Origin of the sequence: Paraburkholderia madseniana (assembly GCF_009690905.1) — a bacterium.
GTDB lineage: Bacteria > Pseudomonadota > Gammaproteobacteria > Burkholderiales > Burkholderiaceae > Paraburkholderia > Paraburkholderia madseniana.
On record NZ_VOSW01000068.1, the window covers coordinates 1 to 51,253 of the forward strand.

Below are 51,253 nucleotides of genomic sequence, written 5' to 3' on the forward strand. Positions count from 1 at the left end.
GCGTGAGCGCCTCAAGTCGCTGCCCAATGAAAAACGACCCGGCCGCGCATGCGACCGGGTCGTCAAATCTCGACCTCACCGTTATACCGTTCGTTTCTTGAAGAAGGATCTTAACTGAACGGCATTAGCCCGTCAGCTTGCAACTGTGAAACGACGCCGAGGCAAGCTTGGCGCGCCGCCAGCTCGTGTTGTTCAGATCGCTCGATTGGAACGCCGCATCGACCAGATCGGCCGACGCGAAATCCGCCTGGCGGCCGCGGCAACGAACCCAGCGCGTGTGCGACAGCGCCGCGCCAAAAAATGACGTCTCGACGATCGTGCAGCGATGAAACTCAGCGCCGCGCAAGTCGAGTCGCGACAGATCGGCGCCTTCGAAATCGCAATCGGTGAAATGGAGCGGCTCTCTATTGCCCGCCATGCTCGTGCCAATGAGGCGCTCCACATCGGTGCGCGTGAGTGTGGCGTCGGCCACCACATGAGCTTGCGCGCCCGCAGCGCGCGCCGTTGAATCCAGTGACATGAAGGTTCAGAATGAATTTTGCCGAAAGACCCTAAGCGTACCGGAACGCGCGCCGCCCTGGCGATCCGCGCCGATGGTTTATAGTAACGGCCCCGTCAGAACCCGCTTACGATGACTTCCAACGACGCCACTCATAGCCCGCTGTACGCCAAACTGCTCGCCGAAACCGCCAAAATCGGCTGGACCGAACTCGAACGCTTTTTCGCGCGCGGCATGCTGCTGCGCGTCGCACGCGACATCGATCTGGTGAGCGTCGCCGAAGCCATCGCCAGCGACGACACCACGCAGGTCACGCAATGGCTGTCTTCCGGCCTCGTCGAACGCGTGCAGGCGGAAACCGCCGCCGATTTCGCCGCGCGCGATCCCGATCTGTGGGCAGTGGTCGTCTCGCCATGGGTGTGCGTGCAGGAACGTAATTGAGCGACCCCGCGCACGTCCCGAAGGAAGTCCCCCTGGGGAACGGCGCGAGCGCGACGGCCCCCGCCGTCCCGGTGCGCTGGCATCGCCGGGTGCTGACGCTGGCGTTTCCAATCGTCCTCGCCAATCTCACCCAGCCGATTCTCGGAGCAGTCGACACTGCCGTCGCCGGCCATCTGGATGGCGCGTCCTATCTCGGCGGCGTCGCGCTCGGCGGCCTGTTCTTCAACTTCGTGTTCTGGGGCTTCGGCTTCCTGCGCATGGGCACCACGGGCCTCGTCGCGCAAGCGCACGGCGCGGGGGATCACGCCGAGTTGCGCAACAACGTCGTACGCGCGTTGTTGCTGGCGGCGGCGATCGGCGCCGCGGTGCTTCTGTTGCAAGTGCCACTGATCGATTACGCATTACGCATGATCGGCGGCAGCGACGCGGTGCAGCGCCACGCGCAGATCTACTGCCACGCGCGCATCTGGGCCGCGCCGCTCGCGCTCGGCAACTACGTGGTGCTCGGCTGGCTGCTTGGTACGCAGCAGGTTCGGCTCGCGCTGCTGTCGCAAGTGTTCATCAACAGCGTGAACATCGCGGCGGTGCTGTTGTACGTGTACGTATTCGATTGGGGCGTGGCCGGCATCGGCGCGGCCACGGCCACCGCCGACGCGCTCGGCTTCGTGCTCGGCGCCGCGTTGTTGTGGCACGGCCGGCCGCGCGGTTTGCCTGCGCTAAACCGCGCCTCCCTCTTCGACGCTCCAGCCCTCAAGCGCCTGGTGGTACTGAATCGCGATATCTTCGTACGCACGCTCTGTCTGCTGTCGTCGTTCGGCTGGTTCGCGCATCTCGGCGCGAAGCAAGGTGACGCCACGCTTGCCGCCAACGCGCTGCTGCTCAATTTTCAGACCTTCATGGCTTATGGACTCGACGGCTTCGGTCACGCGGCCGAAGCGCTGGTCGGCGCTGCGATCGGCGCGCGCGACCGGCACGCTTTCGCGCAGGCCATCAAGGTGACCGCGCTATGGTCCGCGCTCGGTGCGCTGGGCTTCTCGCTGGTGTACTGGGGCGCGGGCTCATGGATCATCGAAGGTCTGACCAATCAGGCCGTCGTGCGCGCCACGGCCGAGACTTATCTGCCATGGGCCGCGCTCTTACCGGTGATCTCAGTGTGGGGCTTTCTGCTCGACGGCGTGTTCATCGGCGCCACTCGCACGCATGAACTGATGACGTCGATGGTGGTCTCGTTCGCGGTGTTCGTGGCGGCCTCGTGGGCCTTGCTGGCGCTGTATGGCAATCACGGTTTGTGGGCCGCGATGCTGATCTTCATGGCCGCGCGCGGCGTCACGCTCGCGCGCTTTTTGCCAGGTGTCGTGCGAGGCATGGCGGTGGCAGCGGTCTGAACGACAACGCCGCACACGGTTACGGCTTGAAACAAGCGCACACATATCACGCGTGCACCTCGCCCTAGAATAACTGCAGCCCGCGCTGTCCGCGCGAATAGTCTGCGCGGGTCAGAAGCGCCGGCGTGCCCGCGCCGGTGCTTCGCTTTCGTTCCCGGCAAACGCTCAGGGCGCGGGCGCCATGACGGGCGGACGGTCGTCGGTAGGCACGCCGTGGTAGTCGACGGGATCTTTCGGCGGCGGGCCGCCATGGTGGCCGGAAGGATCGTTGGCACAGCCGGCGAGCCCGGCAGCCAGCATCAAGACAATCAACAAAACGCGGTTCATAGACTCTCGAAACAGAATGACAATAACGGCAACGAAGCGCCGAGAGTCTACCTGCAATTCGCATTCGACGATGTCGCGGCAGGCCGCGTCCCCATGCCACCCCCTGCCATTTTGTTACGCGTGTCCTACTATAGAGGCACGGCTGCGTGTCATAGGAGACTGCCATGGACGCTGAATCGATCGCAGGTCTGATCGGACTTGCAATAGGCCTGCTCGTGCTGCTCGCCCTGTCGATTTTCGAATCGAGAACCTACCGGCGCGAACACGACGGCGAAGGCATGCTGCATCACTGGATCACGCACCAGCACATGCCGCACTGGATGCGTCGCCGGCATTGAGCGGACAAACGGCGCGGCGCACTGCACCTTTTTTCATCCCGACGCAATTCGTGATTGACTCTGGCACCCAATGCCACGTAGAATCTCGGATTCGTCGGAGCGTAGCGCAGCCTGGTAGCGCATCTGATTTGGGATCAGAGGGTCGAAGGTTCGAATCCTTTCGCTCCGACCACGAAAAGCAATACGAAACCCGCGTAGCCTTCGGCTTCGCGGGTTTTTGCTTTTTGGGCGCCAGGGGCTGATGGGAACATTCGGCACGCGCCACCGCCTTGCGTCCTCACGAGCTCGCATGCGACAGTGATTGAAAACCCGGCGCTGTTATCTACGCCGCAACCAGAGTCAAGGAGACACGCATGAATCTGATCCTCTGGCGTCACGCCGAAGCCGAAGATTTCGCCGCGAGCGATCTCGCCCGTGCGCTCACCACACGGGGCCGCAAACAGGCGCAAAACGTCGCCAAGTGGCTGCGCACTCGTCTGCCCGAGGACGCAGTGGTCCTCGCGAGTCCTGCGGTGCGCACCATCCAGACCGCGGAAGCCTTGAGCGACCAGTATCGCGTGGTGCGCGAACTCGCGCCTAACGCCAGTGCGGACGATGTGCTCGAGGCCGCAGGCTGGCCAAAAGGGATCGCACCCACTGTCGTGATCGTCGGCCATCAACCAACCCTCGGCCACGTTGCGGCGCGTTTGCTCGGCAATAGCGGAGCGAGTTGGCCGCTGAAGAAAGCCGGCTTGTGGTGGATCGAGAGCCGTGAGCGCGACGGCGACGACCAAGCCGTGCTGCGCGCGGCGATGAGTCCCGATCTGATCTGAGCTGAACTGAACCGATCAGGTCACGCGGCCTGGTACTCAAAGAGGCGCAGTTGCGCCCGCCAGTCCCAACGGTCGCGCAGAAACAACACATGACCCGCCCGGACCACGACATTACAAGCCGCGCGCACGCAGCTTACGGGCAGTCATCCAATCGTCACAGCTTTGCCATGCGAGCGTCACCAGGCGTTACTACATTGGCGAAAAAAGAAATCTCCCTTTTTTCGACCAGGACGCCACATGCGAGAACTGCCGACGCCCACCCTGCCCCTGGCTTCGATCTTCGAAACGCGCCGCCTGCCGCGCGCCGAAGAGACAGTCACCGCCCAGCATCGCCTGCAAGTGACGTGGGCACGCACCGACGAGCAACTGCGCGAGGCCCAGCGTCTGCGCTACCGTGTATTCGCCGATGAAATGGGCGCCCGTCTGACGGGTCCGGCCGGCCTCGACGTCGATGCGTTCGATTCATACTGCGATCACCTGCTGGTGCGCGATCTCGACACGCTGAAGGTGGTGGGCACCTATCGCGCGCTGCCGCCGCATCAGGCCGCCCGTATCGGACGCCTGTATGCCGAAAGCGAATTCGACGTGTCACGTCTCACGCACCTGCGCGCGAAGATGGTCGAAGTGGGCCGCTCATGCGTGCACCCCGACTATCGCAGCGGCTCGGTGATCATGTCGTTGTGGGCAGGGCTCGCCGCGTACATGAAGCACAACGGCTACGAGACGATGCTCGGCTGCGCGAGTGTCGCGATGGTCGACGGTGGCCACTACGCAGCGAATCTTTACTGCTCGCTGCGCGACAACGCGATGACGGCGCCGGAATATCGCGCGTTCCCGCACACGCCGCTGCCGGTGGAAGAATTGCAAACCGGCGCCGACGTCGCACCGCCGCCGCTGGTGAAGGGCTATCTGCGCCTCGGTGCGAAGATTTGCGGCGCACCGGCCTGGGATCCCGACTTCAACACCGCCGACTTTCTGACGCTGTTGCGCCTGACGGATATCAACGCGCGTTACGCGCGGCACTTCCTCGGCGACGCATCGCCACGCTGAGCGGCACACGCGAACCGCCCGGCATATTCAGCCGGCGGCTGAGCGACTGAAAACTGAAGCGCATAAAAAAAGCCCAGCTAATCCGCCGGGCTTTTTCATTTACCGCGCATGATTCTCAATCGTCCGTGTAAACCACGCGATAGGGAATGCCAACCTTCTCCCACTCTGCGGCTTCCTGGATCAGACTGTAATCCGTCAGCGGATTGTTAGCCACCCACTCATTCGGCAAACGCACTTCGTAACCGCCATTGACCTGCGCAACCGCGATCCCCGGCAAGCCGACATCCGCACGCCGGCGGCACAGCAGCGCCGCGAGCCGCAGACAGAACAGCAGCGGCCATTCCACTTCGCGCGTTTGCGACAGCTTGCCGAGTTTCCCCGCGTGGCCGAGCACCAGCGCAGCGAGCCGCGCCTGGTCGGTGCGCGAAAAACCCGGCATGTCGGCATTGCTGGCGATATAGGCGGAATGCTTGTGATAGGCGCTGTGCGAAATCGACAGTCCGATTTCGTGCAAGGCCGCAGCCCAGCCGAGGAACATGCGATTCTCGGCGCGGCGCTCTTCGTCCGGTTCGGCAAACTGCTCGTAAAAGCGCACCGCGAGTTCACCGATACGCCCGGCCTGCGCGCGGTCCACACCGTAACGGCGCATGAAGCCTTCCACCGTCACCGTGCGCATGTCCTCGTGCTGCGAACGGCCCAGCAGGTCGTACAGCACACCGAGGCGCAGCGCGCCGTCTGTCGTATCGACGTAATCGACGCCGAGTTCGTCGAACACCGCGATCATGATCGACAGGCCGCCGGCCAGCACCGGAATGCGATCGCCCTTCAACGCGACCAGCTTCAGACGATTGACGTTTTCCGCCTTGATCAGCGCGCGCTTGAGGCGCTCCAGCCCACCGCGCGAGATGCCGTGCGTGACGCCCGGATCGTTGAAGCCATTGGCCTCGACCAGTTCGGCGAGCGCCCGCGCGGTGCCGGACGAGCCGATCGCCTGTTCCCAGCCGGTTTTCTTGTATTCGGCAGAAATGATCTGAATTTCACGGCTCGCGGCAAGTTCGGCCTGGCGCATCGTGTATTCGTCGACATTGCCCGCCGGGAAGAATGCGCGGCTATGACTCACGCAGCCGATATACAGGCTCTCCATCTTGATCGGCGTGTAGTGCGAGCCGATGATGAATTCCGTCGAGCCGCCTCCGATATCCACCACGAGACGCTTGCCCGCGCTTGCGGGCACAGAGTGTGCAGCGCCTGCATAAATCAGGCGCGCTTCTTCACGCCCGGCGATCACTTCGATCGGAAAACCGAGCGCGGCTTGCGCCTCGCCGAGAAACTCGCCCGCGTTCTTGGCGATGCGCAACGTATTGGTGGCGACGGCGCGAACGTGATCGGGATGAAAGTCGCGCAGCCGCTCGCCGAAGCGCTTAAGCGCGTCCCAGCCGCGCACTTGCGAGGCGCGGTCGAGCATCTTGTCGCGCGACAGACCGGCGGCAAGACGCACCGGTTCGCGCAACGCATCGACCTGATAGATCTGGCTGCCCGCATCGGTTTCCTCGACCCGGCCTACGATCAGCCGGAAGCTGTTCGAGCCGAGGTCGACGGCAGCGAGGAGTTGTGGAGTAGTGACCATCGAGTAAGCGGACTCCATGCGCGCGAGCGCGGCGGCGGTAGATGCGAAAGGTGCCGGATGCCCACCGGATGCCTTGGGCGCCTTGTGGCCGGCCGCGCTGTTCAAAGACGCCATTCTAAGCGTACCGGACCTCACGATGTCGCCTCGCAGTAATGGGGGTGCCCTATGGTCCCACATGCACTGCGTCATAATTACGACACGCAATGAATACGGCGTAGAATTTATAACTTCGAGAATGTCATAACAACGTCATCATACTGTGAGAATTTCCGAGCGTCTTTTCGTCTCCCCTCCTGACATTCCATTCTCGCTGCCGATGTCCATCCGCTACCCCTTATTGAATCGCGAGCTGGGCATTCTGGGTTTCAACGAGCGTGTGTTGGCACAAGCTGCCGACCCTGCCGTCCCTTTGCTCGAACGCCTGCGCTTCATCTGCATTACCAGTAGCAACCTCGACGAATTCTTCGAAGTCCGCATGGCCGGACTGCAGGAACAGATGCGCGACAACCCGGGCGCAATGTCACCTGATGGCATGTCGCTGCAGCACGTATACGACCTCGTGGTCGAGCGCGCGCAGAGGCTCGTGCATCGCCAGTACACCATGCTGCACGACACGGTGCTCACCGCGCTCGAAGCAGAAGGCATCTATTTTCACGGCACTGAAGCGTGGAACGAAGCGCAGACCGAATGGGCGCGCAACTACTTCTTCGACGAACTGCTGCCGGTGCTCACGCCGATCGGCCTCGATCCGGCTCACCCGTTTCCGCGCGTGCTCAACAAGAGCCTGAACTTCGTCGTCGAACTCGAAGGCAAAGATGCGTTCGGCCGCCAGGCGATGATGGGCATCGTGCAGGCGCCGCGTGCCTTGCCCCGGCTCGTGCGCATGCCGCAGGAGCTGTCGGGCTATCCGCATGGTTTCGTGCTGCTGAGTTCGTTGCTGCAGCGCTTTGTCGGCGAGCTGTTCCCGAATCTGGTGGTGCGGACCTGTAACCAGTTTCGCATCACACGCAATAGCGAACTGTTCGTCGACGAAGACGAAATCACCAATCTGCGTGTCGCGCTGCAGGGCGAACTGCCGGCACGCCATCTGGGCAATGCAGTGCGGCTCGAAGTATCGGCGGAGACGCCCTCGCATGTCGTGCGGCGCCTGCTCGACGAAAGCGGCCTGACCACCAAGGATTGCTATTTCGCCGACGGCCCCGTCAATCTGGTACGGCTGATGCAATTGCCGGAGATGGTGGACCGGCCCGACCTGAAATTCGTGCCGCATATTCCGGCGATTCCGCCGCAGATCGCCAACAGCACCAGCATGTTCGACGTGATCGATCAGGGCGACGTGCTGCTGCATCACCCTTATGAGAGCTTTCAGCCGGTGCTCGAGTTGCTGCTGCAGGCAGCTAAAGACCCGAACGTGATGGCCATCAAGCAGACCATCTATCGCACCGGCACCGACTCGCCGCTGATGGACGCGCTGATGCAAGCCGCGCGCAACGGCAAGGAAGTGACTGTGGTGGTCGAACTGCTCGCGCGCTTCGACGAAGAAACCAACATCAACTGGGCGTCGCAGCTTGAAGCGGTGGGTGCGCACGTCGTGTACGGCGTGGTAGGCCACAAGTGCCACGCGAAGATGATGCTGATCGTGCGGCGCGTCTCGTCGGGCGGCAAGACCACGCTCAAGCGTTACGTGCACCTGGGCACCGGCAACTATCACCCGCGGACCGCGCGTCTTTATACCGACTTCGCCCTGATGACCGCGGATCAGAAAATCTGCGAAGACGTGCACCACGTGTTCCAGCAACTGACCGGCATCGGTGGTGAACTGTCGCTGCACGAGTTGTGGCAGTCGCCGTTCACGCTGCATCCGAAACTGGTTGAATCGATTCGTGCGGAAGCCGAGCATGCGCGCGCCGGCAAGAAGGCGCGCATCGTCGCGAAAATGAACGCGCTGCTCGAACCGACCGTGATTGCCGAGCTGTACGAAGCGTCACAGGCAGGCGTGAAGATCGATCTGATCGTACGTGGCGTGTGTTCGTTGCAACCGGGTGTGCCGGGCCTGTCGGAGAACATCACGGTGCGCTCGATCGTCGGACGCTTTCTCGAGCATCACCGCATCTTCTACTTCTACGACGGCGGCAAGGAACAGGTGTATCTATCGAGCGCCGACTGGATGGACCGTAACTTCTTCCGGCGCGTTGAAGTGGCGTTTCCGGTCAACAACCGTCGCTTGAAGCGGCGTGTGATTGCCGAAGGCCTCTCGGCCTTTCTCGGCGACAACCAGTCCGCGTGGCTCATGCAAAGCGACGGCCACTATCGGCGCCGCCGGCCGGGCAAATCCTCGCGCAATGCCCAGATGAGCCTGCTGGGGAAATTCTGTTCGTGAGTTTGTGATGTCCTGATCGTGTTCGCGCGCCGCCGAAGCAAGCGGCGCTGCACATGAAAAAAGCCCGCCTTGTCTTGTTACAGGCGGGCATTTTTTCAGGCCAACGTTTTCAAACCGGCGCCGGTTGCCGACGCGCCGTGCGAAACACCGGGAAACGCACGGTGAACGTGCTGCCACGTCCCTCTTCGCTCTTCACGTCGAGCTGCGCATCGTGTCGTTGCAGCACATGCTTGACGATGGCGAGACCGAGGCCCGTCCCACCCGTATCGCGCGAGCGGCTGCGGTCAACGCGATAGAAACGCTCGGTCAGACGTGGAATGTCCGCGGCTGGAATCCCCAAGCCGCTGTCCGTGACCGAAAAAACCGCACAGCCGCCGTTGGCCTGCCAACTCACCCTGATCGCACCGCCATCCGGTGTATAGCGGATCGCATTGGTCACGAGGTTGCCCAACGCGCTGAGAATTTCCGTTTCCACGCCAGTGACGGTGAGCCCTTCGTCGGCGTCGAACACGATCTTGTGATGGTCGCTCGACAGGCTTTGCGCGTCGTCGCGCAGATGCCGCAGCACCGCGCGCATATCGATCATCTGATCGCTCGGCGGCTTGTTGTCGCCTTCTAGCTTCGCGAGCACCAGCAAGTCGTTGACGATATGCCGCATGCGCGAAGCCTGCTGCTCCATCAGTTCGAGGTAGCGCCCGCGCTCGGCTTCGCTCAACGGCAGTTCCCGCATCGTCTCGAGAAAACCCGACAATACGGTCAACGGTGTCTTCAATTCATGCGACACGTTAGCGACGAAGTCGCGCCGCATCGCGTCGGTACGCTCCAGCTCGGTGATGTCTTGCGACAGCACCAGCTTGCGATTCTCGCCATACGGAAACACCTGCACCGACAGCACGTTCTGGCGCTTCTCGCCCATGCCGCGCATGATCAGCATCTGTTCGTAGCGTTGCGAATTCAGATAGCGCACGAAATCGGGCTGACGCACGAGATGTGTGATGTGCTGGCGCAGATCGCGTTTCGCATCGAGTCCGAAATGGAGTTCGGAGATCGCGTTGCACCACTCGATCTGATCGTGATCGTCGAGCATCGCCACGCCGTTCGGCGACGCCTGGATCGCCTGGATGAAACGCGAATGCTGTTGTTCGACCTGACGCACCTGCGCATGCCAGCGCTTCGCAAGCTTATGCAGACGGTAGTAGATTTCGCCCCAGATGCCGGGGGCGCTCGGCACTTCGCCGTAGACCGGAGCGTCGAGCAGGCGCCACAAACGCTGCTTGTGGAAGGTGCTGAAGAAGCTCTGCGCGAGCAGCATGACGATCGCGAGGACCAGCCCTGCCTTGACGTTCACGAGTGCGCCGACCACCACGCACAGAACAGCCAGCAGCACGACCGACACGATGGAGCGCGCCCAGATGATGTTCATGTTCTAGCGATCGAAGAGAAAACCGTCCACGCCGGGATCTGAAATCGCGGCGCCTAACGTAACCGACGTAACCGATGTGGCCTATGTGGTGTATGCGACATCTATAACGCGCGTGGCTCAAGCATCGCCACTCGCGCTACCGCGCAAAGTCAGGCGCTCTTCGCGAGCCGGTAGCCGCTGCCGCGTACCGTCTCAATCATAGCATCGCACCCGGCCGGCTTGAGTGCCGCGCGCAGACGCTTGATGTGCACATCCACCGTGCGCTCTTCGACGAACACGTGGTCGCCCCACACCTGATCGAGCAGTTGCGTGCGGCTGTGCACGCGCTCCGGGTGCGTCATGAAGAAGTGCAGCAGACGGAACTCGGTCGGGCCGAGATCGAGCTTGATCTCGCTGCCTTCGGCGTGCGCGGCGACGCGGTGCGTTGCCGGATCGAGCTTCAGACCGTTGATCGCCACCAGGTCTTCGGTCAACTGCGGCGCGCGGCGGCGCAACACCGCCTTGATGCGCGCCATCAGTTCTTTCGGCGAAAACGGTTTGGTGACGTAGTCGTCGGCGCCGATTTCGAGGCCGAGCACCTTGTCCTGCTCATCGCCACGTGCGGTCAGCATGATGATCGGAATGTGCTTGGTGCGCTCGTTGTTGCGCAGATCGCGAGCGAACGCGATGCCCGACTTGCCCGGCAACATCCAGTCGAGCAGCACGAGGTCGGGCAGTACGTCGCTGATCAGGTTCTGCGCCTGCTCCGCGTTGTACGCGCGAATCGGGCAGTGTCCGGCGTGTTGAAGATTCACCGAAATCAGTTCGGAAATGGCGGGCTCATCTTCAATGACGAGAATGCTGCTGGGCATCGGCACCTCTGATCCTTATAACTGATTAACTGAGTGCTTCGCGTTCGAGCGCGTCGCGCGACTTGTGCCGCACGTCGGTGCCCTTGACGATGTAGATGATGAATTCAGCGATGTTTTTCGCGTGGTCGCCGATCCGTTCGATCGCCTTGGCGATGAACAGAAAATCGAGGCCCACCGAAATCGAACGCGGATCTTCAGTCATGTACGAAATCAGCTTGCGAACGAAAGCGCGGAATTCTTCGTCGATCGCCTTGTCGTCGCGCATGATCTGCGCGGCAGCGACCGTGTCCAGACGCGCAAAGGCGTCCAGCGCGCGGCGCAGGATCGATACCGCCATTTCGCCCGACAATTTGATCTCGGCGATATTGATGCTGCGCGAAGCGCCGTCTTCCATCAGACGCTTGGTGCGCTTGGCGATTTTTTCGGCTTCGTCGCCGGCGCGCTCGAGATTCGTGATGGTCTTCGAAATCGCGATCAGGAGGCGCAAGTCGCGCGCGGCCGGTTGACGGCGCGCGATGATGTTGCTGCACTCTTCGTCGATCTCGACTTCCATCGTGTTCAGACGGTCTTCAGCGGCGATCACCTGCTCGCACACATCGAGGTCGAAGTTGTTGAGCGCGATCATCGCGTTGACGATCTGCGACTCGACCAGGCCGCCCATTTCGAGCACCTTCGAGGAAACGAGGTTCAGGTCGGCGTCGAACTGGCTGGACAGATGTTTATCGGACATGTCGTACTCCGTTGTTTTTGCGCGGCGGCTTAGCCGAAGCGGCCAGTGATGTAGTCCTCGGTTTCCTTGCGGACCGGTTTGATGAAGATCTTTTCGGTGTCGCCGAATTCGATCAGTTCACCGAGGTACATATAGGCAGTGTAGTCCGAACAGCGTGCGGCCTGTTGCATGTTGTGCGTCACGATTACAACCGTGTAATCGCTCTTCAATTCGGCGATCAGTTCTTCGATGCGGCCCGTGGAAATCGGGTCGAGCGCGGAACACGGCTCGTCGAGCAGCAGCACTTCAGGACGGATCGCGATACCGCGCGCGATACACAGACGCTGTTGCTGACCGCCGGACAAACCGTAGCCGCTCTGGCCCAATTTATCCTTGACTTCGTTCCACAGCGCGGCCTTGGTCAACGCCCATTCCACGCGGTCGTCCATTTCCGAACGCGGCAGCGTTTCGAACATCTTCACACCGAACGCGATGTTGTCGTAGATCGACATCGGAAACGGCGTCGGCTTCTGGAACACCATGCCGATCCGCGCGCGCAGCAGCGAAATATCGCGCTTGGAGGTCAGCAGGTTTTCGCCGTCCATCAGGATCTCGCCTTCGGCGTGTTGCTCCGGATAGAGCGCGTACATCTTGTTGAGCGTGCGCAGCAAGGTGGACTTGCCGCAACCCGACGGGCCGATGAAGGCAGTGACCTTGCCTTCGGGAATCCGCAGATTGATGTTCTTCAGCGCGTGATACTTGCCGTAGAAGAAGTTCAGGTCGTTGATTTCGATCTTCGGACGCGACGGGGCTTGCGCCTGGCCGCTTTGGGCGGGATCGAAACCGGCCGGCGCCGTGGGACGCGTGCCCGGATTGAGTTGAGTTTCTGCCATATTCATCGGATTACACTCCGCCCTTACTTATTCGAAAAGATCGTGCGCGCGAGGATGTTCAATCCCAGCACCGCGAGCGTGATCAGGAAGACACCGGCCCACGCGAGCGATTGCCACTGCGCAAACGGGCTCATCGCGAACTTGTAGATCGTGACCGGCAGGTTCGCAACCGGCTGGTCCATGTTCCACGAGAAGAACTGGTTCGACAACGCGGTGAAGAGCAGCGGCGCCGTTTCACCGGCAATGCGCGCGACGCCGAGCAGCACGCCGGTGATAATGCCCGCGATCGAAGCTTTCAGCGTGATCGACATCACCATCTTCCACTTCGGCGTGCCGAGTGCGAAAGCGGCTTCGCGCAGCGCATTCGGCACCAGCTTCAGCATGTTCTCGGTGGTGCGGATCACGATCGGAATCTGCAGCAGCGCGAGCGCGAATACGCCGGCCCAACCGCTGAAGTGGCCCATCTTCGCCACGACGAGCGCGTAGACGAACAGACCGACGACGATCGACGGTGCCGACAACAGGATGTCGTTGATGAAGCGCGTGAGACTGGCGAGCCAGCCCTTCTGCCCGTATTCGGCGAGATACACGCCCGCCAGAATGCCGATCGGCGTGCCGACAAAAGTTGCGAGCGCAACCAGCATCACGCTGCCGACGATCGCGTTGGCGAGACCACCGCCATCGGTGTTCGGCGGCGGTGTGGATTGCGTGAACAATTCGACCGACAAGCCGCCGATGCCGAGGCGCAGCGTCGTATAAAGAATCCACACCAGCCACAGCAGGCCGAACGCCATGGCCGCGAGCGACAGCGTCAGCGCAACGGCATTCTTCGCGCGGCGGCGGCCTTGCAGACGCACGCGCATCGCTTCGAGCGCGACGGCGTCGTTCGAACCCGGCATATTCAAGGTGGGCTGGCTCATTTCGCGCCCTCCCCTTTTTCGAGGCGAAGCAGCATGACCTTCGAGATCGCCAGCACGATGAAAGTAATCACAAAGAGGATCAACCCGAGTTCCATCAGCGCCGACGTATGCAGGCCCGGATCCGCTTCCGCGAATTCGTTGGCGAGCGCCGAGGTAATACTGTTGCCCGGCGAAAACAGCGAGACGTTATCGAGCAGATTGGTGTTGCCGATCACGAACGTGACCGCCATGGTCTCGCCGAGCGCGCGGCCGAGGCCGAGCATCACGCCGCCGATCACGCCGCTCTTGGTAAAGGGCAGCACGATCTTCCACATCACTTCCCAGGTCGTGCAGCCGATGCCGTACGCCGACTCCTTCAACAGGACCGGCGTGACTTCGAACACGTCACGCATCACCGAAGCGATGTACGGAATGATCATGATGGCGAGGATAACCCCGGCGCACAGGATGCCGATGCCGATCGGTGCGCCCTTAAACAACGCACCGACGATAGGAATGCCGCTGAGGAGCGTGCCGAGCGGCTTTTCGAACCACGTAGCGAAGATCGGCGCGAACACCAGCAGACCCCACATGCCGTAGACGATCGACGGAATCGCGGCAAGCAGTTCGATGGCGACGCCGAGCGGACGGCGCAGCCACGCGGGCGCGAGTTCGGTCAGGAAAAGTGCGATGCCGAAGCTGACGGGCACCGCGATGATGAGTGCAATGAGCGAGGTCGCGATCGTGCCGTAAATAGGCACCAATGCGCCGAATTGCTTGCTTGGTGGATCCCAGTCGGCGGTCCATAGGAACGCGAGGCCGAACTGCTTGATCGACGGCAGGGACGCGACGATCAGCGAAACGATAATGCCGCCGAGCAGCAACAGGGTGACGATGGCGGAGAGACGGGCAAGGCCGCCGAAGATGACGTCGCCGGCGCGGCTGGGCGCTTTCTGCTGCGACGTGCTGCCGGGCGGTGTCGACTTCGCCGCGCCAGACGCTAATTGGATATCGGACATGAGAGCCTGATGGACCTGTTTCCAGTTGCCGTACGACACTTGTCGCGCGGCGGACAATGCTGGCTAATGCCGGGGTAACGCCATTGGCCGTCCTCGAATGAGGACGGCCAATGTATTGCCGCATGCTTACTGCATGCTGTGTCGCTTAGTTGCGGCGCCTAGCTGCGTCGCTTATTCAGCGATCGGCTTGCCCGCAGCGTCCTTCACCTTCGACTTCCACTGCGTGCGGATTTCCGACACAACCGAATCCGGCAGCGAGATGTAGTCCAGATCGTTCGCAGCCTGCGAGCCATTCTTGAACGCCCAGTCGAAGAACTTCAGCGTTTCGGTGCCTTGCGCCGGCTTGTCCTGCGCCGTGTGCAGCAGCACGAACGTTGCGCCGACGATCGGCCATGCGTTCTTGCCCGGCTCGTTCGTCAGGATCTGGTAGAACGACTTCGACCAGTCCGCGCCCGCTGCCGCTGCCTTGAACGTTTCCGTCTTCGGCTCGACCACCGTGCCCGACGAATTCTTCAGGCCGACATACGTCATCTTGTTCTGCTTCGCGTACGCCCATTCGACGTAGCCGATTGCGCCCGGCAGACGTTGCACGAAAGCTGCGACGCCGTCGTTGCCCTTGCCGCCCGTACCCGTCGGCCAGTTGACCGTCGAACCTTCACCAACCTTCGACTTCCAGTCAGCATTGACCTTCGACAGGTAGTTCGTCCAGATGAAGCTGGTGCCCGAACCGTCGGCGCGGCGAACCACGGCGATGTCGGTATCCGGCAGCTTAGCCTTCGGGTTCAGCGCAACGATCGCCGGATCGTTCCACTTCTTGATCTTGCCCAGGTAGATGTCGCCGAGCACTTCGCCCGACAGCGTCAGTTCACCCGGCGTCACGCCCGGCACATTGACGACCGGCACCACGCCGCCGACAACCGTCGGGAACTGGAACAGGCCTTCCTTCGCGAGGTCTTCGTCCTTCAGCGGAGCGTCCGAACCAGCGAAGTCAACAGTCTTCGCGACGATCTGCTTCACGCCACCCGACGAACCGATACCTTGATAGTTGACCTTGCCGCCACCCGACTTCTGGTAGGCATCGGCCCACTTCGTGTAGATCGGTGCTGCGAAGGTGCTGCCCGCGCCGGTGATGTCTGCGGCTTGCGCTGCGATCGCGAAAAGCGCGCCAGCGACGCCAGCGAACACGGTTTGCATCAATTTCATGAGACCTCCAAGGGGTGTGAGCGGTGTGAGCGAGTAACACGAACACCGCGAAGCTTAGGGTCTCTTTGTGACAGTAACGTGACTAACCGTGAAACGGATGTGACAGTGGGATTACTAAGGTGAAAGGCGCACGCGCGGACAAATCGCCGGTTTAGCGGCGTTGCGGGCGTCGTTTTACAGATTAGACGAAAAAAATGGGACGCGAACGTTTGCGTGTGGGGAGACGCGTATTGCAGAGGGGTGCGGCAGCGGGGACGCGCTCATGGTCGTCCCTCGCCGCCGTAGGCCAGGCGCGGTTTAGGCCGTGGCCAGCTTGACCGCGTTAGCGATCGCTTCGGAATGGCGAACCGCGTCGTCGACTTTTTCCGCCTCCACCATCACGCGCAGAACGGGCTCGGTGCCCGAGGCCCGAATCAGCACGCGGCCGCGGCCGTTCAGCGCTGCCTCGGCCGTGCTGATGGCGCGGCGGATCGCATCGCTGCCCTTCCAGTCCGCGCCGGGCTGCATCCGCACGTTGATCAGCTTCTGCGGAAACAGCGTCACACCGTGGAGCAGTTCGGCGAGCGTTTTGTCGCTGCGCTTCATCGCGGCCAGCACCAGCAGGGCCGACACGATGCCGTCGCCGGTCGAATGGCGGTCAAGGGAGAGAATATGGCCGGAGCCTTCCGCGCCCAGTTGCCAGCCGTGTTCACGCAACTGTTCGAGCACGTAACGGTCGCCCACCGCCGCACGGACGAACTTCACGCCGGCTTCCTGCAGCGCGACTTCGACCGCCATGTTGGTCATCAAGGTGCCGACCGCGCCTTCCACTTTACCGTCGGTCGCCATCCGGTCCTTGACCAGCACGTATAGCAACTCGTCGCCGTTATACAGGCGACCTGCCGCGTCCACGACCTGCAGCCGGTCAGCGTCGCCGTCGAGCGCGATGCCGAGGTCCGCGTGGTTCGCGCGCACCGCGCGCACCAGCGCGTCCGGCGCGGTCGCGCCGACGCCGTCGTTGATGTTGAAGCCGTTCGGCGCGACGCCGATCGGAATCACATCGGCGCCGAGTTCATGGAACACGTGCGGCGCGACGTCGTACGCGGCACCGTGCGCACAGTCGACCACCAGCTTCAGGCCGCGCAAGTCGAACGCTGCCGGGAACGTGCTCTTGCAGAACTCGATATAGCGGCCGGCAGCGTCATCGAGGCGCCGCGCCTTGCCGAGTTGCTCGGAGGCCGCGCACGCGAGCGGCAGGTCGAGTTGTTCTTCGATCTGCAGTTCCACTTCGTCGGGCAGCTTGTTGCCGTCGGCGGAGAAGAATTTGATGCCGTTGTCGTAGTACGGGTTGTGCGACGCGCTGATCACGACGCCCGCGGCGAGCCGCAGTGCGCGCGTCAGATAGGCAATACCCGGGGTCGGCATAGGCCCGGCCAGCATGACGTCGACGCCCGCCGCGGAAAAGCCCGCTTCGAGCGCGGCTTCGAGCATATAGCCCGACACCCGTGTGTCTTTACCGATCAGCACCGTGGGCCGTGCGCCCGTTCTCGCCCAGCGGTCCGCGCCCGCGAGCACCTTGCCGGCAGCGTAGCCGAGCCGCAATACAAACTCCGGCGTAATCGGCCCTTCGCCGACCTTGCCCCGAATCCCATCCGTTCCGAAATAACGACGTGCCATGTTTTATGTTCCTCCTTGGCTTGCGGGTTCAGCCGCGCGCGCGGCTGTGATTCGCCGCGTCGCGCATGGCCGCCCATACTTTCAATGCATCCACTGTTTGCGCGACATCGTGCACGCGCAGAATTGCCGCACCGCGCCCGGCAGCACACACCGCTGCGGCGATGCTGCCCGCGACGCGCTCCGGCGCCGGGCGTCCGACAACCGCGCCGACCATCGACTTGCGCGACATGCCGGCGAGAATGGGGTACGGCGGCTCGGCCCGCGGCGCCGTGTCCGGCAGGTGCGCGAGCAGCGCGTAATTGTGTTCGATCACCGCTTTGCCGAAACCAAAGCCCGGGTCCACGCTGATGCGAGCACGAGCGATGCCCGCCTGCTTCAGAGTTGCTACCCGTTCTTCGAGAAATTGCCGCACCTCGCTCACCACGTCGTCATAGACGGGCTCACCGAGCTGCATGGTCTGCGGCTCGCCGAGCATATGCATCACACACAGACCGCATTCGCTGTCGCGTACGGCGTCGACCGCACCGGGCATCCGGAAGCCCCAGATATCGTTGATCAGGTCGGCGCCCGCGGTCAGTGCGTGACGCATCACTTCCGGCTTGTACGTATCCACCGACAACGGCACATTCGCGCCGCGCAGTTGTTCGACCAGCGGGATCACCCGCTCAAGTTCTTCGTCGAGCGGCACGGGCGGCGCACCCGGACGGGTCGACTCGCCGCCGATGTCGATGATGTCCGCGCCGTCGAGCATCATGCGCTCGGCCTGGCGTAGCGCATCGCCGCGCATCGCGTACTGACCGCCGTCGGAAAACGAGTCGGGCGTGACGTTCAGGATGCCCATGATCAACGGGCGTTCAAAGGTCAGCTTGAAGCGGCCGCATTGCAGCGGTTCGGGGAGGGGAAGAGATGGAAATTCGACTTTCGACACGTAGCGGTCAATCACGTAAAACGAATAAATGCAAAACGGGCCGGTGTGAATCACACCGGCCCGCACTTTCTACTGGTCGCCGATCAGGCCGGCGCGGTCGCGCTGCCCGGCTTGACCTCGGTGCCCGGGCTGCCACCCGACGAGGCGTCGCCAACCGACGGCGGCGAGCTCTTCGGCGAACGCGGCGGACGGCCTGCCATGATATCGTTGATCTGATCGGCGTCGATCGTTTCCCACTCCATCAGCGCGGCGGTCATCGCTTCAACCTTGTCGCGGTTCTCGTCCAGCAGGCGCTTGGCGAGGTTGTACTGCTCGTCGAGCACGCGGCGGATTTCCGCGTCGACCTTTTGCTGCGTCGCTTCCGAAATGGTCCGCGTGAAGCCACGGCCAAACGGCGTTGCGTCGTTTTCGTCGTCGACGTAGACCATCGGTCCGAGTGCGTCGGTCATACCGAAGCGAGCCACCATGGCGCGGGCCGTAGCCGTTGCCTTGTTGAAATCGTCCGACGCGCCGGTGCTGATCAGGTTCAGGAACAGCTCTTCCGCGACACGGCCACCGAACAGGATCGCGAGGCGATCCAGCAGGTAGTCCTTCGAATACGTTTCGTTGTCATGTTCCGGCAACTGCCACGTCACACCCAGCGCTCGGCCGCGCGGAATAATCGTGACCTTGTGCACCGGATCAGCCTTCGGCAACAGCTTGGCGATCACCGCGTGACCCGACTCGTGATACGCGGTGGCGCGCTTCGATTCTTCGCGAATCACGGCCGACTTGCGCTCCGGACCCATGAAGATCTTGTCCTTCGCGTCTTCGAAATCCGCCATCTCGACGATGCGCTTGCCGCGGCGGGCCGCGAACAATGCTGCCTCGTTGACCAGGTTCGCCAGATCGGCGCCCGAGAAGCCCGGCGTGCCGCGTGCGATCACCGCTGCGTCGACGTCGTTCGAAATCGGCACCTTGCGCAGGTGAACCTTCATGATGTGCTCGCGACCACGGATGTCCGGCAGACCGACGTACACCTGACGGTCGAAACGGCCCGGACGCAGCAGCGCCTTGTCGAGCACGTCCGAACGGTTCGTGGCAGCGATCACGATCACGCCCGAGTTCGCTTCGAAGCCGTCCATCTCGACCAGCATCTGGTTCAAGGTCTGTTCGCGCTCGTCGTTACCGCCGCCCATGCCGGCGCCGCGATGACGGCCGACCGCGTCGATTTCGTCGATGAACACGATACACGGCGCATGCTTCTTGGCCTGCTCGAACATGTCGCGCACACGAGCCGCACCTACGCCTACAAACATTTCCACGAAGTCCGAACCCGAGATGCTGAAGAACGGCACCTTCGCCTCACCGGCGATAGCGCGCGCCAGCAGCGTCTTACCCGTTCCCGGTGGGCCGACCAGCAGCACGCCGCGCGGAATGCGTCCGCCCAGCTTCTGGAATTTCTGCGGATCGCGCAGGAAGTCGACCAGTTCGGAAACTTCTTCCTTGGCTTCGTCGCAACCGGCGACGTCGGTGAAATTGATTGCGTTGTTGTTTTCGTCGATCAGACGTGCACGGGATTTACCGAACGAGAACGCACCGCCTTTCCCGCCTCCCTGCATCTGTCGCATCATGTAGAACCAGAAGCCGATGATCAGGATCGTTGGTCCGAGGTAGTACAGCGCGGACACCAGCGCATTCGGTTCGTCATCAGCCTTCCCGCTCACCTGAACGCCATACTTCATCAGATCGCCGACCATCCAGATGTCGCCGGGCGACACGATCTGGTACTTCTGGCCGTCTGCTGGAGTGACCGTGAGGTTCCGCCCCTGGACAATGACGTTCTTGACTTTGCCGTTCTTCGCGTCGTCCATGAACTGCGAATAGGAAACGCCTTCCTGGACACGGGGCTTGTCGAACTGCTTGAACACCGTAAACAGCACCAGTGCGATAACCAGCCACACTGCTGCTTTCGAAAACATATTGTTGTTCAAAGCACCACTCCTTCACTTAGACGGGCGCCTACATTTGCCTTGCGGCACCACGAAAGCATTCTAATCCAGTCCGCAGACCCCTGCCATAAGGTTTCACTACCACACAAATAGCGTAGCGGGCCATTTCAGCGCCAATTTCCGGTGCTGTAGGCACATTATCGGCAGATGCGGAACCTTCCTGCAGCGCACCTATGCGGGCCGCTTCAGATGCTTACCCAAAATAAACGTTTCTGACGATTTGTCCCGCGAGGCTTTCGGCTTGCGGGCCGCCACCACCTTGAACTGGCGCTTGAACTTTTCGACAATCTGGCTGTAACCGCTGCCATGAAAACATTTGACTAAAAGGGCGCCATCCGGCTTCAGGTGGTTTTGCGAAAACTCCATCGCGATATCGCACAGATGCTCGATTCGCGCGGCATCCGCGACCGCCACTCCCGACAGGTTGGGCGCCATATCCGAAATTACAAGATCAACCTGGCGTTCGCCGACTAATTCTTCGAGTTGCTCGAGAACCGAGTCTTCGCGGAAGTCGCCCTGAATGAAATGGACGTCGGCGATCGGTTCCATCGGCAGCATGTCCAGCGCGATGATCGTGCCGTCGATGCCGCCCTCGCGCTCGGCGTCGCGCTGCGAGCCCTTGGCGAGCTTGTTGCGGGCGTACTGGCTCCAACTGCCCGGTACCGAGCCGAGATCGACGATCACCTGGCCTGGCCGGATCAGCTTGTCCTGCTCGTCGATTTCCTTCAGCTTGTAGGCTGCACGGGCGCGATAGCCCTCCCGCTGCGCCATTTTGACGTACGGGTCATTGATGTGATCATGCAACCACGCCGTGTTGAACTTGTTTTTTGCCATTAAAGGTGAACTCTTGCTGCGAAATGTGGCGCTTTAGGGGATAATACGCGGTTAATTCGCGCGGCCACCGCCAAAACTGGCAGTCATCCGCGATTCTGTTGTTCTGACGCGCCGCCCTGCGCTATTGGCCGAATCTCTCGGAAATGCAGGTGCCGCCATTTTAGTCGAGTCTCCCACTTTCCATGCCAGCCCTTAAAGTCTCTTCCGACCAACGCGCCGAGTTGCGCTCCCAGGCACATGCGCTCAAACCGGTCGTGCTCGTCGGCGCCGAAGGCTTGACCGACGCTGTGCTGTCGGAAATCAAGGTCCACCTTGGCGCGCATCAACTGATCAAGATCCGCGTGTTCGGCGACGAACGCGAAGAACGCATCGCCGTCTACGAACAGATCTGCGACACGCTGAACGCCGCGCCGATCCAGCATATCGGCAAGCTGCTGGTGATCTGGAAGCCGGAAGCGGCAGTACAACCGGCTGTCAAGACCAAGCGCGGCGCCCTGCCGAGCGCCCGCGAAGCGGCTGTCGAAGCCAAACCGGGTAAAGGCCGCGCACCGCGCGTGGTCACGGTGGTGAAGCCCAGCGAAATCCCGATGCGCAAGCCGAAGGCAAAAGCGGTCGTGGTGCGCGGCAATGAACGCGTCACGCAAGGCGGCAATATCAAACGCGCCAAGAAGCGCCAGACCAGCGCGAAGCGCGCGCATCAGTCGTCGAAGTAAGCGAATGATGAGGGTGCGGGCGGTGTCCGCACCTTGGGGTGAACTGCTCAGGCGGCCTGGCTGATGCCTATTTGATGCCCATTTGGGTAGCGCTGCAGGCAAACCCGCTCAAGCAAGGTAGAACCATACCACTCAACTGGTTACTTTCCCCGCAGCGCCGCGAGCGCCCTGCTCCGCGGTCACAATGCCGACGCTCGCCGGCAGCTTCCACACCAGCACCACACCCAGCAGACTTTCGATCAGGTAAAACAGACTCGATACGCCGTGCAGGATGCCAAAGCGCGTTGCATAAGCCGAATGCCCGACATCACTGCCCGCTTCCAGCGCGGCAATGCGCATTGCATTCATGAACGGCTGCAGCGCAAAGTAACCCACCAGCACGCACACCAGCATGCCGACGATCAACCAGCGCAAACGACGATAAGCGTCGCTGCCCCGGCGCACCAGTACGTTCGCGAGACCCAGCAGCAAAATGCCGCACACCGCGCCCAGCACGCCCTCGATACGAAACAGTTGCGCCGCCACGGCGCCCGCCGTCATGCGATCGAGCGACGTGAACAACACCGGCGCGACGGCATAGCCGATAGTCAGCAGACTACCGACCCACACCACCGTCAGCAGACGGAACAGTCGATGCGGCATCAAGGACACCGGGGCCGCCTTCAAACGTAGCTAACCGCGATGATTTCGTACTCGCGCACGCCGCCCGGCGCCTGCACCGATGCAACGTCGCCTTCCGACTTGCCGATCAACGCGCGCGCGATCGGCGAGCTGATCGAGATCAGACCGTGGTCAATGTCCGCTTCATCGTCGCCGACGATCTGGTACTTGACCTTCGCACCCGAATCGAGGTCTTCGAGTTCGAGCGTCGCGCCGAACACCACGCGCCCGTCCGCCTCGACCGCCGCCGGGTCGATCACCTGCGCCCCGGCCAGCTTCGATTCGATTTCGGCAATACGGCCTTCGATGAAGCCCTGCTTTTCCTTCGCCGCGTCGTATTCCGCGTTTTCCGACAGATCGCCCTGGGCACGCGCTTCCGCGATCGAATTGATCACGGAGGGACGCTCAACCGATTTCAGGCGCTGCAATTCATCGCGCAACATTTCCGCGCCGCGCTTAGTCAATGGAACAGTGCTCATAAACAACTCTATGCAAAAAACAGCCGTAAAAAAAATCACCGCGGTTAAGTGCATTCCGCGGGGGCCGGAGCACCGGGGGAAACCCGGGCCCAAAGCACCTGCGGAACGCCGCTTAACCGCGGCACTTACATCTTGGACAGGTATTCGAAGCCTTAGTTTAGGCGAGCGTGAAGACCTTGTAAATCATAGACTTCCAGGTCCTTCAAATAGCGCAAACCTTCAACCGCGGCCCGTGCACCGGACATCGTCGTGTAGTACGTGACCTTGTTCGCCTGCGCGCTCATGCGGATCGAACGCGAGTCGGCGATCGCGGCACGGGTTTCGTCGACGGTCGTGAAGACCAGCGCGATTTCACCGTTCTTGATCATGTCGACGATGTGCGGCCGGCCGTCCTTCACCTTGTTGACGACCTTGACCGGCACGCCGGCCGCTTCGATCGCGGCAGCCGTGCCCTTGGTCGCGACGATCGGGTAGCCGAGTTCGTGCAGCATGTGCGCCACTTCGACAGCCTTCGGCTTGTCGGCGTCCATCACGGTCAGGAGCACCGTGCCCGACTCCGGCAGACGCGAACCTGCCGCGAGCTGCGACTTGAACAGCGCTTCGCCGAACGTTTGACCCACGCCCATCACTTCACCGGTCGAACGCATTTCCGGTCCGAGCACCGGATCGACTGCCGGGAACTTGACGAACGGGAACACGGCTTCCTTCACGCTGAAGTACGGCGGATCGATTTCCTTCGTCACGCCCTGTTGCGCAAGCGTCTGGCCGACCATCGCACGCGCGGCGATCTTGGCGAGCGGCAGACTGGTCGCCTTCGAGACGTACGGCACCGTACGCGATGCTCGCGGGTTCACTTCGAGCACGTAGATCACGTCTTCTTTCGAACCATTCGCCTGCGGCACCTGCTGGATCGCGAATTGCACGTTCATCAGGCCGATCACGTTCAGCGCCTTGGCCATTGCGCCGGTCTGGCGCTTCAGCTCGGCAATGGTTTCCTTCGACAGCGAGTACGGCGGCAGCGAGCAAGCCGAGTCGCCCGAGTGGACGCCCGCCTGTTCGATGTGCTCCATCACGCCGCCGATGAACACGGCTTCGCCATCGGAGATGCAATCCACGTCGCATTCGATCGCGTCATTCAGGAAGCGGTCGAGCAGCACCGGCGAATCGTTCGACACCTTCACGGCCTCGCGCATGTAGCGTTCGAGATCGCGCGGCTCGTGGACGATTTCCATGGCGCGGCCACCCAGCACGTACGACGGACGCACCACCAGCGGATAACCGATTTCTTCAGCGAGCTTGAGCGCTTCGTCTTCAGCACGCGCGGTACGGTTCGGCGGTTGACGCAGGCCGAGGTCCTGCAGCAGCTTCTGGAAACGCTCGCGGTCTTCGGCGGCGTCGATCATGTCCGGCGACGTGCCGATGATCGGCACACCGTTCGCTTCGAGATCGAGTGCGAGCTTCAGCGGCGTTTGACCGCCGTATTGCACGATCACGCCGACCGGCTTTTCTTTGTCGACGATTTCGAGCACGTCTTCGAGCGTCAGCGATTCGAAGTACAGACGATCGGACGTGTCGTAGTCGGTCGAAACGGTTTCAGGGTTGCAGTTGACCATGATCGTTTCGTAGCCGTCTTCGCGCATGGCGAGCGCGGCGTGCACGCAGCAGTAGTCGAACTCGATACCCTGGCCGATCCGGTTGGGGCCACCACCCAGCACCATGATCTTCTTGTTGTTCGTCGGGTTCGCTTCGCACTCTTCCTCGTAGGTCGAGTACATGTAGGCGGTTTTCGTGGCGAACTCGGCTGCGCAGGTGTCGACGCGTTTGTAGACCGGGCGCACGTTCAACTCGATACGGCGCTGGCGCACTTCCGCCGGCTTCGCGCCGAGCAGCTTCGCCAAGCGGCGATCCGAGAAGCCGCTTTGCTTCAGATACTTGAGTTCTTCCTTCGAGAGGCTTGCCAGCGTACGGCCGGCCAGCGCCTTTTCCTTCAGAATGATCTGTTCGATCTGCGCGAGGAACCACGGGTCGATCGAGGTCTCTTCGAAGATTTCTTCTGCCGTCATGCCGACACGGAACGCGTCGCCGACATACCAGATGCGATCCGGACCGGCTTCGCCGATCTCGCGGATGATCTCGTCGCGATTGACGGTCTTTTCGTCCAGGCCGTCCACGCCCACTTCGAGACCGCGCAGCGCCTTCTGGAACGACTCCTGGAAGGTGCGGCCAATCGCCATCACTTCGCCGACCGACTTCATCTGGGTAGTCAGGCGCGCATCGGCTTCGCGGAATTTCTCGAACGCGAAACGTGGGATCTTGGTGACGACGTAGTCAATCGTCGGTTCGAACGATGCCGGGGTTTGGCCGCCGGTGATTTCGTTCTTCAACTCGTCCAGCGTGTAGCCGACTGCCAGCTTCGCCGCGACCTTCGCGATCGGGAAGCCGGTCGCCTTCGAGGCCAGTGCCGACGAACGCGACACGCGTGGGTTCATTTCGATCACGATCATCCGGCCATCTTTCGGATTGATCGAGAACTGCACGTTCGAACCACCCGTATCCACACCGATCTCGCGCAGCACGGCGAGCGATGCGTTACGCAGGATCTGATATTCCTTGTCCGTGAGCGTTTGCGCCGGCGCGACGGTGATCGAGTCGCCGGTGTGGATGCCCATCGGATCCAGGTTTTCGATCGAGCAAACGATGATGCAGTTGTCCTTCTTGTCGCGGACCACTTCCATCTCGTACTCTTTCCAGCCGAGCAGCGATTCTTCGATCAGCAGTTCACGCGTAGGCGACAGGTCGAGACCGCGCTTGCAGATCTCTTCGAATTCGTCGCGGTTGTACGCGATACCGCCGCCCGAACCGCCCAACGTGAACGACGGACGGATCACGACCGGATAACCGCCGCTACCCGTTTGCGTTGCGATGTCGGCCTGAACCTGCAGTGCTTCTTCCATCGAATGCGCGGTGCCCGACTTGGCCGAACCGAGGCCGATCTTGGTCATCGCGTCTTTGAACTTCTGACGGTCTTCCGCCTTGTCGATCGCTTCCGGCGAGGCGCCGATCAGCTCGACCTTGTACTTGTCCAGCACGCCGTGCGCATGGAGATCCAGTGCGCAGTTCAGCGCGGTCTGGCCGCCCATCGTCGGCAGGATCGCGTCCGGGCGCTCCTTGGCGATGATGCGCTCCACCACTTCCCACGTGATCGGCTCGATGTAGGTGACGTCGGCCGTGTTCGGGTCGGTCATGATCGTCGCCGGATTGCTGTTGACGAGAATGACCTTGTAGCCTTCCTCACGCAGCGCCTTGCATGCCTGCGCGCCCGAGTAATCGAACTCGCACGCCTGGCCGATGATGATCGGACCCGCGCCGATGATGAGGATGCTTTTAATGTCTGTCCGCTTGGGCATAACGCTCTCGCTAATGTATTCCTGAATTCTTTCCGTCGGCGCGCTGCGTTGATACGTTGCGCGCGCTCTGTTGTGTGCGGCTCGCTGCGCTTGTGCGCCGAGGCGCTGTTCGCGCGGCGAGCCGTGCGCCACCTGGGCGCCTCGCACTCTGCTGCTTATGCCGCTGTTGCCTTGCCGGCCTTCTTCGTGTCCATCAACGCCGTGAAGCGATCGAACAGATAGGCGATGTCGTGCGGACCGGGCGACGCTTCCGGGTGGCCCTGGAAGCAGAACGCAGGCTTGTCGGTCAGCGCGAAGCCTTGCAGCGTGCCGTCGAACAGCGAGATGTGCGTGACCTTGGCATTGGCCGGCAGCGTGTCGGCGTCGACCGCGAAACCGTGGTTCTGCGACGTGATGACCACACGGCCGTCTTCGAGATCCTTTACCGGATGGTTCGCGCCGTGGTGGCCGGTCTTCATCTTCAGGGTCTTGGCGCCGAGCGCGAGGCCCATGATCTGGTGGCCGAGGCAGATGCCGAAGGTCGGGATGCCGCGTTCGATCAGCTCTTTAGTCGCAGCGATTGCGTAGTCGCACGGTTCCGGATCGCCGGGGCCGTTCGACAGGAACACGCCGTCCGGATTGAGCGCGAGCGCATCAGCCGCGGAAGCTTGCGCCGGCAGCACGGTAACGTGGCAGCCGCGCTCAGCCAGCATGCGCAGAATGTTGTACTTCACGCCGTAGTCAAACGCGACCACGCGGTACTTCGGTGCGTTCTGCGTGCCGTAGCCGGTGCCCAGACGCCATTCGGTCTGGGTCCATTCGTAGCTTTCCTTCGTCGACACGACCTTCGCGAGGTCCATGCCCGACAAACCCGGGAACGAGCGCGCGAGTTCGATTGCCTTCGCTTCGTCATCCGAACCGGCCAGAATGGCGCCGTTCTGCGCACCCTTGTCGCGCAACACGCGGGTCAGCATACGGGTGTCGAGACCGGCGATGGCGACCACGCCTTCGTCCTTCAGGTATTGCGGGAGCGTGCGCTCCATGCGGAAGTTCGACGCGAGAACCGGCAGATCGCGGATGATCAGGCCGGCGGCATGGACTTTCGTGGCTTCGACGTCTTCGGCATTCACGCCGACATTACCGATGTGCGGATACGTGAGGGTCACGATCTGGCGCGCGTAGCTCGGGTCGGTCAGGATTTCCTGATAACCGGTGATAGCGGTGTTGAACACGACTTCGCCGATCGTATGCCCGGGGGCGCCGATCGAGTAACCACGAAAGACCGTGCCGTCGGCGAGTGCGAGCAAAGCGGGAGAAAATGACGGCAACACGGGAGACTCCTTGGGGAACACCCTGTTGCCGACCTGTTTATCCGACTGCGAGCCGCAGCGAAACGCATCGGCAAGGATGCGCGCGCAGACTCGCTCGCGTACTGCTGGTGACGTCGCAAGGGGCGCGATGGGTCCATTGTGTGGACGGCTCGGCTGGGGTGCGGGGCGTCAAAAGCGCGCGGCGGATGAACGGTATGGGAGAGGTAGGCGCTAGGGTGCGGGTTGATAAGCTCAAACCTTGAAATTATAGCGTGAAACTACCCTTCCCTCCAAATCCGAGATGGGGAGCCGGCGTAGCGGAGCGCCCTCCCAAACGGGTCGAAGTCTTGCTGCACATGGCTCAGAAGCCGGTCGACAAAATTTGTGCGGGCCAGAATCGGGATAGAGCCGGCGAATATGACCCGACCCGGCGAACCATCCACAACGGCCTTAAACCGGCCGTTCAGCGCGCGCGTGCACCGGCTGAAGCCCTGTGCGGCCGGGCAATACGTACCAGATCGCGCTCAACAATTGCAGCGCCATCAGAATGCCCCAGGCGGTGAGATGCGCGGCGGCCGGATAATGTCCGCCACTGGCCGGCCAGTGCGACAGCACCGCGCCGACGCCAATCTGGAAGCCGAAAATCAGCAGAAAGATGATCAGTGTCAGGGTGGTGTTCACCCGGCCGATCATCTGCGCCGGGAAGTGCCGCGCCATCACCGCGTAGCTGAGAATCCCGGTACCGCCGAAGATCCCATACGCCGCCCACAGCAGGCTCGCGGGCAGCGGCGCATTGAACATGATCAGCAACTGGGTGACGACGAACAGCGCCATGCCGGTGCCGCAAAACACGTACAGCGAGACACCGCGCCGCTCGAGGCTGCGCGCGGCCGCGCCGAAGCCCACGCAGCCGGCCATCATCGCGAAGCCGAGAACCGATACGAGCGCGGCAGCTTCACGCGGCTCGAAGCCCTGCACGTCGCGCAACCAGGCGCCGACCCACAGCGATTGCATCGCGTAGAACACGCCTTGCGTGACGACCGAAAACGACGCGATCTTCCAGAATGCCGCGCTCTTCAAAATGCGCAAAGTGCCCTTGAACTGGGCGCCGAGACTTGCCTGGTGATGGGTTTCCTTTGCGTCTGGCGCGAGGGTCCACTGCGCGACTGCCACGAGAACCGTCAGCAAACCCAAGCCAACGCAGACCGCGCGCCAACTGGCGAAGCCCAGCACCCACGTGAGCGGAGAGCCAACCATCACGCCGCCGAAACCGCCAATCGCCATCACCAGCCCGTTCATCAACGGCAACCGTGCCGACGCGAAATGCTGCGCCAACGCCTTGAAGGCGGCGCCGAGACACACGGACACGCCGACGCCGATCAGCAGACGCCCGACCATCATCGCGCCAACGCCGTGCGCCGCTCCGAACACCCAGATTCCCAGCGCGGCAAATAGCAGGGTGACCGCCGTCACCCGACGCGCGCCGAAGTGGTCGAGCAACACGCCCGCCGGAATCTGCGCGCCCGCGAAACCGAGGAAATACAGACTGGTGAGCAAACCGAGATCCGTGGCCGACAAGCCGAGATCGTGTGTGATGAAGGGCGCAAAGCCCAGATTGACGCCGCGAAACACGTACGAAACAAAGTAACCGGCGGAAAACAGCAGAAAGACGCGCAACTGGGTGGACGACATGAGCTTTGAAATGAGCGGCCGACAAGGCCTGAGCACGAACGATAAATGAAATGAGCGAAATTCGCCTGAATTGATCTGCAGAATGAAAAACGCCGTCACCCTAAGGTGACGGCGTCGGAATAACACGGTGCGTGATCGGAGCGCAATTCATGCGCTGCCCCCGCAACGCATGTGGTCACTACCGTGGAGCCGCTTTTTGGTCTACTTACCCTTCTTCGCGTTGGCCACGGTCTTCTGGCGGCTATCTGCCGCGGCCTTCGACGCCTTGCTGGACGTGGAAGCCGACACCTTCGTCATCTTGCCCTTGCTGGCGCCGGACGTTGTCGGCTTGCTCGCTTTATCCACCGGTTCAGACACCTTCACCACGGCGGAGCGGCCACGACCCTTTTTCTTATCGTAGCGCGAATCGTTCTTCGTGTCTGTGACACGGGTGCCGATCTTCTCGACGCCGCCGCCCTGCACGTCAGTCGCGATGCGTTCCGGACCCGGTTCGCTCGGCATCGCCTTGCCAACCGGCACGTGCAGCACGATCACCTGACCACGCGAAGCCTGATCGCGATGCGTGCGATTCCACGCCTTCAACTGACCGATCGAGACGCCGTAACGCACTGCGATCGCGGCCATCGATTGATTGCGGCGCACCCGGATCAGCATCTTGCGGGTGTCGGGGACATCGGGCTCCATGGCCAGCACGGCGCTTTCGGCGACGTCGGCGCTGATGTCTTCGTCATCGTCCGAACCACGCGGCACCACGATCGTGGAACCCGGTTTCAAACGCATGCCGGCCGGAATCTTGTTCACTTCCATCAGCGTGTCGGCATCGACACCGATCTTTTGCGCGATCGCCGCCGGCGCCGAGCGCTCCGTGACCGTATACGTGGTCCAGGACGACAGCGAGCCGGAATAGGCCTTCAGATTACGTTCGAAGGCGCTGGCGTTATCGAACGGCAGCAGGATTTGCGGCTGCGTGGCGCCGAGAATCACCGGCTTCCTGAACGACGGGTTCAGCGAGCGGAATTCGTCCGGCGACAGATTCGCGAGTTTTGCCGCCATGTCCACGTCGATGTCGTGCGAGGTCGTGACCGTCACGAAATACGGGTGATTTGGAATCGACGGCAGCGTGAGCCCGTACATCTGGGGGTTCATCACGATGTTCTTCACCGCCTGCAACTTGGGCACGTAGTTGCGCGTCTCGTTCGGCATGCGCAGGCTGAGGTAGTCGGTGGGCAGCCCCGCCGCTTCGTTGCGCGCGATCGCGCGCTGCACGTTGCCCTCACCCCAGTTGTACGCGGCGAGCGCCAGTTGCCAGTCGCCGAACATGTCATGCAGACGGGACAGGTAGTCGAGCGCGGCGCTGGTCGAAGCCAGCACGTCGCGGCGCTCGTCCTGCCACATGTTCTGCTTGAGGTTGTAGGTGCGGCCCGTGCCCGGCATGAACTGCCACATGCCGGCGGCCTTCGCCACCGACAACGCCTGCGGGCTGTATGCGGATTCGATGAACGGCAGCAACGCAAGCTCGGTCGGCATATTGCGCGCTTCGAGCTCTTCGACGATGTGGTACAGGTATTTCTGCGAGCGCTCGGTCATGCGCTGCACGTAATCCGGGCGCTGCGCATACCAGTTGACCTGCATGTCGACGAGGTCGGTTTGCAGATCCGGCATTTGAAAACCACGGCGAATACGGCCCCACAAATCGGCGTCCGCGCTCGTCAGTTGACTGACCGAGCCTTGATCGACGTTGATCGTCTCTTTGGCGGTGGCTGTCTTGCGAAGGGCGTCGGCTACGGCTTGCTGGCTGGCGGGGTTTGTTGCGGTGGTAGGGCTATTCGTCGCCGGTCCCTGACTCGCGCAAGCGGCGAGTGTCAGGACCAACAACGCACTAAAGATAAATCGCATGAACGTCTCGGCTTCCACAAGGGCTGGAATTTGCAGCCGATAGTACGAAACGGCAACGTTTACGTCAATCGGAAAATTACGAAAAAAATCAAGGAAATCTTAGGCTTGGCGAATTTTTGCGATTCTTCGCGTGAGGAACACCCCGATGCTCAACGGGTCAACGGAAGCGGTTTTTCCATTCGCGCATCAGCGTAAATGCGGTCAAACGATCGGACACTTTTTCGTGCAACTGCTCTTGCAAGGTAGCGCGAATCGCCGGACTGTCGGCGCGTAAAAACGGATTCACGGCGCGTTCGTGGGCGATGGTGGTGGGCAGCGTCGGCACATGGCGCGCGCGCAATTCGCTCGCCGTGTCGCGCCAGGCTTGCAATTCGGCGTTGCCCGGCTCGCAGGCGAGCGCGAAGCGGATGTTCGACAAGGTGTACTCGTGGGCGCAGTGAACCTCGGTCGCGCCGGGCAGCGCGGCCAGCGCATCCAGCGACGCCAGCATCTGCGTGGGCGTGCCTTCGAACAAGCGGCCGCAGCCGCACGCGAACAGCGTGTCGCCACAAAACACGTGCGGCGTGCCGCGCGGGTCGGCCGCCTGAAAATAGGCAATGTGACCGCTTGTGTGACCGGGCACGTCGAGTACGCTGAATTCGAGTGCGGGGGCCGCGATCGTCACGTGATCGCCGTTATTGAGACGATGCGTGAGATGCTGGATCGCCTCACCAGCGGGGCCGTACACGGGAACGGCCTGGCCGTTCAGCAGATCGGCCACCCCACCGACATGGTCTTGGTGATGGTGCGTGAGTAAAATAGCGCTCAGCCGCCAACCCCGTTTCGCCAGATATGCGCGCACGGGGGCGGCCTCACCCGGATCGACGACCACCGCATGATGCCCGTCGGAAACGACCCAGATGTAATTGTCTTCAAACGCCGGGACCGGTACGTACTCGAGCGCATTCATAGGTGACGCATTCTCTGATATGACTGATCGAGCAATTATAGACTGGCCCGCCTGGACCGATTCACCGCCCGGCCGCTACGTACTCGAGTGGGAACAGACCCAGCTCGATCGCGTGGTGTCCGACGTGTTCGGTTACCATGCGCTGCAACTCGGCCTGCCGCAGCTCGACGCCCTGCGCGAGAACCGCATGCCGTGCCGCGGGCTCGTGCTCGACGCAGCGAGCGGCGCGAGTGCGCCCTACACTTTTCCGCGCGGCCTCGGGCGCGCCGGGAATGGCTCGGGCAAGGGCATGGGTAACAGCGCCGCGCAAGGTCTGCCCGCGGGTTTGCCTGCGCCCGCTGGACGCAGCGCTGTCTGGTGCGATCTGCTCGACTTGCCGTTCGAAGCACAAAGCGTCGACCTGATTGTGATGCCGCATACGCTGGAATTCACGAGCGACCCGCACCGGCTGCTGCGCGAAGCGGAGCGCGTGCTGATGCCCGAAGGCCAGTTGATCATTCTCGGCTTCAATTCGCTGTCGCTGTGGGGCGCGCGCCAATCGGTCGGCAAGATGACGGGCCGGCCGTTCGTGCCCGCCGCAGTCGACCTGATCGCCTTCACGCGCCTGAAAGACTGGATCAAATTGCTGGGTTTCGACCTTGAACGCGGGCGCTTTGGCTGCTATCGTCCGCCGCTCGGCAGCGAACAATGGCTGTCCCGCTATGGCTTCATGGAAGCCGCCGGCGACCGCTGGTGGCCGATTTTCGGCGCCACCTACATGATCAAGGCGATCAAGCGCGTGCGCGGCATGCGCCTCGTCGGCCCGCTGAAAGTCAAGAAACCTGTCCTCGCCGCGGGCCTCGCGCCCGCCGCCACTCCGAACACACGCAACCACACACAATGACTTCCGACATCATCGATATTTATACCGACGGCGCCTGCAAGGGCAACCCCGGCCCCGGCGGCTGGGGCGCGCTGCTGCGCTTCGGCGATCAGGAAAAAGAACTGTTCGGCGGTGAGCCCAACACCACCAACAATCGCATGGAACTGATGGGCGTGATCGGCGCTCTCGAGGCGCTCAAGCGCCCCTGCAAGGCCGTCGTGCACACTGACTCGCAGTACGTGCAGAAAGGCATCAGCGAATGGATTCACGGCTGGAAGAAAAAAGGCTGGATCACCGCCGCGAAGCAACCGGTGAAGAACGCCGATCTCTGGAAGCGGCTCGATGCGCTCGTCGCGCAGCACGAAATTGAATGGCGCTGGGTGCGCGGTCACAACGGCCACCCGGAAAACGAACGCGCGGATCAACTGGCCAATCGCGGCGTCGCGTCACTCGCAGAAATGTGATGCGTGCCGTGATGTCCGCGGCGACGCCCACGCGCGCGCCCTTCTTTTTTGCTGATTTTTTTAGAGCAGGCTAATCCGACATGCGTCAACTCATCCTCGATACCGAAACCACCGGCCTGAATGCACGAACCGGCGACCGGATCCTTGAACTCGGTTGCGTCGAAATGGTGAACCGCCGGCTCACGGGCAACAACCTGCATTTCTACATCAACCCGGAACGCGAAAGCGATCCGGGCGCTTTGGCCGTTCACGGGCTGACCACCGAGTTCCTGAGCGACAAGCCAAAGTTCGCCGAGATTGCCGATCAGATTCGCGACTTCATTCAGGACGCGGAACTGATCATTCACAACGCGCCGTTCGACATCGGCTTTCTGGATGCCGAATTTGCGTTGCTAGGTTTGCCGCCGGTGAAAACCTACTGCGGCGAGATCATCGATACGCTCGCGCGCGCCAAGCAGATGTTCCCGGGCAAGCGCAATTCGCTCGACGCGCTGTGCGACCGCTTCGGCATCAGCAACGCACACCGCACCTTGCACGGCGCACTGCTCGACTCGGAACTGCTTGCCGAGGTTTACCTGGCAATGACGCGCGGCCAGGAGAGCCTCGTTATCGACATGCTCGGCGATTCGCACGGCGGCGGCGATGCGAACGCACCGCGCATCGCGATCGATTCGCTGAATCTGGTCGTGATCGCCGCGAGCGACGACGAAGTCGCCGAACATCAGGCCGTGCTCGACGGTCTCGACAAAGCGGTCAAAGGCACGAGCGTGTGGCGTCTCGAACCGGCTCCGGCTGCGGCTGCGGCCGCGGCCGCGGATGAGCAAACCACTTAAAAAGTACTAGACGAGTCGAAAAATCCCTGACATAATTCGGCTCTCTTCGGGTGGTTAGCTCAGCGGTAGAGCACTGCCTTCACACGGCAGGGGTCACAGGTTCAATCCCTGTACCACCCACCAGATTCGCTGGTTCCCGAAGAACCGCAAGAGAAAGCCCTTAGACGAAAGTCGAGGGCTTTTTTGTTTTTGCTTCCGCTTGATTCTGTTTGTTTCCAGGCATGCGCGCGCCGGATTGATCACGTGTGTGTGCGTCGATACGCATCTGCATCTGCGCCGACTCTGCTTCGAAGTCAACACCGAACTTTCGTACGATTGCGGCCGCGAAATACTGCTGATATAGTCAGTTTTCGGGCACTCGCCCCGTCCATTCCTTCACTTCATTCGACTACAGGGAGGCGTCACATGTTCGCAGTGCATATCGCTCTCCTTGGGATGGCTTCACGACCATTCTCGCGACCTTAAGTTTGTCGCGTTGTCGCTCACGCGGTTCTGCCTGACCAGGCGTCCCGTGCAATTCCCAGACAGTCCGTAGTCTCATTGCCGGCATTGCTGTCAACACAGCGCGGCTCGCTTGACTGTCTCTTCCTTTCGCTCCTGACTGGAACCTCGGTGCGCTCGCGCGCCACCGGGTCGTGGCAAATGACTAGAAAAAAACTCGACTTTCGTGGACAAGCCTTCAAGGACGTCCTTGGCTTCACCTTCCGTCACTGGGCCAAACAGCCCTGGCGCATCTTCGTCATTGCGGCGCTGGTGCTGCTCTCGGCTTTGGCCGACGTACTCACGCCGATGTTCGCCGGGCGGCTCGTCGACGCGATCGCATCCGGCTCCGCCGGCGACGCCGTCGCGTGGCACGCGGCGATCACGGCCTTCTGCGTGCTGGGTGCGCTCGGGCTCGGCGCCACACTGCTTCGCCAGGGCGTGTTCTTCAACCTCATCAGGCTGACGCTCAAGATGATGAGCGAGATCGCCGGGAACGCTTTTCATCGCGTGCAACGCTTTTCGACGGACTGGCACGCCAACAGCTTCGCCGGATCCACCGTGCGCAAGATCACGCGCGGCATGTGGGCGCTCGATCTGCTCAACGACACGTTGCTGGTCGCGCTGCTGCCGTCGCTGGTCATGCTGGTCGGCGCAACGGTGCTGCTCGGCTGGCGCTGGCCGATGATGGGCGCGGTCGTCGGTATTGGTTCGGTGCTCTATATCGCGGCGACCGTGGCCCTGTCGCTCGGCTTCGTTGCGCCCGCCGCGCGCCTCGCTAACGCGTGGGACACGCGCATGGGCGGCGCCCTCGCCGACGCAGTCAGCTGCAATGGCGTGGTGAAAGCGTTCGGCGCCGAAGCGCGCGAAGAAGCCCTGCTCGAGCGTGTGATCGTCAAGTGGCGTCATCGCACGCGCCGCACGTGGATTCGCGGCACGATCAACGGCGGCGTGCAGGGCAGCATGCTGGTGGCGATCCAGGCCGCCATTCTCGGCGCCGCGTTGCTGTTGTGGGTGCGCGGCGAAGCGAGCGTCGGCGATATCACGTTCGCGCTGACGATGTTCTTCATGCTGCAAGGCTATCTGCGCGACGTAGGCATGCACATCCGCAACCTGCAGCGCTCCGTCAACGACATGGAAGAACTGGTGTCGCTGGAGAGCCAGCCGCTGGGCATCGAAGACCGCCCCGGCGCGGGCCCGATCTCGATCGGCAAAGGCGAAATTCGCTTCGAGCACGTTACCTTCCACTACGGTGCGAAAGCCACGCCGCTCTACGACAACTTCTCCGTGCGCATCGCGCCGGGAGAACGCGTCGGACTGGTCGGGCATTCGGGTTCGGGGAAGACGACTTTCATCAAGCTGATCCAGCGGCTCTACGACATTTCGGAAGGCCGGATCACGATCGACGGTCAGGATATCGCCCGTGTGCGGCAGGCGTCGTTGCGCAGCCAGATCGCCATCGTTCAGCAGGAGCCGGTGCTGTTTCACCGCTCGTTGGCGGAGAACATCGCCTATGCACGGCCCGGTGCGAGCCGTGCCGAGATCGAACGCGCCGCGAAGCTCGCGAGTGCGCACGGCTTTATCTCGGCGCTGCCTCAAGGTTACGACACGCTGGTGGGCGAACGCGGTATCAAGCTCTCGGGTGGCGAACGTCAGCGTGTAGCGATTGCGCGGGCGTTTCTCGCGGACGCGCCGATCCTGATTCTGGACGAAGCGACCTCGAGCCTCGACAGCGAAAGCGAAGTGCTGATCCAGCAGGCCATGGAACGGCTGATGATGGGCCGCACGACGCTGGTGGTGGCGCACCGTCTGTCCACCGTGCGAGCGCTGGACAGACTGCTGGTGCTGGACAAGGGCAAGGTCATCGAGGAAGGTAGTCACGAGGCGTTGATCAGACTCGAGAACGGCTTGTACAGGCGCTTGTTCGAACGTCAGGCGCTGGAGTTGATCAAGGGCCTGGGCGATTCGGAAGTCATGCACAAGACCGCGGGCGCGAAGGCGAATCGACGCGATGATTCAGACTTGCTGGTCGAAAAGTAAATTGCGAAGAAGCGTGCGGGACGTCCTGCAGAAGCCGCCGTAACAGGCGTTTTCTGCAGGCTTACGCACCTACACCACGCCCGCAGGCAGCCCGATGCCGCGCGCCATGCCGGTCGCCGCGAACACCATCAACACCAGCAGCACGGTCTGGATCACACTGAACCGCGCATAACTACGGGCCTTTCGCAAATCAGGCGGCGCGCCTTTTCTGATACTTGCGCGCCAGCGCATCAGGCCGAGCATCGTCGGGACTTCGAGAATGAGTATCAGCACGAGCAGCGTCATCTTCAAGTGAAAGAGCGGCTCATGCAGGTAGTAGTCGGCGCCCTTTTCGAAACCGCCGAAGGCGCGCATCAGACCGGTGACGATCAGCACCAAAGCCGAAAGACCCCACCGCGAGTCGGAGCGGAATACGGATCGCAGCGCAGCAGGCACGCTGGCTCGCCGCAATGACCAGGTGCGCCGAAGAATCGACGCGAGGGCAAAGCCATAAGCAAGTAGATGAAGGGCGGCAAGCAACCAGCGAACCAGCATAGCGACTCCTGAAAACGACGCAATACGATCGATGTATCTCTCACTCGCCCACCGAAACGCCGGGCGGCACTTTTTCTTACATGTCTTATTATCGACTACCGCACTTTACGATGTCTGCTTCGCCCGCGTGTTGTAGCTGACTGTCCGGAGCGACAGTTTCAGACTTGCCGCAACGATGTGTCGAGCGCTCGCGCGGCGACCCGATCGCCCTCGGTAGTCAGCGCGGCGCGGAACACGGTTTGCCGATTGTGTCCCGCCGCAGCCGGCGAATCCCACAGCAATTCGATTTTCGGACGTCGGCCGAAGCCGCTGCGCACCAGCGCAGGCGCGCCGACCGAACCGACCGGCGCTGCAGGTCGACCCGCTTCACCGGCAACACCGAACGCCACCGCCGGGGCAGGCGCCGGCGGCGCGCCCATGCCTGGCGCCGCCGCCCAGCGCACGGACAATTCGCGAGCGTCGTACTGCCCCACCTTGCGACGCTCGGCCCAGACGACCACCGTGCGCGTGGCCGGATCGAGCGAGACCGCATAGCGGCCGATTGCAAAGCGCCGCGCAGCGATATTGGTTCGCCACAGCGCGCGCGGCCGGCAAATCCACACGACCGCCGCGTACAACGCCGGTGCCGCCAACAGCCAGCCGTTGGTGGCCGCCACCGCCTGCGCGGCGCGCCGCCAACCGGCGCTCGCCGCAAATGCGCCGACCGACCAGACAGCAAACAGGAATCCGAGGAAAGCAAACAGACGCACCGCCTGCCGCAACCATTGCGGCAGCGGATGCAACGGGCGCTCGGCCACGGCGCGGGCGCCCGGCAGGAAGATCAGCAGGAACAGGAACACCAGGTTGATGCACGCCCACGGCGAGGACACCATCGCCGACAGCGACGCGCCCAGGTCCATCTGCGCCATCGAAAAGAGCCAGCGAGTGAGGAGCACGAGACCGATGGCGCGCAGCGCGAAAATCATTCCGGCGCCGGGCGCCGCGTTCGCACGCGTCTCTTTCGTTCTCGCCAAAGCATCCTCCTGTCGTCGACGGCGCCGCAGCCAGATTTGCGGCACGGCCATTATAGGGATATTACCGAGACAGGCTCATGCTTGCCGGTCCCAAAACCGTACTTTCTGCCGCATACGCGCAAAATCGCGGCGCGCATGCAACAACGCCCCGCAGGCGAGATGCACGCGGGGCGTTGCTGGGGCAGCCGGACCATCGATCACTGGGCGCCGAAAGCGCGCGCCCGGCCAGCCGGTCTGGCTGCTTTTACGTACCGTACTTAGCTGGCGCTCAACTGGCGTTCACTTCGCGCAGCACCGTGCGATGCTTCTGACGCAGCAGCTCTTCGTAGGTGGCAACGTAGTTCTTCGCCATGACCTTCGACGAGAAGCGCGCTTCGAATGCCTTGCGCACTCCGGTGCGCGGCAGCGTGTGCAGACGCTTCACTGCGGCGACCGCGCTGATTTCGTCTTCGACGACGAAACCCGACACGCCGTTTTCGATCACTTCCGGCACCGAACCACGGTTGAACGCGATCACCGGCGTACCGCAAGCCATTGCTTCGATCATCACCAGACCGAAGGGCTCCGGCCAGTCGATCGGGAACACCAGTGCGTGCGCGTTGCCGAGGAACTCACGCTTTTCGGTTTCGCCGATTTCGCCAATGTATTCGACGTGCGGGAGCGCCATCAGCGGCTTGATCACTTCTTCATAATAGGCACGATCGGCCTTGTCGATCTTGGCGGCGACCTTGAGCTTCATGCCTGCCTGGCCGGCGATGCGGATCGCACGGTCGAGACCCTTCTCCGGCGAGACGCGGCCAAGGAATGCGAGGTAGCCCGGCTCGACGTCCTTGATCGGCGTGAGCACGTTTTCCGGCAGCCCGTGATAAACGGTTTGCAGCCAGTTCGCCTGTTGCAGCGGGATGCGCTGGTTGTCCGAAATCGACACCACCGGCACGTCGCTGAACGTGTTGAAGATCGGCTGCAGTTCCGGCAGATCGAGACGGCCGTGCAGCGTGGTCAGGAACGGCACCGGCTGGCGGGCGAACAGCGAGAACGGGTAGTAGTCGATGTGGAAATGCAGCACGTCGAATTCGTCCGCGCGGCGGCGCACTTCTTCCAGCAGCAGCATGTGCGGCGCCATCACGTCGCGGATGGTCGGGTCGAGGCGCAGCGCCTGCGGCCAGAACGCTTCGAGCTTCGCCGAGGTTTGCGAATCGCCGCTTGCGAAAAGCGTGACGTCATGGCCCTGTTCAACCAGCGCTTCGGTCAGGTAGGACACCACGCGTTCCGTCCCGCCGTAAAGCTTGGGAGGAACCGCCTCGTGCAAGGGAGCGATTTGAGCGATTCGCATAATGAAGAACTCCTCGTAAAAAATCAGGCAAAAGTACTGCGTTTGGTAAAAGCGACTCGCTTGCTCGCCAGGGCAGTCTGGCCGGATATGCCGGCGCGGGCCTGATTCTTTCGAGAAATCCTGCGATGGATCGCTTGGGTAGTGAGCCCAGATCAGCAGTTCGCTGTCTGCGCATGTGCCGGTAAACGCACACATGGCACCTACGTTGACAAACTGTCAGATATTTCGGTGGGCTAGCAGAGCATGCATTATCAATGCCGGGGATCTCGCTGCACCACAACATTTCAAAGTCTTTACGTTGTTACAAAGGCGAAACACTTTACAAACCCTTGTTTTATAAGACAGTTCTACAGTAGCAACTGGCTTGCAACGCTGCTCCGAAGACGGTCGCTGTAAGCTCCTGTGTCAACTTTGCCGGCAGGCATTGAAGAAATGCCGCACCGCAGTTGAATGCAATTTGTAATTATATCCCGAAATATTCCGCAGCCTGCGTGAACCACCGCACCATCGGCGGGTCGAGCAACAGTAGGTCGCGGTCGTCTATCGCGAAATCAGTCGCGTCATTGCCCGGATACACAGGGCGCAATCGCTTTTGCATGTTTACAATGCGAAGCATCGGCTTCGCGGCGAAGGCTTTTGCTGTGGCCCATGCCTTGCATGCACAACCTGAAACACACCGACCTCACGATCAATTGGAACACTTAACCATCGCCCAGCGTAACGCCCAGAACGCAAAGCTTGCGAGCTATGCGCACAGGCCGCTTGCGTTTCTTTTCCGCTTTATTCGCCGCCATCCGCTCGCGCATGCGATCGTCCTGTGCAGCGTGTTCGCGGCCGTGGGCTGTGCGCTCGCTTCGCAATACGCGATCAAGCATCTGATCGATGTGCTCGGCGAAGGCCGGCATCACCCCGGTCCGTTGTGGGGCGCGTTCGCCATCCTGGTTGGCCTGATTGCCGCCGACAACCTGCTGTGGCGGGTCGGCGGCTGGGTGGCCGCGCATACCTTCGTGGCCGTAACTGGCGACCTGCGGCGCGATTTGTTCCAGTATTTAAGCGGCCACTCGCCGACTTACTACTCGGAGAAACAGCCGGGCATGCTGGCGAGCCGCATCACGGCAACCTCGAACGCGGTCTACACCGCCGAAAACACCACCGCCTGGAACGTGCTGCCGCCGTGTATCGCGGTGCTCGGCGCGATCGTCATGATCACCGCCGTGAATCCGCTGATGGCGGGCGGCCTGATGCTGTGTTCGGCCATTCTGTCGGTCGTGCTTTACAAACTTGCCGGGCGTGGCTCGGCGCGGCATCACCATTTCGCCACGAAAGCAGCGTCGGTGGACGGTGAGCTGGTCGACGTGATCAGCAACATGGGCCTCGTGCGCGCCTTCGGCATGACGTTTCGCGAGCAGCAGCGTTTCGGCGCGACCGTCAAAGCGGAAATGGAAGCGCGCCAGCAAAGCCTGCTGTATCTGGAAAAGCTGCGCCTGCTGCATGCAGTGATCACCGCGCTGCTGTCGGCAGGCTTGCTGGGCTGGGCGCTGTGGCTGTGGGATCAAGGCCGTGCGACCTCCGGCGACATCGTGCTGGTCAGCTCGCTCGGCTTCACGATTCTGCACGGCACGCGTGATCTGGCCGTGGCGCTGGTCGACGTCACGCAGCACGTCGCGCGACTCGCGGAAGCCGTGCGCACCCTGCTCGAGCCCCACGGCATGCCGGACCGCGACGGCGCCACCGAACTCGTGCCGCAAGGCGGCCGGGTCGATTTCGAAGGCGTGACGTTCGCCTACCCGCGCCGCCGGCCGATTCTCGATCACTTCGACCTGCATATCGAGCCGGGCCAGCGGGTCGGCCTGATCGGCAAGTCGGGCGCGGGCAAATCCACCGTGCTGGCGCTGCTGCAGCGTTTCTACGAGACGCAGGGCGGCGCCATCAAGATCGACGGTCAGGACATCGCTGCGATCACCCAGGACAGCCTGCGCCACACAATCGCGCTGGTGCCGCAGGATATTTCCCTGTTCCATCGCACGGTGTACGAAAACATCGCTTACGGCCGCCCTGAAGCGACCCGGGAAGAAGTGGTCGCCGCCGCGCGCGAAGCCCGCTGCAGCGATTTCATCGAAGCCATGCCGGAAGGGTTCGACACGATCGTCGGCGACCGCGGTGTCAAGCTCTCCGGCGGACAGCGCCAGCGCATCGCGATTGCGCGCGCAATCCTGAAGAACGCGCCGATCCTGCTGCTCGACGAAGCCACCTCGGCGCTCGACAGCGCCTCGGAAGAAGCGATCCAGAAAGCGCTCGACCGGCTGATGGTGGGCCGCACGGTGATCGCGATCGCGCACCGGTTGTCGACACTGAACAACTTCGACCGGATCATCGTGATGAGCCAAGGCAAGGTCATCGACGACGGCAGTCCGGAAGAGTTGCGCCAGCGGCCGGGCCTGTATCGCGATCTGCTTTCGAAGCAGTACGGCAAGGGCACCACGCTGCATGTCGGCGGCAAGAAGGTGGACGAACAGCACGTGGTCTAGTCAACACACCGCCTTCTGCTGCTTCAGCAACACCCGCAGCAATAAACAAAAAAGCCGCTTTCGTGCGGCTTTTTTGTTTTCCAAAGGCACTTCTAATCGGGCCTGAAAACCACCTATCCGACCGTGGTTTCGCGCGCCGTCTTCTTGCCCGATCCGGCACGCACCTTCACGGTTCTGGTGCTTTTCGCACCATCGACGCGCTGAAGATCGCGCATGAAGTTGTCGCGCCACACCGATACGTTGTTCTCGCGCAATTGCACCATCATGTCGCGATGACGCGCCTGGCGCTCCACAAGCGGCATCTCCAGCGCTCTCGCCAACGCCTCGGCCATACCGTCGATATCGACCGGATTCACGATCAGCGCACCATCCAGTTCCTGCGCGGCGCCGGCAAAGCGTGACAGCACGAGCACGCCCGGATTGTCCGGATCCTGCGCCGACACGTACTCCTTGGCGACGAGGTTCATGCCGTCGCGCAACGGCGTGACGTAGCCGACATGCGCGGTACGAAACAACGCAGCCAGCACCGAGCGCTCGTACTGCTTATGGATGTACAGGATTGGTGTCCAGTCCAGTTCGGCAAAACGGCCGTTGATGCGCCCCGACTCCCCTTCGAGCTGCAGGCGGATGTCCTGGTACGCGTGCATGTCGGCGCGCGTCGGCGGTGCGATTTGCAGGAACGACACCTGGTTGCGTTGCGCGGTGAAATGTTCCAGCAAGCGCTCGAACGCGCGGAAACGTTCGACCAGCCCCTTCGAATAATCGAGGCGGTCCACGCTCATGATCAGCTTGCGCGAATGCAGCGCCGTCTTCATCGTGCGCACCGGTTTGCCGCGCTCGCCCGCTTTCGCGAGCTCGGCGATTTCGTCCGGATAGACGCCGATCGGATAGGCCGCCGCGCGCAAGGTGCGGCCGAACGCATGGACGCCCAGCGGCCCGCTGGCTGACACGTCGACCGTGCCGTTCGCCTCATTGACGATGTAGTCGCAGAACGCCCGCAAATCCGGCGCGGTCTGGAAACCGAGCAGATCGAACGAGCACAGCGCTTCGACCAGCTCGCGATGCGGCGGTACCGCCAGCAATACCTGCGACGCCGGAAACGGAATATGCAGGAAAAAGCCGATGCCATTTTTCACGCCGGCCGCACGCAACGCCTGGGCGAACGGAATCAGGTGATAGTCGTGGACCCAGATCACGTCGTCTTCGCGCAATAGCGGGACCAGTTGCTGAGCGAGCCACGCGTTGACGCGGCAGTAGCCTTCGAAGTCGTGCCGGTCGTATTGCAGCAGATCGGCGCGATAGTGGAACGCGGGCCACAGCGTGGCGTTCGAGAAACCGCGGTAGTACTGGTCGTAGTCACGGCGCATCAGCGCGATGGTCGCGAAGGTCACCGGTCCGCGCTCTTCCACCTTGATCTGCGGCTGGCCCGAGCTCAGCACATCGCCGCTCCAGCCAAACCACATGCCGCCGGTTTCCTTCAGCGCGTCGTACACGCCGACCGCCAGGCCGCCCGCCGCCGGGCCGCCCTCCGAGATCGGCGCAACCCGGTTCGATACGATGATCAGTCGGCTCATGAAGCGCGATTCCCGATGCAGTAAGTCATGGTCGTTAGGGGATGAGGCGCCACGGGCGGTGTCAAGATCACGCTCCGCGCGCGGCCGCGACAATCGATTCCAGCCAGTCGAGCAACGCCGTGACCGATTCGATGCGCGTATGCGCCATCGTGTCTCCCGCACCCACCTTGATCGACAGGCCGCCGCGCTCGTTGACGACAGCAAAGCCTTTCTCGTCGGTCAGATCGTCGCCGGCAAACACCGGCGTGCGGCCCACGAACGGCGGCTCTTCCAGAAACGCGCGCATCGCGCGGCCCTTGTCGACGTCCTTCGGCTTGATTTCGTAGACCATCTTGCCCGGCTGCAGCACATACGAGCCGGGATAATCGGCCACCAGCCGCTCGGTCGCCTCGCGCGCCACCGGTTCGCGGTCGGGAGCGTTGCGGTAGTGCAGCGCGAGCGCCGCGCCTTTGATCTCGAGCAGCATGCCGGGATGTTCGTTGACGACCTGCGCGAGCACCTGCTCCATGCGCAACAGGCGTTCGTCGTGAAAACCGATGCGCTGTGTGTCGCCGTTCGCGTCGCGCCGCTCGGCGCCATGCAGACCGGCAATCGGCAGATCGGGCATGCCGAGAAAACCGTCGATGCTGTCGATACCGCGGCCCGACACGATCGCGACCGCGCCATTCGTGAGACTGCGCAACTCGCTCAGCAACACGATCACGCGCGGTTGCACCAGCACGCCGTCCGGCGTGGGCGCGAGTTCGACGAGCGTGCCATCGAAGTCGAAGAAAAATGCCGTCTCACCAGGAGACAGAACAGCCGGAAGTGCTTGCATCGGTTAATTTTGCCTTTCAGCCTTCTGCGGCCGGAAAAGTGTGCGCATCTTACCGCGCATCCGTCAATTTTTCGAGAAAGTAAGCCGGGACACAAGCCTGGCCGGGTAGCGCAGCCGGCGCTGCTCACGATTGCGTTCAAAAAGAGAACAATCGGGCTTCAGCGAGCTTTCAGCCGCCTGCGTCAAATTGCCTCGCAAACCGCGCGCCCGCGGGCGCTGCGCGACGTCTTCGGAGATTTTGCGATACAGTCGCTGCCACACAGACCATTGCAGCGACAACCCTATTTGCACACCATGACGGGCCGCGCGCCTGGCACGAACCAACCGAGTCCGTTTACGGGCAGCGTCAGGCGCCGCTCTTCAATCGAGTCATTGAACCCTGCTTTGTTCCCCATCCTCTCGTCCCGCCACCAACAGTCGAACCGCTTAACGCCACGCCAGCCGTGGCCCGGGCGCCTGGTCGCGTTGACCGTCATGGTGGGCGCGCTCGGTGCGCTAGCCGGCTGCACACATCCCGCCGAACCGTTCCAGTTGACCAACGTGACCGGCCACTTGCCGGATCTCGATTTCACCCTAACTGGCGACGACGGCCGCACCGTAACCGGTGATTCGTTCAAAGGCCGCACCTCGCTCGTCTACTTTGGTTATACGCATTGTCCGGACGTCTGCCCAGAAACGATGGGTCGCCTGATGCAGGTGCTCGGCAAACTCGGCCCGGACGCGCAAAAAGTGCGCATCCTGTTCATCACCGTCGATCCGGCACGCGACACGCCCAAAGCGCTGCATGATTACGTCGGCGCTTTCGACTCGCAGCACGCCGAGGGCCTGACCGGTACCGACTGGCAGATCGAGTCGCTCGCCAAGCGTTACCGGGTCGCCTATCAGATGGAAAAGCGCGACCCCAACGGCAACTACGAAGTCACCCATAGCTCGGCCGTCTACGTGTTCGACCCGCAAGGCCACGCGCGCCTGCTCGCCACCGATCACGATACTCCCGATGCGATCGCACAAGACCTGCGCCGCATCATCGATGACCGTTCCTGACCTTTCCCGAGTTCACCCATGTCGATCAAGATCAAAACGTTCGCCGCACTGAGCTGCACGCTCGCCCTCTCATTCGGTTTCGCTTCGGCCGCGCATGCCGCCGGTGCGAACGCGATCAGCGTCAAGGACGCGTGGGTGCGCTGGCTGCCGAACAACCTCCCCGCCGCCGGCTACGTGACGCTGGTGAACGCGAGTGACAAGCCGGTCGACCTCGTCGATATTTCCAGCAACGACTACGGCGACGCGATGCTGCATCAAACCGTATCGAACGGCTCGACGCAAAAGATGGTGATGGTCGACAAGCTGACGGTTCCCGCGCACGGCCAGGTAGCGATTGCGCCGGGCGGCTATCACGTGATGCTCGAAGACGCGAAGCACAAGGTCGCACCGGGCGACACCGTGCATCTGACGCTGAAGTTCTCCGACGGCGAAACGCTCGATACGCCGTTCGCCGTCAAGTCGCCCGCCCAGACCAAGTAACGTCCCGCGATGAACCTGCTCTACTGGCTCGACCCTTGGGAATTTTCGCCGACCGTCGTCATCGCCTTGCTGGTACCGGCGATTCTTTTCGTGCGTGGTGCACACAAGGCGAAGGTGTCGATTCTCCGGCGCATTTCCTTCTGGTTCGGGTTGGTCGCGCTGTATGTCGCGCTGCATACGCGGCTCGATTATTTCTTCGAGCATGAGTTTTTCATGCATCGCGCGCAGCATCTGGTGTTGCATCACCTCGGGCCGTTCTTTATCGCCCTCTCCTATCCGGGGGCCGCATTACGCGCGGGTATTCCATTCAGTTGGCGGCAGCGCTTCGTGCGGCCGGCGCTGGAGACTCCCGTAGTACGCAAGTTGCTCGACGTGGTGATGCATCCGGTAGTCGCCGTCACGTTGTTCGTCGGGTTGATCTACTTCTGGCTGATGTCGCCAATTCATTTCGTGGCGATGCTCGACTGGCGGCTCTATCGCGTGATGAACTGGAGCATGGTGATCGACGGGCTGCTGTTCTGGTGGCTCGTGCTCGATCCGCGTCCTGCGCCGCCGGCGCGTTTGTCGCCCGGCAAGCGCGTACTGGTGGTGATTGCTGCGATTCCGCCGCAGATCATGCTCGGCGCATTTATCTTCTTTACGCCGCGCGAGCTCTATCCGATCTACTCGATCTGCGGCCGCGCCTTCACGTGGCTGAGCCCGATGCGCGATCAGCAAATCGGCGGGCTGTTGCTGTGGATTCCGGGCTCGATGATGAGCGTGATCGGCGCGCTGTTGGCGTTGCGTCACTGGATGCGGCTGTCGGCACGCGGACGTCTGCGCGGCGAGCGGCACGTTAAGGCGACGCAAGGCTTGACGCAGCCCGCGTCGGTGCCTGCGAGCAGCCAGCGCTGAGCATTTCGAATCGATTGAAGTCGTCGCGGCGTTTGAAGCCGGTCGGCGCATGCGCACCGAGTCCGGTTGCGACCCGGTTTTTTAAGCCGAACGCATCCACACGTGCGGGATGCCGTCCTCTTCGTGAATCTCCGACACCGGCGTAAAGCCGAACGCCCCGTAGAAGCCTTGCAGATGCGCCTGCGCATGCAAACGGATCGGCGTACCCGGCCACTGCGCCCGGATATGCGCGAGCGAGCGTTCGAGCATCGCGTTGCCGACGCCGATGCCGCGGAATTCCGCCGTGGTCAGTACGCGGCCGATGCGGATATCGGTGTCGTCGGCGTCCGCCAACAGCACGCGCAAATAGCCCGCGAGCTGCGGCTTCTTTTCACCGGGGCCAAAGGCAAACAGGTGCCAGGCATCTGAATCGAGCCCGTCGATATCGCCATACAAGCAGTTCTGCTCGATGACGAACACCGCGCTGCGCGCGGCCAGCATCGCGTAGACTTCGGCGGCCGTGAGGTCTTCGAACGCTTTCCAGCGCCATTCGAGTTGCGCCAGTCGCGTGGCGGCAGTTTGCTGCGGTTCGGTCATGGAGAGGCTTCAAAAAGAGGTGCGCCTGGAAGGGGCAGCGGCAATGCGAAATTATGCCGCGTGGGGCGATCTGAGGCTACGTCGCGCCGATATTGGCGAGTTCGTCAGCGGACCCACACACGCCTGCTGCGTTCAGCCGTCATGCGCCCGACCGCACCCCCGTTACGCCACGCATTCAGGACGCTTCACGGTCAATCGCGTTGATGCGGCCGCCAGCCGCAATCCTGCTACGCGCTTGCAAAAACCGGCTCGACGGGCTGTGCGAGACAGTCGATCAGGTTACCGGGTCCGCACAAATGCAGCGCGCCCACCACCACCAAAGTCCGCTCCGGCCGCCCGAGCAACGCCGTCACACGCGCCGCCCACGCGCGATTGCGCGCATCGAGAATGGCGTGGCGGATGCCGGGGAGATTGAACATCGGCGACTCGACAGCGATCTGGTGCACGGCTTCCAGATCGCCATGCAACCAGGCGACGTGCATCCGCTCGAGCGTGCGCTGCGGTTCGTCGAGATCGGACATCAGCATGCCGAGCGCGGTGCCAACTGCTTCAAGCGAAATCGATTCGAGCGACGCCGCCACCTCCTGCGCGGTCTCGAGATACTGGTACGGTTTGGCTTGCGTGAGCGCCGAGCGCAGCATCCGCGGCTCGACACCTTCGACGACCTGCTGGAACAGCGTCGGCGCGACGATCAACGCGGCCCACGGACGCAGATCGACGAGCGGCGCCAACGGACCCTCGACGGGCCACACAGCTTGCAGCCGATTCCAGGCATCGGCGGATAGCAAAGGCCGCAGTTGATCGGCACCGCCCTGCGGGGGAGCCTTCAGAAGCGGCAAGATCGTCGGCGGATCGGATTCGAAGACCAGCGATTCGGCCCAGTCATACGCTTCGGCGATCCACGGCGGCGTTCTGCGACTCGTCGCCGGAAACAGATGCATCGAGCCGAGCAGACGGACGTTGGTGCCGGTGAGTTGTAGGTACATGCAGCCTCGTGTAGACGGGCAATTGCGCAAAGCGGCAATCGGGCAATTCAATCAGCGGCGCGCAGCGCGGCGGCCCGGCTCGCGGCCCCTCGCCACGCGGTCCGCACCGTGAACGCGACGAACAGCAGGAAAGCGATCTGCGAAACGTACAGGTCCATGCGGATCGGATGATGCAGCGCGAACCATGAATTGTGCACCACGTCTGTCACGATGACAGCGACACAGAGGATCAGCCCTGCTCTCGGACTCAACAGTAATAACAGAACCGTGAGCGGGTCGATAAAGAGCAGTGACGTCCAGTAGATTTGTGTCAGCGGCGCCGCGCCGCCGTAGTCCCACCAGAGCCCATGGACCAAAGCCACTTGCAGATGCGCCCAGGTGGCGCCGCACAGACATAGCGCGTGGATCAGGCGCAAATAGAAGGAGCGGCGTTCGATATCCTGGATGCGCATGATGTCGATGAGGGAGCGTTGGAGTCTGCGAACTATAGCGTTGCGCGCAGATGGACATGGACGCAGCGGCGTATCGTAAGCGGCGACCTGAGTACCAAGGCTAAAAGGAGAGACACGAAGTACGAGGTGCACGACGCCGGATAAAAGAAAAGCCCCGACAAGTCGGGGCTTTTCTTTACATCAACTACTGGAGGCGCGAGCCGGAGTCGAACCGGCCTAAACGGCTTTGCAGGCCGCTGCATAACCGCTTTGCTATCGCGCCGCAAGCGGACTGGAACCTAGCTGCAGATTCTCAGATTTGTCTGGTGGGTAACCGTAAGGACTGACCCACCAAACAAAAAGGGAAGCGTTGCTTCCCCTTATGTATGGAGCGGGAGACGAGGCTCGAACTCGCGACCTCAACCTTGGCAAGGTTGCGCTCTACCAACTGAGCTACTCCCGCATTGCCCTACTTCACAACGCCTTGCACTTTTACTTCGCCAAACAACGCGTTGCTTCAAAATTTGGAGCGGGAGACGAGGCTCGAACTCGCGACCTCAACCTTGGCAAGGTTGCGCTCTACCAACTGAGCTACTCCCGCAATGTGCTGCTAACTACTGCCTTATTACTGCAACTGCTCTCTTACTGCTACCGCGCTTCAAACTGCGTGCATCGGAGAAACGAGATTATGGAGAAACGACTGAAACGTGTCAACCCCTTTTGCGAATGTCTTTAACTGAAAAGATTTCACTCACGCTTGCCCGACGTTCGGACACGCTTCAGCCGCTCGGGCATCGCGCCCCGAACGTTTTCCAATCAGGCGACGCCACTCCGCTCGCGGATCTGCGGCCACGCGAGTTTCATGTAGTAGAGCATCGACCAGATCGTCAGGAACGCGGCCAGATAGATCAGCCACAGGCCCCACACGCGCGTATCGACAGACACCCCGCCACCGAACGGCAACGGCCCGTAGAACAGCAGCATCGGAATCGCGACCATCTGGCACACCGTCTTGAACTTGCCGAGCGAATTCACCGCGACACTCTTCGATGCGCCGATCTGCGCCATCCACTCACGCAGTGCCGAGATGGCGATCTCGCGCCCAACGATCACCAGCGCGATCGCCGAATCGATCCGTGCCAGTTGCACGAGCACCAGCAGCGCAGCCGTCACCATCAGCTTGTCGGCGACCGGATCGAGAAACGCGCCGAACGCCGAGGTCTGATTCCATTTACGGGCCAGAAAGCCGTCGAACCAGTCGGTGAGCGCCGCCAGAATGAAAATCGTCGCGGCGGCCAGATTGCGGTGTGCCGGGCTCATCATCATGTCAGGCAAATAGAACACGCCGACGACGAGCGGAATCAGGACGATCCGCAGCCAAGTCAGGAAAATCGGGAAATTAAACGGCATGGGCAGGCGCAGCGTCTGACAAGGGAGATGCAATTGTGCCGTGTCACAGGGCCTGCCACAAGCAAAGCGGCGCGCGGGGGCTGGCACGTGCAGCGCCGGAGCACCGCTTGCCGGACACTTATCACCCGCTTGCTGAGCGCTTCTGCGCCACCTATCGACCGCTCGCTGCCCCTCCTCGGGCAGCGTGGCGTACCGCAATCAGTGCAACTGCCGATAGATCTGCTCGGCAAGCGCCTGCGAAATTCCTTCGACGCTCGCCAGATCCTCAACGCTGGCCGCGACCACCCCGCGCAGCCCGCCGAAGCGCGCCAACAGCCGCTGACGCCGCTTCGCGCCCACCCCTTCGAGTTCTTCGAGCCGCGAGGTCTGGCGAGTCTTGCCGCGCTTCGCGCGCATACCGGTAATCGCAAAGCGGTGCGCCTCGTCACGAATTTGCGCGACCAGCATCAGCGCAGCGCTTTCCTTGCCGAGTTCGAGCGCCGCGCGGCCATCCGCGAAAATCAAGGTTTCGAGACCGACCTTGCGTCCTTCGCCCTTCGCGACACCGACCAGCATGCCGGTATCGAGACCCAGTTCGGTGAACACCTGGCGCGCGATTTCAACC

General features: G+C 62.1%; 45 protein-coding genes, 5 tRNA genes and 1 pseudogene. 17 read left to right on the forward strand and 34 right to left on the reverse strand.

Annotated features, from left to right (window positions below; translation table 11 throughout):
• Positions 1–127: 127 nt before the first annotated feature.
• Positions 128–520, reverse strand: a pseudogene (locus FSO04_RS30040) (pentapeptide repeat-containing protein); the annotation flags it as partial.
• A gap of 111 nt (positions 521–631) precedes the next feature.
• On the opposite strand from FSO04_RS30040, the gene FSO04_RS30045 reads away from it, so the two are divergent.
• Together FSO04_RS30045 and FSO04_RS30050 are read left to right on the forward strand one after the other, a co-directional pair.
• Positions 632–940: a DUF2288 domain-containing protein gene (locus FSO04_RS30045; protein ID WP_154565256.1), complete on the forward strand. Its 309-nt coding sequence runs from the start codon at positions 632–634 to the stop codon at positions 938–940.
• Positions 937–2,325, forward strand: coding sequence for an MATE family efflux transporter (locus FSO04_RS30050; protein ID WP_414693480.1), 1,389 nt, complete (start codon positions 937–939; stop codon positions 2,323–2,325). The genes FSO04_RS30045 and FSO04_RS30050 overlap by 4 nt, the downstream gene beginning before the upstream one ends.
• Before the next feature lie 165 nt (positions 2,326–2,490).
• Here FSO04_RS30050 and FSO04_RS46495 read toward each other — a convergent pair whose 3' ends face one another.
• Positions 2,491–2,652 (reverse strand): hypothetical protein, encoded by a 162-nt coding sequence (locus tag FSO04_RS46495; protein ID WP_166618273.1) that lies wholly within the window; start codon positions 2,650–2,652, stop codon positions 2,491–2,493.
• Between the two features lie 164 nt (positions 2,653–2,816).
• Here FSO04_RS46495 and FSO04_RS46500 point away from each other — a divergent pair, with 164 nt between their 5' ends.
• From FSO04_RS46500 to FSO04_RS30065, 4 genes are all read left to right on the forward strand, one after another.
• A complete protein-coding gene (locus FSO04_RS46500) occupies positions 2,817–2,990 on the forward strand; it encodes a hypothetical protein (protein WP_166618274.1) in 174 nt (57 codons plus the stop codon).
• A gap of 95 nt (positions 2,991–3,085) precedes the next feature.
• Positions 3,086–3,162, forward strand: a tRNA-Pro gene (locus FSO04_RS30055).
• Between the two features lie 181 nt (positions 3,163–3,343).
• The gene (sixA, locus tag FSO04_RS30060) at positions 3,344–3,802 is read left to right on the forward strand and encodes a phosphohistidine phosphatase SixA (protein ID WP_154565257.1); all 459 of its coding nucleotides are present in this window, start codon (positions 3,344–3,346) and stop codon (positions 3,800–3,802) included.
• A gap of 237 nt (positions 3,803–4,039) precedes the next feature.
• Positions 4,040–4,852, forward strand: a complete 813-nt coding sequence (locus FSO04_RS30065; protein WP_154565258.1) for a GNAT family N-acetyltransferase — start codon at positions 4,040–4,042, stop codon at positions 4,850–4,852.
• Positions 4,853–4,967: 115 nt separating this feature from the next.
• Here FSO04_RS30065 and ppx read toward each other — a convergent pair whose 3' ends face one another.
• Positions 4,968–6,593, reverse strand: coding sequence for an exopolyphosphatase (gene ppx, locus FSO04_RS30070; protein ID WP_154565259.1), 1,626 nt, complete (start codon positions 6,591–6,593; stop codon positions 4,968–4,970).
• A gap of 202 nt (positions 6,594–6,795) precedes the next feature.
• Between ppx and ppk1 the strand changes: the two genes are divergently transcribed.
• Complete coding sequence (gene ppk1 / locus FSO04_RS30075; RefSeq protein ID WP_154565260.1) at positions 6,796–8,859, forward strand: polyphosphate kinase 1; 2,064 nt, start codon at positions 6,796–6,798, stop codon at positions 8,857–8,859.
• Positions 8,860–8,968: 109 nt separating this feature from the next.
• Here the strand turns inward: ppk1 and phoR are convergent, their stop codons facing one another.
• The 11 genes from phoR to FSO04_RS30130 all read right to left on the reverse strand — a co-directional run bounded on the left by phoR (position 8,969) and on the right by FSO04_RS30130 (position 21,265).
• Complete coding sequence (gene phoR, locus FSO04_RS30080) at positions 8,969–10,282, reverse strand: phosphate regulon sensor histidine kinase PhoR (RefSeq protein WP_154565261.1); 1,314 nt, start codon at positions 10,280–10,282, stop codon at positions 8,969–8,971.
• A 149-nt stretch (positions 10,283–10,431) separates the two neighbouring features.
• Positions 10,432–11,133, reverse strand: coding sequence for a phosphate regulon transcriptional regulator PhoB (phoB, locus tag FSO04_RS30085; protein WP_028199153.1), 702 nt, complete (start codon positions 11,131–11,133; stop codon positions 10,432–10,434).
• A gap of 25 nt (positions 11,134–11,158) precedes the next feature.
• Complete coding sequence (gene phoU / locus FSO04_RS30090) at positions 11,159–11,863, reverse strand: phosphate signaling complex protein PhoU (protein ID WP_054036271.1); 705 nt, start codon at positions 11,861–11,863, stop codon at positions 11,159–11,161.
• 29 nt (positions 11,864–11,892) lie between these two features.
• Positions 11,893–12,741, reverse strand: coding sequence for a phosphate ABC transporter ATP-binding protein PstB (pstB, locus tag FSO04_RS30095; protein WP_154565262.1), 849 nt, complete (start codon positions 12,739–12,741; stop codon positions 11,893–11,895).
• Between the two features lie 17 nt (positions 12,742–12,758).
• A complete protein-coding gene (gene pstA, locus FSO04_RS30100; RefSeq protein WP_154565263.1) occupies positions 12,759–13,655 on the reverse strand; it encodes a phosphate ABC transporter permease PstA in 897 nt (298 codons plus the stop codon).
• Positions 13,652–14,653: a phosphate ABC transporter permease PstC gene (pstC, locus tag FSO04_RS30105; RefSeq protein ID WP_154565264.1), complete on the reverse strand. Its 1,002-nt coding sequence runs from the start codon at positions 14,651–14,653 to the stop codon at positions 13,652–13,654. Before pstC ends, pstA begins: the two co-directional genes overlap by 4 nt.
• A 171-nt stretch (positions 14,654–14,824) precedes the next feature.
• Positions 14,825–15,856: a phosphate ABC transporter substrate-binding protein PstS gene (gene pstS, locus FSO04_RS30110; protein ID WP_154565265.1), complete on the reverse strand. Its 1,032-nt coding sequence runs from the start codon at positions 15,854–15,856 to the stop codon at positions 14,825–14,827.
• Positions 15,857–16,153: 297 nt separating this feature from the next.
• A complete protein-coding gene (gene glmM, locus FSO04_RS30115; protein WP_154565266.1) occupies positions 16,154–17,512 on the reverse strand; it encodes a phosphoglucosamine mutase in 1,359 nt (452 codons plus the stop codon).
• A gap of 28 nt (positions 17,513–17,540) precedes the next feature.
• Positions 17,541–18,440 carry a dihydropteroate synthase gene (gene folP / locus FSO04_RS30120; RefSeq protein ID WP_174825320.1) on the reverse strand — a complete coding sequence of 300 codons (900 nt, stop codon included), beginning with the start codon at positions 18,438–18,440 and terminating at the stop codon, positions 17,541–17,543.
• Positions 18,441–18,523: 83 nt separating this feature from the next.
• Complete coding sequence (ftsH, locus tag FSO04_RS30125; protein ID WP_074282683.1) at positions 18,524–20,413, reverse strand: ATP-dependent zinc metalloprotease FtsH; 1,890 nt, start codon at positions 20,411–20,413, stop codon at positions 18,524–18,526.
• 189 nt (positions 20,414–20,602) lie between these two features.
• Complete coding sequence (locus FSO04_RS30130) at positions 20,603–21,265, reverse strand: RlmE family RNA methyltransferase (protein WP_054036258.1); 663 nt, start codon at positions 21,263–21,265, stop codon at positions 20,603–20,605.
• Positions 21,266–21,447: 182 nt separating this feature from the next.
• Here FSO04_RS30130 and FSO04_RS30135 point away from each other — a divergent pair, with 182 nt between their 5' ends.
• Complete coding sequence (locus tag FSO04_RS30135) at positions 21,448–21,978, forward strand: YhbY family RNA-binding protein (RefSeq protein ID WP_154565267.1); 531 nt, start codon at positions 21,448–21,450, stop codon at positions 21,976–21,978.
• A 132-nt stretch (positions 21,979–22,110) separates the two neighbouring features.
• On the opposite strand, the gene FSO04_RS30140 is transcribed toward FSO04_RS30135, so the two are convergent.
• From FSO04_RS30140 to gloB, 7 genes are all read right to left on the reverse strand, one after another.
• Entirely contained in the window at positions 22,111–22,620 is a 510-nt protein-coding gene (locus tag FSO04_RS30140) for a DUF4149 domain-containing protein (protein ID WP_154565268.1), read from the reverse strand.
• 20 nt (positions 22,621–22,640) lie between these two features.
• Positions 22,641–23,117, reverse strand: coding sequence for a transcription elongation factor GreA (gene greA / locus FSO04_RS30145; RefSeq protein ID WP_054036257.1), 477 nt, complete (start codon positions 23,115–23,117; stop codon positions 22,641–22,643).
• A 152-nt stretch (positions 23,118–23,269) separates the two neighbouring features.
• Entirely contained in the window at positions 23,270–26,524 is a 3,255-nt protein-coding gene (gene carB / locus FSO04_RS30150; RefSeq protein ID WP_154565269.1) for a carbamoyl-phosphate synthase large subunit, read from the reverse strand.
• Between the two features lie 155 nt (positions 26,525–26,679).
• Entirely contained in the window at positions 26,680–27,834 is a 1,155-nt protein-coding gene (carA, locus tag FSO04_RS30155; protein ID WP_054036255.1) for a glutamine-hydrolyzing carbamoyl-phosphate synthase small subunit, read from the reverse strand.
• A gap of 429 nt (positions 27,835–28,263) precedes the next feature.
• Positions 28,264–29,505 carry an MFS transporter gene (locus FSO04_RS30160; protein WP_154565270.1) on the reverse strand — a complete coding sequence of 414 codons (1,242 nt, stop codon included), beginning with the start codon at positions 29,503–29,505 and terminating at the stop codon, positions 28,264–28,266.
• A gap of 201 nt (positions 29,506–29,706) precedes the next feature.
• Positions 29,707–31,401, reverse strand: a complete 1,695-nt coding sequence (locus FSO04_RS30165; RefSeq protein WP_154565271.1) for a transglycosylase SLT domain-containing protein — start codon at positions 31,399–31,401, stop codon at positions 29,707–29,709.
• Positions 31,402–31,558: 157 nt separating this feature from the next.
• Positions 31,559–32,350 (reverse strand): hydroxyacylglutathione hydrolase, encoded by a 792-nt coding sequence (gloB, locus tag FSO04_RS30170; RefSeq protein ID WP_154565272.1) that lies wholly within the window; start codon positions 32,348–32,350, stop codon positions 31,559–31,561.
• Between the two features lie 19 nt (positions 32,351–32,369).
• Here gloB and FSO04_RS30175 point away from each other — a divergent pair, with 19 nt between their 5' ends.
• The 5 genes from FSO04_RS30175 (at position 32,370) to FSO04_RS30195 (ending at position 37,029) form a co-directional block, all read left to right on the forward strand.
• A complete protein-coding gene (locus tag FSO04_RS30175) occupies positions 32,370–33,233 on the forward strand; it encodes a class I SAM-dependent methyltransferase (protein ID WP_154565273.1) in 864 nt (287 codons plus the stop codon).
• Complete coding sequence (gene rnhA, locus FSO04_RS30180; protein ID WP_154565274.1) at positions 33,230–33,676, forward strand: ribonuclease HI; 447 nt, start codon at positions 33,230–33,232, stop codon at positions 33,674–33,676. The genes FSO04_RS30175 and rnhA overlap by 4 nt, the downstream gene beginning before the upstream one ends.
• Positions 33,677–33,756: 80 nt before the next feature.
• Positions 33,757–34,509 carry a DNA polymerase III subunit epsilon gene (dnaQ, locus tag FSO04_RS30185; protein ID WP_154565275.1) on the forward strand — a complete coding sequence of 251 codons (753 nt, stop codon included), beginning with the start codon at positions 33,757–33,759 and terminating at the stop codon, positions 34,507–34,509.
• 48 nt (positions 34,510–34,557) lie between these two features.
• Positions 34,558–34,632, forward strand: a tRNA-Val gene (locus tag FSO04_RS30190).
• A gap of 519 nt (positions 34,633–35,151) precedes the next feature.
• Positions 35,152–37,029, forward strand: a complete 1,878-nt coding sequence (locus FSO04_RS30195) for an ABC transporter ATP-binding protein (RefSeq protein WP_154565276.1) — start codon at positions 35,152–35,154, stop codon at positions 37,027–37,029.
• Between the two features lie 69 nt (positions 37,030–37,098).
• Here the strand turns inward: FSO04_RS30195 and FSO04_RS30200 are convergent, their stop codons facing one another.
• The 3 genes from FSO04_RS30200 to FSO04_RS30210 all read right to left on the reverse strand — a co-directional run bounded on the left by FSO04_RS30200 (position 37,099) and on the right by FSO04_RS30210 (position 39,909).
• Positions 37,099–37,563, reverse strand: coding sequence for a DUF2214 family protein (locus FSO04_RS30200; RefSeq protein WP_154565277.1), 465 nt, complete (start codon positions 37,561–37,563; stop codon positions 37,099–37,101).
• 158 nt (positions 37,564–37,721) lie between these two features.
• Positions 37,722–38,576 carry a hypothetical protein gene (locus FSO04_RS30205; RefSeq protein WP_154565278.1) on the reverse strand — a complete coding sequence of 285 codons (855 nt, stop codon included), beginning with the start codon at positions 38,574–38,576 and terminating at the stop codon, positions 37,722–37,724.
• Positions 38,577–38,844: 268 nt separating this feature from the next.
• Positions 38,845–39,909 (reverse strand): glycosyltransferase family 4 protein, encoded by a 1,065-nt coding sequence (locus FSO04_RS30210; RefSeq protein ID WP_154565279.1) that lies wholly within the window; start codon positions 39,907–39,909, stop codon positions 38,845–38,847.
• Positions 39,910–40,601: 692 nt separating this feature from the next.
• Between FSO04_RS30210 and FSO04_RS30215 the strand changes: the two genes are divergently transcribed.
• A complete protein-coding gene (locus FSO04_RS30215; RefSeq protein WP_154565280.1) occupies positions 40,602–42,437 on the forward strand; it encodes an ABC transporter ATP-binding protein in 1,836 nt (611 codons plus the stop codon).
• A 113-nt stretch (positions 42,438–42,550) separates the two neighbouring features.
• On the opposite strand, the gene otsA is transcribed toward FSO04_RS30215, so the two are convergent.
• Complete coding sequence (otsA, locus tag FSO04_RS30220) at positions 42,551–44,011, reverse strand: alpha,alpha-trehalose-phosphate synthase (UDP-forming) (protein WP_154565281.1); 1,461 nt, start codon at positions 44,009–44,011, stop codon at positions 42,551–42,553.
• Positions 44,012–44,078: 67 nt separating this feature from the next.
• On the reverse strand, positions 44,079–44,828 hold the full coding sequence (gene otsB / locus FSO04_RS30225; protein WP_154565282.1) for a trehalose-phosphatase: 750 nt from the start codon (positions 44,826–44,828) through the stop codon (positions 44,079–44,081).
• Between the two features lie 474 nt (positions 44,829–45,302).
• On the opposite strand from otsB, the gene FSO04_RS30230 reads away from it, so the two are divergent.
• Genes FSO04_RS30230 through FSO04_RS30240 form a run of 3 tightly spaced genes read left to right on the forward strand, consistent with a single transcriptional unit; the run spans position 45,303 to position 47,246 of the window.
• Positions 45,303–45,872, forward strand: a complete 570-nt coding sequence (locus FSO04_RS30230) for an SCO family protein (protein WP_154565290.1) — start codon at positions 45,303–45,305, stop codon at positions 45,870–45,872.
• Between the two features lie 18 nt (positions 45,873–45,890).
• Positions 45,891–46,352 (forward strand): copper chaperone PCu(A)C, encoded by a 462-nt coding sequence (locus FSO04_RS30235; RefSeq protein WP_054036246.1) that lies wholly within the window; start codon positions 45,891–45,893, stop codon positions 46,350–46,352.
• A 9-nt stretch (positions 46,353–46,361) separates the two neighbouring features.
• Positions 46,362–47,246 carry a cytochrome c oxidase assembly protein gene (locus FSO04_RS30240; RefSeq protein WP_154565283.1) on the forward strand — a complete coding sequence of 295 codons (885 nt, stop codon included), beginning with the start codon at positions 46,362–46,364 and terminating at the stop codon, positions 47,244–47,246.
• Between the two features lie 81 nt (positions 47,247–47,327).
• On the opposite strand, the gene FSO04_RS30245 is transcribed toward FSO04_RS30240, so the two are convergent.
• The 8 genes from FSO04_RS30245 to FSO04_RS30280 form a co-directional block, all read right to left on the reverse strand.
• Positions 47,328–47,822, reverse strand: a complete 495-nt coding sequence (locus FSO04_RS30245; protein WP_154565284.1) for a GNAT family N-acetyltransferase — start codon at positions 47,820–47,822, stop codon at positions 47,328–47,330.
• 227 nt (positions 47,823–48,049) lie between these two features.
• The gene (locus tag FSO04_RS30250) at positions 48,050–48,808 is read right to left on the reverse strand and encodes a TraB/GumN family protein (protein WP_154565285.1); all 759 of its coding nucleotides are present in this window, start codon (positions 48,806–48,808) and stop codon (positions 48,050–48,052) included.
• A gap of 47 nt (positions 48,809–48,855) precedes the next feature.
• Complete coding sequence (locus FSO04_RS30255; protein WP_154565286.1) at positions 48,856–49,260, reverse strand: hypothetical protein; 405 nt, start codon at positions 49,258–49,260, stop codon at positions 48,856–48,858.
• A 188-nt stretch (positions 49,261–49,448) separates the two neighbouring features.
• Positions 49,449–49,522 (reverse strand) — tRNA-Cys (locus tag FSO04_RS30260).
• A gap of 104 nt (positions 49,523–49,626) precedes the next feature.
• A tRNA-Gly gene (locus tag FSO04_RS30265) sits at positions 49,627–49,702 on the reverse strand.
• A gap of 62 nt (positions 49,703–49,764) precedes the next feature.
• A tRNA-Gly gene (locus FSO04_RS30270) sits at positions 49,765–49,840 on the reverse strand.
• A 215-nt stretch (positions 49,841–50,055) separates the two neighbouring features.
• Positions 50,056–50,649 carry a CDP-diacylglycerol--glycerol-3-phosphate 3-phosphatidyltransferase gene (gene pgsA / locus FSO04_RS30275; protein ID WP_054036235.1) on the reverse strand — a complete coding sequence of 198 codons (594 nt, stop codon included), beginning with the start codon at positions 50,647–50,649 and terminating at the stop codon, positions 50,056–50,058.
• A 198-nt stretch (positions 50,650–50,847) separates the two neighbouring features.
• Positions 50,848–51,253: helix-hairpin-helix domain-containing protein (locus FSO04_RS30280; RefSeq protein ID WP_233465024.1), on the reverse strand; the 406-nt coding region annotated here is incomplete at its 5' end.

Excerpts from the sequence above, each read along its gene's own strand:
- pstA (WP_154565263.1), bottom strand. The coding sequence starts at position 13,655 with ATGAGCCAGCCCACCTTGAATATGCCGGGTTCGAACGACGCCGTCGCG.
- FSO04_RS30165 (WP_154565271.1), bottom strand. The coding sequence starts at position 31,401 with ATGCGATTTATCTTTAGTGCGTTGTTGGTCCTGACACTCGCCGCTTGC.
- dnaQ (WP_154565275.1), top strand. The coding sequence starts at position 33,757 with ATGCGTCAACTCATCCTCGATACCGAAACCACCGGCCTGAATGCACGA.
- otsB (WP_154565282.1), bottom strand. The coding sequence starts at position 44,828 with ATGCAAGCACTTCCGGCTGTTCTGTCTCCTGGTGAGACGGCATTTTTC.
- FSO04_RS30195 (WP_154565276.1), top strand. The coding sequence starts at position 35,152 with ATGACTAGAAAAAAACTCGACTTTCGTGGACAAGCCTTCAAGGACGTC.
- pgsA (WP_054036235.1), bottom strand. The coding sequence starts at position 50,649 with ATGCCGTTTAATTTCCCGATTTTCCTGACTTGGCTGCGGATCGTCCTG.
- FSO04_RS30175 (WP_154565273.1), top strand. The coding sequence starts at position 32,370 with ATGACTGATCGAGCAATTATAGACTGGCCCGCCTGGACCGATTCACCG.
- FSO04_RS30200 (WP_154565277.1), bottom strand. The coding sequence starts at position 37,563 with ATGCTGGTTCGCTGGTTGCTTGCCGCCCTTCATCTACTTGCTTATGGC.
- FSO04_RS46495 (WP_166618273.1), bottom strand. The coding sequence starts at position 2,652 with ATGAACCGCGTTTTGTTGATTGTCTTGATGCTGGCTGCCGGGCTCGCC.
- FSO04_RS30245 (WP_154565284.1), bottom strand. The coding sequence starts at position 47,822 with ATGACCGAACCGCAGCAAACTGCCGCCACGCGACTGGCGCAACTCGAA.
- ppk1 (WP_154565260.1), top strand. The coding sequence starts at position 6,796 with ATGTCCATCCGCTACCCCTTATTGAATCGCGAGCTGGGCATTCTGGGT.
- gloB (WP_154565272.1), bottom strand. The coding sequence starts at position 32,350 with ATGAATGCGCTCGAGTACGTACCGGTCCCGGCGTTTGAAGACAATTAC.
- FSO04_RS30230 (WP_154565290.1), top strand. The coding sequence starts at position 45,303 with ATGGTGGGCGCGCTCGGTGCGCTAGCCGGCTGCACACATCCCGCCGAA.
- phoB (WP_028199153.1), bottom strand. The coding sequence starts at position 11,133 with ATGCCCAGCAGCATTCTCGTCATTGAAGATGAGCCCGCCATTTCCGAA.
- carB (WP_154565269.1), bottom strand. The coding sequence starts at position 26,524 with ATGCCCAAGCGGACAGACATTAAAAGCATCCTCATCATCGGCGCGGGT.
- FSO04_RS30135 (WP_154565267.1), top strand. The coding sequence starts at position 21,448 with ATGCCAGCCCTTAAAGTCTCTTCCGACCAACGCGCCGAGTTGCGCTCC.
- FSO04_RS30160 (WP_154565270.1), bottom strand. The coding sequence starts at position 29,505 with ATGTCGTCCACCCAGTTGCGCGTCTTTCTGCTGTTTTCCGCCGGTTAC.
- phoR (WP_154565261.1), bottom strand. The coding sequence starts at position 10,282 with ATGAACATCATCTGGGCGCGCTCCATCGTGTCGGTCGTGCTGCTGGCT.
- phoU (WP_054036271.1), bottom strand. The coding sequence starts at position 11,863 with ATGTCCGATAAACATCTGTCCAGCCAGTTCGACGCCGACCTGAACCTC.
- FSO04_RS30045 (WP_154565256.1), top strand. The coding sequence starts at position 632 with ATGACTTCCAACGACGCCACTCATAGCCCGCTGTACGCCAAACTGCTC.
- otsA (WP_154565281.1), bottom strand. The coding sequence starts at position 44,011 with ATGAGCCGACTGATCATCGTATCGAACCGGGTTGCGCCGATCTCGGAG.
- glmM (WP_154565266.1), bottom strand. The coding sequence starts at position 17,512 with ATGGCACGTCGTTATTTCGGAACGGATGGGATTCGGGGCAAGGTCGGC.
- pstS (WP_154565265.1), bottom strand. The coding sequence starts at position 15,856 with ATGAAATTGATGCAAACCGTGTTCGCTGGCGTCGCTGGCGCGCTTTTC.
- FSO04_RS46500 (WP_166618274.1), top strand. The coding sequence starts at position 2,817 with ATGGACGCTGAATCGATCGCAGGTCTGATCGGACTTGCAATAGGCCTG.
- rnhA (WP_154565274.1), top strand. The coding sequence starts at position 33,230 with ATGACTTCCGACATCATCGATATTTATACCGACGGCGCCTGCAAGGGC.
- greA (WP_054036257.1), bottom strand. The coding sequence starts at position 23,117 with ATGAGCACTGTTCCATTGACTAAGCGCGGCGCGGAAATGTTGCGCGAT.
- FSO04_RS30140 (WP_154565268.1), bottom strand. The coding sequence starts at position 22,620 with ATGCCGCATCGACTGTTCCGTCTGCTGACGGTGGTGTGGGTCGGTAGT.
- FSO04_RS30255 (WP_154565286.1), bottom strand. The coding sequence starts at position 49,260 with ATGCGCATCCAGGATATCGAACGCCGCTCCTTCTATTTGCGCCTGATC.
- FSO04_RS30210 (WP_154565279.1), bottom strand. The coding sequence starts at position 39,909 with ATGCGAATCGCTCAAATCGCTCCCTTGCACGAGGCGGTTCCTCCCAAG.
- sixA (WP_154565257.1), top strand. The coding sequence starts at position 3,344 with ATGAATCTGATCCTCTGGCGTCACGCCGAAGCCGAAGATTTCGCCGCG.
- ppx (WP_154565259.1), bottom strand. The coding sequence starts at position 6,593 with ATGGCGTCTTTGAACAGCGCGGCCGGCCACAAGGCGCCCAAGGCATCC.
- FSO04_RS30240 (WP_154565283.1), top strand. The coding sequence starts at position 46,362 with ATGAACCTGCTCTACTGGCTCGACCCTTGGGAATTTTCGCCGACCGTC.
- pstB (WP_154565262.1), bottom strand. The coding sequence starts at position 12,741 with ATGAATATGGCAGAAACTCAACTCAATCCGGGCACGCGTCCCACGGCG.
- FSO04_RS30250 (WP_154565285.1), bottom strand. The coding sequence starts at position 48,808 with ATGTACCTACAACTCACCGGCACCAACGTCCGTCTGCTCGGCTCGATG.
- FSO04_RS30130 (WP_054036258.1), bottom strand. The coding sequence starts at position 21,265 with ATGGCAAAAAACAAGTTCAACACGGCGTGGTTGCATGATCACATCAAT.
- pstC (WP_154565264.1), bottom strand. The coding sequence starts at position 14,653 with ATGTCCGATATCCAATTAGCGTCTGGCGCGGCGAAGTCGACACCGCCC.
- FSO04_RS30065 (WP_154565258.1), top strand. The coding sequence starts at position 4,040 with ATGCGAGAACTGCCGACGCCCACCCTGCCCCTGGCTTCGATCTTCGAA.
- FSO04_RS30235 (WP_054036246.1), top strand. The coding sequence starts at position 45,891 with ATGTCGATCAAGATCAAAACGTTCGCCGCACTGAGCTGCACGCTCGCC.